Below are 57,671 nucleotides of genomic sequence, written 5' to 3'. Positions count from 1 at the left end.
CTTCCGGGAGCGCGCGTGCCCGGTGCCGCCCGCGCGATCGGTGCGGTGTTCGAGATCGCCGGATCGTCGAGCCAGGTGCTGCTCGACCTCGCCGAACTCGATATGCTCGCCGGCAGCGGCGATGCTGCGCTCGCCAATGCCGGGCAGGTGGGCGGCCAGGTCAAGATCCGGGTCGGCAGTGCCTGGTTGATCGCCAGCATCCGGACCGCGCGGCTTGATCCCTCGGGCGCGCGGGTTTCCGCCGCGATCGATTTCCTCGGCGAAGGCGACGAGGAGAAGCTTACCGGCAAGCTCTACCGCTTCCGCCGCGGCGTCACTCGCTATCCGACGCCGGGCGCCGAGGTTTTCCCGGTCACCACCGCCGACCTGCGCCAGATCTACGCCGCCGACGAGCGCCCGCATATCGAGATCGGCACCGTCTACCCGACCAGGGACATCCGCGCCGCCCTCTATGTCGACGCGATGCTCGGCAAGCATTTCGCGCTGCTCGGTTCCACCGGCACCGGCAAGTCGACGTCGGCGGCGCTGATCCTCCACCGGATCTGCGAGCTGGCACCGCAGGGCCATGTCGTGATGATTGATCCGCACGGCGAATATGGCAGTGCCTTCCAGCACAATGGCGCGCTGTTCGACGTGTCGAACCTGCAGCTCCCCTATTGGCTGATGAACTTCGAGGAACATTGCGAGGTGTTCCTCACCAGCGCGGGTAGCGATCGGCAGGTGGACGCCGACATTCTCGCCAAGTGCCTGCTCGCCGCGCGCTCGAAGAACCGGATCGGGCAGGAGATCGGCAAGCTCACCGTCGACGCGCCGGTGCCCTATCTGCTCTCCGACCTTACCAACGCGCTCACGCTTGAAATGGGCAAGATGGACAAGGCGACCGACACGGCGCCCTATCTCCGCCTCAAGAGCAAGATCGACGAGGTGAAAGGCGATCCGCGCTATGCCTTCATGTTCTCGGGCATGCTGGTGGCGGATACGATGGCGGCGTTCCTGTCGCGCATTTTCCGCCTGCCCGGCGAAGGCAAGCCGATCTCGATCATCGACGTGTCGGGAGTGCCCAACGAGATCACGAGCGTGGTGGTCGCGGTGCTCAGCCGGATGGTGTTCGATTATGCGATCTGGTCGCGCGGCGAGGCCAAGCGGCCGGTGTTGCTCGTCTGCGAGGAGGCGCACCGCTATGTCCCCAACGAGCGCAATGCCGATGGCTCATCGGTGGGGCGGATTCTTAGCCGCATCGCCAAGGAAGGGCGCAAATACGGCGTGTCGCTGGGCCTGATCACGCAGCGGCCGTCGGACCTCGCCGAAGGCGTGCTCTCCCAGTGCGGCACCATCCTGTCGATGCGGCTCAACAACGAGCGCGACCAGGCGTTCGTCCGCGCGGCGATGCCGGAAGGCGCGCGCGGCTTCCTCGACGCAATCCCGGCGTTGCGAAATCGGGAATGCATCGCGGTGGGCGAGGGCGTGGCGACGCCGGTGCGGCTGCTGTTCGACGACCTCGACCCTGCCAAGCGTCCGGCCTCGGACGACCCGCTCTTCTCCGAGCTGTGGCGCGAGGTCGGCGGCGAAGAGGCGATGCTGGAGCGGACGATCCGCCGTTGGCGCTCGCAGGGGCGGTAAGGCACCCCTTTCCCCCAACCATCGTCATTCCCGCGAAGGCGGGAATCCATTGGCTGAGTCGGTGCGGCTCTTGCTTTGGCAGCACGGCGAATGGATCCCCGCCTCCGCGGGAATGACGCGGGGTTTGTTGCCCACGAAGTAGCTTACTCTGCCGCGTCCCTCTGGACGCCGTGGCCTACGGGGACCGCCATCAGGCCGTGCAACTTTGCCCGGAACGCACCCAGCGCCCCGCCGGTCAGCCGCCGAACCGATGTAAACGACACCGCGCGCGGGTTGACTGCCTGGCCGTTGCGTGTCGTCTCGAAATGCAGGTGCGGGCCAGTCGACAGGCCCGAATTGCCGCTGCGGCCGATCTGCTGGCCCTTGCGCACCGACTGACCCGGACGGACCATCACCTTGCTCAGATGCGCATAGCCGGTGGCAAAGCCGCCGCCATGGTCGATCCGCACGAGATTGCCATAGCCCGAGGCGCCGCCCGCGACGCGGACTACCCCGTCGACTGCGGCGAAAACCGGCGAGCCATAGGGTGCGGCGATGTCGATGCCCTTGTGCATCCGGGTGAAGCCCAGGATCGGGTGCATCCGCATGCCGAACGCCGACGAGAAACGGCCGTTGACCGGCATGGTCATCATGCCGGTCTTGCTGCCGGTGCCGCTGGCGTCGAACCATTCGGTCTTGCCGTCGTTCTCCCAGGGAGCGAGCTGGACACCGTTCGCGCAGCCGGTGACGCCGGCATACATCAGCTGGCCATACTGGACCTCGCCGGTGGCGGCGCGCGCCTGGCCGAGGATCAGGTCGAACTTGCACGACGAGCCCAGCTTCGACACCGACACTCGGCTGGCCAGCGTGCGCAGGAAGGTCTCCACCGCCTTGGCGGGTGCGCCGGCGGCGCGGGCGGAGCGGTAAAGGCTCGATCCGATCAGCCCCTGCACGCGCAGCGGCGTATGGTCGATCGCGATCGGGATGGACTTGATCGCCAGCGCGGCGCCGGTGCGGACCACTTCGATCCGGCGATCGAAGGCCGCGCGGAAGGCGAGCTTCTCGAGCGGGCGCGGCTGCGACTTGTCGACGCGGCGGCCCAGCGTCATTTCCAGCACCGTGTTGCGCTGGATCTGGCCGAGCGGCATCGCGCCCGACACCAGGTTCGCGACGATCCCCGCATCCGCTTCGCCCACGCCCGAGCGCTGCAGCACGCCGCGCAGCATGGTGCCGCTGGCGAGCCGTGCCTCATGCTCGATGATCGGGCGTTCCGGCGTATCCGTGAGCGGCTTGACCAGGCCGGTCGCGGCAACATGGACGCCGGTGCGCGATCCCTTGGCCAGCGGCGCGATCGCCTGCGCCTGCTGGGCCTGTTCGGCCTCGCCGGTCAGCGGGGCGGGGACGATGCCCGTAATCGGCCGGTCGAAGCCCGGCGACAGCATCCAGGTGGCGGCGCACAGCGCGGCGCAGGTCGCGGCACCGCGAAACCAGGTCGGCGAGCCGATATCGGCGCCAAGATCGGGGACGAGGTCGAGCGTCGCCAGCCGCTTGCCGATCCGCGTGGGAACGACGGCCGGGATCGCGCGCGCCAGGCCACCGCCGCCACCGGCCAGGCCCGAGCCATGATCGTCGCGAAAGAACAAGCCGTGCTGCCCCTAAGACCCGATTGCGCGCGGCAAGAAGCAGCGCGTCCATCGAATCACTCTGGAATCACGGTCTTAAAGTCAAATTAAGTTTGCCACCCGGTGACACCGCACGCGTTCACCCGTGCAACGGCTGCGATGAAACGGCCGAATCGGGCGCAACCGCCACGAAGTCGTGGAAAAGCGCGGCCAAGGAGTTGCCTAATGCCGCGCGGGCGCCGATCTTGGGTGTCGACATGAGCCAGTTCTCCCGTTCGCCCGTCACGGCAGTGCTGGGGCCCACCAATACCGGCAAGACCCACCTCGCCGTCGAGCGGATGTGCGGCCATGCCAGCGGCATGATCGGCTTCCCGCTGCGGTTGCTGGCGCGCGAGGTGTATGACCGCGTCGTCCGGATGAAGGGCCCCACCGAAGTCGCGCTGATCACCGGCGAGGAGAAGATCCTGCCGCCCAAGGCGCGCTGGTTCTGCTGCACGGCGGAGAGCATGCCGCTGGAGCGCGAGACCGCGTTCGTGGCGCTCGACGAGGCGCAGCTCGGCGCCGATCCGGAGCGCGGCCATGTCTTCACCGATCGCCTGCTGCGCGCCCGCGGCCGCGAGGAGACGATGCTCCTCGGCTCCGACAGCCTGCGGCCGATGCTCAAGGCGCTGGTGCCCGAGGCGGAGATCGTCGGGCGGCCGCGCTTCTCGACGCTCAGCTATGCGGGTGCCAAGAAGCTTTCCCGCCTGCCGCGCCGCTCGGCGATCGTCGCCTTCTCGGCCGAGGAAGTCTATGCCGTGGCCGAGGCGCTGCGGCGCTTGCGCGGCGGCGCGGCGGTGGTGATGGGGGCGTTGTCCCCGCGTACCCGCAACGCCCAGGTGGCGATGTTTCAGGCGGGCGAGGTCGATTATCTCGTCGCCACCGATGCGATCGGCATGGGGCTGAACATGGACGTGCACCATGTCGCTTTCGCCTCGCTCCACAAGTTCGACGGGCGCCGCCAGCGCCGGCTGACCATCGCCGAGATGGCGCAGATCGCTGGCCGCGCCGGTCGCCACCAGAAGGACGGCACCTTCGGCGCGCTCCATGCGGAGGGTCCAAGCGCCTTCACCCCCGAGGAGGTGCTGGCGATCGAGGGGCACCAGGTGCCCAGGCTCGAGCATCTCTACTGGCGCGAGGGCGAGCCCGACTTCGACAGCATCGATGCGCTGATCGGCAGCCTCGAGCGCAAGCCCGAGGCCGAGGTGCTGCGCGCCGCGCCGCAGGCGACCGATCTCGCCGTGCTCAAGCGGCTGGCCGAGGAAAGCTGGGTACGCGATCGCGTCCGGCATCCCAGGATGGTCGCGCGGCTCTGGGCGGCGTGCGGGCTGCCCGATTTCCGCAAGCTCGGCGTCGATCCGCATGCTCGCTTCGTAGGGCGACTGTTCGGGCATCTCTCCGAGGGGCGCGGGCATGTGCCGCACCAATGGTTCGCCGACGAGATCCAGCGGCTCGACAATATGGGCGGCGATGTCGAGACGCTTGCCGGGCGCATCGCCGCCGCACGCAGCTGGGCCTATATCGCCCACCGCGCCGACTGGCTGGAGCAGCCCGCCCACTGGGCCGAGCGCACCCGCGCGATCGAGGAAAAGCTGTCCGACGCGCTCCACGCCAGCCTCACCCAGCGCTTCGTCGACAAGCGTACCACGGTGCTGCTCCGCCAGATCGGTGCGGACGCCTCCAACCTGCCGGTGACGATCGGCCCCGAGGGCGAGGTGAGCGTCGAAGAGCATCCGCTCGGCACGCTGCAGGGCTTCCGCTTCACCGTCGCCGCCGAAGCGCGCGCGGGCGACAAACGGATGCTGCTCGCCGCCGCCGAGAAGCGGCTGGCAGGCGAATATCGTCGTCGCGGCGCGGCGCTCGCCGAGGCGCCAGATGCGGAACTGGCGCAGCTCGGCACCGCGATCCACTGGCGCGGGCACGATGTCGCCTTGCTGAAGCCCGGCGCGAACCTGGTGCGCCCGCGCGTGCAGCTCGATCGCGCGCTCGACGTACTCGATCCGCAGGCCAAGGTGGCCGTGCAGGCGCGGCTGGAGCGCTGGTTCGCCGAGCGGGTCGCGGCCGATCTGCCGGTGCTCGCCAAGCTCGACGCGATCACCCGCGAGGAAGCGGCGGGGGCGCCGTTGCGTGCGCTCGCCAACGCGCTGCTCGAACAGGGCGGCTTGCTGCCGCGGCGGGCGGCGGGCGCGATGCTGGAAGCGCTGGACGGCCCCGCGCGTCACCGCCTCCGCAAGATCGGCTTGACGATCGGCACGCTCGACGTGTTCGCACCGTCGCTGCTCAAGCCGCGTGCCGCCGCCCGGCGCCGCGCGCTGCTGGGGCTGGAGCAGGGGCCGCCCGACGCCGCCGTGGTGCTGGCCCGCGATGCCAAGGGTGCGGATCTCGTCCACGGCTTCCGCCCGTTCGGCGCGCAGGCCGTCCGCGTGGACCTGGTCGAGCGCATCGCGCGCGCGGCGCATGAGGCGCGGCAGGGGCGCAAGCCCTTCGCCCCCGATCCGGCGCTCGCCACCTCGATCGGACTCAAGCCGGAGACGATCGCGCGGCTGATGGCGCAGCTCGGCTTCCGCACCGCGCGCGGCGATGCCGATGCGCCGCAGCGCTGGATCTGGCAGGGCCTCACCCCGCTCGCCAAGCCCAAGCCGGTGGCGGTGCCCGGCAATGCCTTCGCGGCGCTGGCAGCGCTCCGCAATGGCTGAGGCTTCGGGGCATGGGCCCGCGATGCGCCTCGATCGCTTCCTCTGGTATGCGCGGATCGTGAAGACCCGCAGCGCGGCGCAGGCCTTGTGCGAGAAAGGGCTGCTGCGGATCGACGGCCGTCGGGTGGAGCGCTCCGCCGCCTCGGTGCGGGTGGGATCGATTCTCGCCTTCCCGATCCAGGGCAAGGTGCGCGTGCTGCGCGTCGAGGCGCTGCCCATCCGGCGCGGCCCGCCGGGCGAGGCGCGGCTGTGCTATGAGGATCTCGTGACCGATCGGGACGTTCAGCCTCCGTCCGATGATTGACGTGCGCGCCGCACGCGCATAGCAGGGCCCCCGCATTGATCGTTCGCAACCAAGGACCGTTTCCCCAATGACCTATGTCGTCACCGACGCATGCATCCGGTGCAAGTACATGGACTGTGTCGAGGTCTGTCCGGTCGACTGTTTCTACGAAGGCGAGAACATGCTCGTCATCAACCCGAACGAATGCATCGATTGCGGCGTCTGCGAACCGGAATGCCCGGCCGAGGCGATCCTGCCCGACACCGAGAACGGCCTCGAGAAGTGGCTGGAGCTCAACCGCACCTATTCGGAGCAGTGGCCCAACATCACAACCAAGGGCGAAGCGCCCGCCGATGCCGACGCGATGAAGGCCGAGACCGACAAGTTCGACAAATATTTCTCGCCGAACCCCGGCTCGGGCGACTGAGGCGCCGGGGCGGCGCCCGCCCCGCCGGCCATGGCCCCGAAATGGTGCAGGGCGCAGGGATTTATGCGCCTTTCGCGTGACCTTTCACTGGTAATTTTATTACGAGCGTGTTAAATAGCGCCCGACGAAGGCAAGGACTCGCCTTCGCCCGGAGACGCTAGCGTATGCCCCGTGTTCCCTCGTCCGCCGCGCCCCGCGCGCTTGGGCGGGATCCGCAATCCAACCGGGGCCGGTAATTCACGAAAGGTTCCTCGCACATGGCTGCCAAGGCGCTGTCCTTCGATGTCGGCGATTATGTCGTTTACCCCAAGCACGGCGTGGGCCGTGTGATCGAGCTGCAGAAGCAGGAAATTGCTGGAATGCAGCTCGAGCTTTACGTCCTGCGTTTCGAAAAAGAGAAAATGACGCTCCGCGTGCCGACCAACAAGGCCGAGAGCGTGGGCATGCGCAAGCTTTCCAGCGACAAGACGCTTCGCGAAGCGCTCGACACGCTGAAGGGCAAGCCCAAGGTCAAGCGCACCATGTGGTCGCGCCGCGCCCAGGAATATGAAGCCAAGATCAACTCGGGCGACCTCGTGTCGATCGCCGAAGTGGTCCGCGACCTGTTCCGTGCCGACGACCAGCCCGAGCAGAGCTATTCCGAGCGCCAGATCTTCGAAGGCGCGGCAAGCCGCCTCGCCCGCGAACTGGCGGCGATGGAAGAGATCGACGAGCCGGCGGCACTGGAAAAGATCCTGGATATCCTGCGCAAGGCCGCAGCGATCCACAACAAGGACAAGGTTCCCGCCTGAAGGCAAGGGACCCATAGGGTCGGATCGAAAGGGGGCGGGGCCACGGGCTCGCGCCCCCTTTTCGTTAGGCCCGGATTGTGTACTATAGCTGCAACACACGATCCGGGAGGTTCCACATGCGTCCGTTGCTCGTCCTCGCCCTGCTGCCGCTCGCCACGGCGTGCCACACCAGCTGGGAAGGCAAGGGTGCAAAGGTGGAGGCAAGCGGCACCGGCACCAGCCGCAGCTTCGCCGCACGCGATTTCACCGGCGTCGCGCTCAAGGGGTCGGATGATGTCGACGTGCGCACCGGAGCGGCGTTCTCGGTGACGGCGGAGGGGGATCCGGCCGTGCTCGACCAGCTCGACATCCGCCTGGACGGCCAGACGCTCAATATCGGCCGCAAGGGCAAGGCCGGCATGTTCTGGGACAAGGGCGGCTCGGCCAAGATCCACGTCGTCCTGCCGCGACTGGCCGAGGCCACGGTGGCGGGTTCGGGCACGATGCTGGTCGATCGCGCAGAGGGCAAGTTCGACGGCGTGGTCGCGGGTTCGGGCGACCTGAACCTTGCATCGGTAACGGCAAGAGAGGCGTCGCTGTCGATTGCCGGCTCGGGCAACATCACCTTGGCAGGGCGTTCGGACAAGATGGATGTCTCGGTCGCGGGTTCGGGCGATCTCAAGGGGCAGCAGTTCACCGCGAGCAGCGCCGACATCTCGATCGCCGGTTCGGGCAGCGTGCGTGCTAACGTGGCGGGGCAGGCATCGGTGTCGATCCTCGGCTCGGGCGATGTCGAGCTCCACGGCGGGGCGAAGTGCGAGGTGAGCAAGGTCGGCTCGGGCGACGTGAAGTGCTCGTGATCGGATCGCACGCAACACGATCACATAGCGCGACAATGTTGGTTCGGCGGCAGCCCCGAAGCCTTCCATCCTCCTTCGGCCCGTCCGCCAAGTGCGAGGGGCTGCCGCGCAAATTCTTGTAATTCGACGGGAAATCTCCGCGTTCTCCGCAAGCCGGTTCTATAAAGCCGGCGGGGGATGGATGGACATGAGCAACTGCTCAGCGCTGAGGTTTCGCCGTGATCGCCTTTTCGAATTTGAAGATTCAGTTCAAGATCCTGCTGCTCCTGGCGGCGCTTGCCGTGGTGACGCTGGGGGTCGCCTGGGTAGGCGGCCGCAATCTCGTGACAGCCGACACGAGCTACAGCGACATCGTCGACAACCAGCTGCCGGACACGGTTAAGCTCGTCCGCGCCTCGCGGCTCGCGACCGCGATGATGTATGATGGCTACAAGACCATGTCCTATGATGGAGGGTCCGCCGCCGCCCGTGCGGCTGCCGATGACGAGAAGACGTCCTACACCAAGGCCTCCACCTTCCTCGACGAGGTGGCGAAGAAGGAAACCGCCCAAGCCGCCGCCCTGACGCCGATGCGGGCGCGGCTTGATGACCTTCATGCGCAGCTTCAGAAGGCTATCGCCCTAGGCCTGCGGAACGACGACGAGGCCGCACGCCGTGCGCTCGCGAGCGCCGACGACACCGCGGCGCAGATGATCGGCACGTTCATGGCCATCAATGATCGCCGGGTACTGGACGCCCAGAAAATTTCGAGCGACCTGACCGACACTTCCTTGTCGCTGCGCGCCATGCTGCTGCTGTCCGCCGTTGCTGCCATTCTCGTGACGATGGGCGCCGCCTTCTGGACGTCGAAGGCGCAGATCGTGGGTCCGCTCGCGCGTCTGCAGGAGGCGATGCGGGCGCTGGCCGGCGGCAATCACGCGGCCGAGGTGCCGGGCACCGATCGCGGCGACGAGGTCGGCGCGATGGCCAAGTCCGTGCTGGTGTTCAAGCAGGCGGCGATCGAGCAGGACGCGAGCGCCAAGGCGAAGGCTGTCAACGATGCGGCGCAGCAGCTCGTCGTCGAGACGCTCGAGGAGCGCCTCAAGCGGCTGGCGGAAGGCGACCTCACCGCTTCGATCGACACGCCGTTCGCGCCTGAATACGCGGTCGTCCGCGACAACTTCAACGCCGCCATCGCCGCGCTCCGCGACCTGATTGCCTCGGTGATGGAAAGCGCGGAGACGATTTCCACCGGCTCGGCCGAGATCGCCCAGGCCAGCGAGGACCTCGCCCGTCGCACCGAAGGCGCTGCCGCCAGCCTCGAAGAGACTTCGGCTGCGGTGACCGAGATGAACCAGCGCATCAAGAACACCGCGACCGCTGCCGTGCAGACGGTGGAGCGGGCGAACGGCGCCATCGGCGTGGTCGATTCCGGCCGCAGCGTCGCCGACGAGGCGATGCAGGCGATGACGCGGGTTTCCGAAAGCGCCAAGGGCATCGACACTGTGATCGAGGGGCTCGACAAGATCGCCTTCCAGACCCGCGTGCTCGCGATGAACGCGGCCGTCGAGGCGGGGCGTGCGGGCGAGGCGGGGCGTGGTTTCGCCGTCGTTGCCGATCTCGTCTCGGCACTGGCAATGCGGGCGGAAGAGGAAGCCGGCCGCGCCCGCGATCAGCTCACTGCCACCCAGGCCGATGTGACGGCAGCGGCAGAGATGGTCCGCCGTGTCGATGCGGCGCTCGGCGCGATCGTCGGCGACGTGAACGAAGTGCATGGGCTGCTCGAGACGATGGCCACCGACAACCAGGCACAATCCTCGACCGTCACCCAGGTGGCCACCGCCATCGGCAGTATCGACCAGATGACCCAGCAGAACGCGGCGATGGTGGAGGAAACCTCCGCGGCTGCCCGCAACCTCAATTCGGAGGTCGGGGCGCTCAAGGCGCAGGCGTTGCGCTTCAACACCGGCGGCCAGCGTGCGGTCTCGTCCGCCCCAGCTGTTCGCCGCGCCGCGGCACCTGTCGCGCCGCGGGTCAAGTCGGTCGCCGAAGTACGCAGCAGCACGGTCGACGCGTCGGAATGGGCGAGCTTCTGATCGCTCGCCAGACAGGGACGGGGCTCAGGCTGCCAGCGGAAAGCGCAGCAGCTTGCGCTCCGTCGCCACCAGCGCCTCGGCGCCGGGCCCTACCGCGCGGACAATCTCCGGATGTCCGGCGTCCAGCCCGCCGGTGAGGGCGCCGAACGCCGGCAGGATCAGCTTGGTACCCGTCGCCACGAAGCAGCGCCGGGCGACATGGCGCCCGCGCACCGTCAGCCGCAGCTTGGGATGGAAGTGGCCGGACAGCTCCGGTCGCGGCTCGCCCGCTTCGGCTTCATGGCGCAGCACCAGGCCGTCGACCTCTGCTTCCTCGTGCACCACCCCGCCGCAGTGATCGACCAGCACCGAGTCATGGTTGCCGGTGATCCAGTGCCATGCGAGCCCGCCGGTCAGCGCGGTGAGCATCGCACGGGCCTGCGCCGGCAGCCGCTCGCAGCCCTCGACGTCGTGGAAGCTGTCGCCGAGGCACCAGAGCTCGATCGGCGCGACGCGCTCCACCAGCGTCGTCAGCGCCGAGAGCGTCGCCAGCGTGTCATAGGGCGGCAGCATCTGCCCGCCGAGCGCGAACCAGCTCGCCTTTTCGAAATGCAGGTCCGCGACGAGCAGCGCCCGCCGCGCCGGCCAGTAGAGCGCGCCCTCGGGCAGCGCGCGAAAGTCGTGGCCGGCGAACGAAAGGGGAACCATTGCGCTGCTATCCCGCTTCCGTTCGCCGGCGTCAATGCTTCTCAGGCGGCCACCGTCGCACGTTCGGCTGCGGCCGTCTCGCCCAGGGCCCCCAGGATGCGCACCCAGGAGCGGATGCCCTTGTGGAAGCTCTTCAGCTCGTACTTCTCGTTGGGTGAGTGGATATTGTCGTCGGGCAGCGCGAAGCCGACCATCACGCTGTCCATGCCCAGGATCGAGCGGATCGAGTTCACCACCGGGATCGAGCCGCCGCAGCCGAGCAGCGCCGACTTGCCCCATTCGGCATCCAGCGCGCCCTGGGTCGCTGCCAGCGGCCCGCTGTCGCTCGCCAGGCTGATCGCGAAGCTGCCGGGGCCGCGGCTCTCGAACGTGGCCGAGCAATCCTCGGGCAGGCGAGTGCGGACGTGGGTCTGGAAGGCGTCCCACACCTGGTCCGGATCCTGGGTGCCGACCAGGCGGAAGCTCACCTTGGCGTGCGCTTCGGCCGGGATCACCGTCTTGAAGCCTTCGCCGGTATAGCCGCCCCACATGCCGTTGATCTCGGCGGTCGGGCGCGACCAGACCTGTTCGAGCACGGTCTTGCCCGTCTCGCCCGCGGGCACGCGCAAGCCGATCTCGCCGAGGAATTCGCCGGCATCGAAGCCGAGCTTGTTCCAGCTCTCCAGCACCGCCGGCTCCGTATCGGGCACGCCGTCATAGAAGCCGTCGAGCGTCACCCGACCATCGGCATCCTTCATCTCGCCCAGGATGCCGGCGAGCAGCTGGAGCGGGTTGCGCGCCGCGCCGCCGTACAGGCCCGAGTGGAGGTCGCGCGAGGGCCCGCGCACCGTCACCTGACCCGCCGCCATGCCGCGCAGGCCGATGGTGATGCCGGGGGTGTCGCGGTCCCACATCAGCGTGTCGCAAATGAGCGCGAAGTCGGCCTTCAGCTCCTCGGCATGGGCGTGGAGGAAGGGTTCGAGGCTGGTCGAGCCCGATTCTTCCTCGCCCTCGAACAGGATGGTCACGCGGCAGGGCAGGCGGCCTTCCGCTGCCTTCCACGCCCGACACGCCTCGACGAAGGTGCGCAGCTGGCCCTTGTCGTCCGAGGCGCCGCGACCGACGATCGTCTTGGAGCCGTCTTCGCGGGTGTCGATCCACGGATCGAACGGGTCGCGCGTCCAGAGTTCGATCGGGTCGACCGGCTGGACGTCGTAATGGCCGTAGAACAGCACGTGCGGCCCGTCGCCGTCATGGTGCGCGACCACCATCGGATGCCCCGGCGTATCCGCAACACGTGCCTCGAAGCCGAGCTCCGCCAGCTCGGCGGCGAGCTGTTCGGCGGCGCGGCGGCAGTCGGCGGCATAGGCCGGATCGGTGGAGATGGAGGGCACGCGCATCAGCGCGACGAGGCGCTCCACGCTGGAATCGAGCTGCGCATCGGCGATCGCAAGGACGGAGTCGGTCATGGGTCCCCAGCTATGCCTCGCCACGCCCGCCCGCAACCCCGGCGGAGGGGCAGGGGTGTCTCGAAAGGGTTGCCGCTATCCCGGCGCTCTGAGATAGTCGCGGTCGGGGAAGGGACCGCGTGACAACGACAGAATCGGGCGCGAGCGCGCGGTACGGCGCGTTCATCAGCTACAACCATGCCGATCGCGGCCGCGCGCGCTGGCTGCACCGCGCGCTGGAGCGCTATCGCATCCCCGCCAAGCTGGTCGGGCGCGAGGCGGCCTTCGGGCCGGTGCCGCGGCGGCTGGGGCGGATCTTCCGCGATCTCGACGAACTCTCCGCCGCCAGCGACCTCAGCGCCGAGGTGCGCGCGGCGCTGGCCGAGTCCGCCTGCCTGATCGTCGTCTGCACGCCTGCGGGTGCCGCCTCGCAATGGGTGGCGCGCGAAATCGCGCTGTTCCGCGAACTCCATCCCGATCGCCCGGTGCTCGCCGCGCTGTTCCAGGGCGAGCCCGGCGAGGCGCTGCCGCTGCCGCTGCGGCGCACCGCCGACGGCGCGGAGACCGAGCCGCTCGCCGCCGATTTCCGCGAGGGCAAGGACGGCAAGCGGCTGGCGCTGCTCAAGCTGGTCGCGGGCGCGGTGGGGGTGCCGCTCGACGCGCTGGTGCAGCGCGACGCGCAGGCGCGGGTGCGGCGCGTGACGGCCGTCACGGCGCTCGCGATTCTTTTGCTGCTAGCCATGGCCGGATTGACGATCCTGGCCGTGCGGGCCCGCGGGGAGGCGGAGGCTCGGCGTGCCCAGGCGGAGGGGCTGGTGGAATTCATGCTGACCGACCTGCGGGGCCGGCTGAAAGAGGTCGGCCGGCTCGACGTGCTTCGGGAAGCCAATGCGCGTGCGCTGCGCTATTATGGCGAGCAGGATCTGGCGACGCTGCCCCCCGACGTCCTCGCCCGCCGCGCCCGCGCGATCATGACGATGGGCGAGGACGCGATGGAGGCAAAGGAAACCGCCCGCGCCCGCGCCGCCTTCCTCCAGGCCAACCGCATCACCCACGCGCTGATCGAGCGGGAGCCGAACCAGTACGACATCGTGTTCGCGCATGCGCAAAGCGAGTTCTATCTGGGAAACCTGCACTTCAAAGCTAGGGAACTCGCTGCTGCCGAGCCACATTTTGAGGCTTACGCAGCATTAGCGCGCCGGCTGATGGCGCTTGGTCCCGCGAATCCGCACAGCGCTGAGGAAGTCGCCTATTCCGCCGGAAATCTGTGCTCTCTTAAGATGGACCAGCATGCGGCCAATAACGTGGTCGCGCTATGCACGGAAGCTCTTAACGCTGTAGAGGCGTTAGCGCGGCGCGAACCCAAATCGGAACAGCGTTGGCGGGACGTTGCGAACCGGCAGGGGTGGCTAGCAGACGCGTATGTCGACCGTCACAAAGTCCCTGAGGCACTCGAATTGCGGCGTCAGCAGGTTGCGTTGCTCCAGCGCTTGCTGGTCCAAGATCCGCAGAATGCGCGCAACCAGCGCATGTTGATCTGGGCCGAACGCGCTCTTGCGAACACCGAAGATCTCCATGGCGATTCTGCAATGGCGCGGCGGCGCATGGAGGCGGCAATCGCCGACCTCCGTAGAATGACGGGGTTAGATACCGAAAATCAAGAACTCGCTACTAGGTTGAAGGATATGGAGGCCGACCTGGTCTACATGCAAAGGCGAGATAAATGATTGGTCAATATCCTCTGTCCATATACCCGCCGTCGTACATCCGGCTGGTAAAGCGGTATCAGATTTTTGCTAGCAGTGAGGGTGGATATCCGCTTGGATCTCTGAAGTTTCATATTCAGGGATTTGAGGCTGTCGATGAGTTCGGTAACGGCAAGGAGGTTTCGCCCGGAGACGACTTTACCAAGATTGTCCGCGACTTCGTCGTAGCGCCGCCGAACATCAAAGTTGGCCTCGCCGGGTTGACGACGCCGCCGCCTACGCCGCTGGATATCGTAGTGCGAGAGCCGTGCTGCGTCATTTTTAAGCTGATCGGTGATTTTTGGGAATATACGCCTAATAGTCTATATGTTAGTACCAAGAATGAATATCCCGATGGTAAGTATCGCCGCGCGTTTCCGCTGCTGGATGATGATGGTAGGATTGCTGCTGTCGGGTTCTTTGTTGAAAGTGTAACCAATCCCCAGCATCGTAAGACGTGCGAAGGGCTGAACTTATACGTAGACTTTATCCAAGGGGATTTGCGCATGCCCACGATTATCGATCCGGACGTGGAAAACCAAGGTGGTCGTAGGCCGCCGACCCCGCCGACGCCGCCGGAACCCGATGAAGGGGATTGAACGAATCTTCGCTTCGAAGACTGGGGAGTATGCCGGGTAGGATGACGTCGAGTGTGCTAGCGATAACGGCCCAGGCGCGTGCCGGTGCGCTCGATCTCGCCTGGCGGATGTTTCGCGACGCGGGTTATGACCGCGTCGCGGACGATCCCGCCGTGCTCAGCCTGCGCGGCAGGCTCCTCAAGGACGAGGCACTGCTGCTCGCCGGCGAGGCCCGGCGGCAGCATGCCCGCGAAGCCGCCGCCGCCTATAGCGCGGCGGCGCAGTTGGCCCCGGCCCCCTATCCCCTGATCAACGCGGCGACGCTCGCACTGATCGCCGGGGACGTGGCGGGCAGCCAGGCGCTGGCCGCCGACGTGCAGGACCTGCTCCAGGCAGGCGTTCCCGACGAAACCCCCTATTGGCTCGGCGCGACCGAGGCCGAGGCGCTGCTGCTCGCCGGCGACCGCGACGCCGCCGAGACCGCGCTCGCCCGCGCGATCGGCGCGGCGCCGCTCGCCTGGGAAGACCATGCCTCGACGCTGCGCCAGTTCGGCGTGATTCTCGCCGAGCAGGGCGCACCGGCGGCATGGCTCGATGCCTATCGCCCGCCGCGCAGCCTCCATTTTGCCGGCCATATGCGCCTGCCCGAGGACGTGGCGGCGCTTTCCGAATCGATCGATGCGCTGCTGGCGCAGGAGCGGGTGGGCTTCGGCTATGGCGCGCTCGCCGCCGGCGCCGACCTGCTGATCGCCGAGCGGCTGATCGCGCGCGGTGCCGAGCTGCACGTGGTGCTGCCCGGCGACGTCGCGGCGTTCGTCGATCGCTCGGTGCGGCCGCATGGCGAAGGCTGGGTGACGCGCTTCGAGGCGGCGCTGGCCGAGGCCGCCAGCGTCCAGGAAATGGGCGAGGCGAGCCCGGCGGCGTTCATGCCCTCGGTCCGGCTCGCCGATCTCGTCGCGATGGGGCGCGCGGCGATGCATGCCGGGCTGCTCCAGTCCGAGGCGGTGCAACTGCTGCTCGGCCCCGCCTCGGTCGACGAAGTCGGCCAGAGCGCGCACGCTGGTGGATTGTGGCGCAAGGCGGGGCGGCGCCAGCATCTGCTGCCGCTGCGCGCCCCCTCGGGTCCGCAGGGGGCCGATCGTACCGCGCCGCAGGTGATCTCGGTGCTCGCGGTCGACCTGCTCGGCGGCGAGGGCGAGGATTTCATGGCGCTCGACCGCGACGTCGCCGGGCGCCTGCCGGCGCTGCGCCAGGCGCTGTGCCACACGCCTACGCTCGCCATCCGCTGGACCTCGCGGCGGCTGCTGATCGCGTTCGAGGGCACCAGCCAGGCGTACGGTGCGGCGGTGCGGCTGTCGGCGACGCTGGGGGCGAGCGGGCCGTTCCGCCAGGCGCTGCACATCGGCCTCGCCATCTCGATCGACGATCCGGTGACCGGCGCGCCCGTGCTGCTGGGCGGCGCCTTCGACCTCGCCGAGCGGATGCTGGGGGTGACGACCGCTGGCGCCACCTTCGCCAGCGAAGCCTTCGCGGCCAGCCTCGCCGCGTGCGAGGCCGATGCGGGGCGGGCGGAGCTGGTCGGTGAGATGGCGCTGGTCGGCCAGGCGCCGACGACGGTCTACGCGCTCAAGCCGCGGTTCAGACGATAAGCGCTTCGAGCCGGGCGGGGGCGACGATCTCCAGCCCGTCCTCGTGCCGCTGGACGATGCCGCGCCGCTCGAGCGCGGATACGGCGCGGGAGACGGTTTCGCGCGCGGTCTGCACACGCAGGGCGAGGTCGGACAGCACCGGCAGCGGGCGGATCCAGCGCCCGTCCTGCGCGCGCGCCAGCCGCAACAGCTCGGCATGGACGCGGCCATTGGCGGAAAGCGTCAGCCGCGCCGAGACGAGCTGGCTCAGCGCGCCGAACTGGCGCACCATCGTCCGGGCCAGCACGATGCCGACACACGCATGGCGTTCGGCGAACGCGTAGAAGTCGGCCGTGGCGAAGCTGGCGATCACGGTCGGCATGGTGGCGGTGCAGTCGCTCGCCTGCTCGCGGCCGGGGTCGACGCCGCCGAAAATGTCGCCGGGATGGTGTTCGGCGATCTGGAGCACGCGGCCGTCCAGCGTCACCATCGCGGCGCGGACATGGCCTTCGAGTAGCACCAGCACGCGGCCCAGTATCTCGCCTTGGTGGACGACGGTGGCACCTTGCGGGCAGCGACGGAGCATCGCCGCCGCGGCCAGCTCGGTCGCGACCGCTTCGCTGCACGCGAAGAGTTGGGCGAACCGCGTCGCCAGGTCGATCTCGCTTGCCCCCACGCCCTGCGTTTCGATGTAAAACCGTGTTGCCACCATGTTGGCTGCAGCGCGGCATGGCAAGTCCGATCCGGAGGCACGGCGTCGGATTTGGATGTTTTCGTTCAATCCTTGCGCAAGCGCGCGTCAGACCGGCTGGAGGTCGACCGCGAACAGCGCCCCGCCGCCCTCGGCGTCCATGGCGCGGATGGGGGCTGCCATCGCCCCGGCAAAGCCCTTGGCGATGGCGAGCCCCAGCCCGCTACCGCCGGCACGGTCGCTGCCGGTCCCGCGCGCGAAGGTCTCGAAGATCGTCGCTTCCTCGCCGGGGGGCAGGCCGGGACCATGGTCGCGCACCGCTAGCCGCACCGCATCCGGGCGGCGCTCGCCGAGGATCTCGATCGGGCCCTCGCCGCCATGCACGGCGGCATTGGAGAGCAGGTTGAGCAGGATATGGTGGAGCAGCCGGGGATCGGCGCGGACCAGCGGCAGGTCCGGCGGCACGCGCAGCACCAGCTCGCGGCCGGCCAGCACGTCGCGCAGGTCGTGCACCGCGGCGGCAGCGGCGTCGGTGAGGTCGATCGGCTCCAGGTTCAGTGCCACGGCGCCGGCATCGATCCGCACCATGTCGATCAGATTGTCGAGGAAGCGGCGCAGCCTGGCGACCTCGGCCCGCGCGATGGCGGTGGCGGGCTCGTGCGGGTGGGCATGGGCGAGCGCGTCCACCGCCGCCGCCACCGAGGTGAGCGGCGTGCGCAGGTCATGGCCGATCGAGGAGAGCAGGGCGGCGCGCAGCCTGTCGCGCTCGCGCAGCACGGAGACTTCGCGCACGTCCTGCTCCAGCCGCAGCCGCTCATGCGCCAGCGCCGCCTGGCCGAGCAGGGTAGAGAGCAATAGCGCACGATCCGCGGTGATCGGCTCGCGGCCGTCGGGCGCGGCGAGGCCGATCACCGCGAGCACGCCCAGGCTGGTGCGCAGGGGGTGGAACTGCCAGTCGGCGGCGATCAGCGTGCCGGTGCCGACCCCGCCCGCCTCGCCGCTGCTCCACGCCCATTCGGCGGCGGCATGGTCGACCGCGCCCATCGGCGGGGCGTCTTCCGGACAGCTGGCGATGCGGGTCAGCGCACCGTCGCGGCGGACCAGCAGCAGCACCGACACGTCGAGCAGCCGCGCGATCTCCTCGCAGACGACGCGGCTGGTCGTCTCGGTGTCGGACGCGCGGGCCAGCGCCTGGCCGAAAGCGGCGACGGCGGCATTTTCCTGCGCGCTGCGCGTGCCGAGTGTCGCGCGCGCGCGCAAGCGGGCAGTGAGGTTGGCGGTGAACAGCGCGATCGCTTCCAGCACGAAGAAGGTCAGCACGCTTTGCGGGTCGCCGATCGTGAAGGTGTAGAGCGGCGGCAGGAAGAAGAAATTGTAGGCGAGCCCCGCCATTGCGGCTGCGGAGACGCCGGGCCCGAAGCCGTAGCGGAAGGCGATCAGGATCACTGGCAGCAGGAACAGGAGATCGGTGCCGCCCGCGCCGATCAGCGGCAGGCTGACCTTTCCCAGCAGCACGGTCAGCGCGACGGACAGCCCTCCGACCAGATGCTCCTGCCAGCGGCCGAGCGCGGGCAGGGCGGGGGCGCGGCGCTCGCGGGCCCGTTCCTCGGTCGAGGGCAGGACGTGGACCGCGACGCCCTGGCTGGCGCGCAGCATCGATTCGACGACCGAGCCGTGGCGCAGCTCGAACCACCAGCTGCGGCGCGAGCGGCCGATCACCAGCTGGGTCGCGCGCATGCCCGCAAGGTGGGTGCGCAGCCCGTCGATCACGGTGGCGGCGGGCACGGTGGCGACGGTGGCGCCGAGGCTGCTCGCCAGTTGCAGCGTTTCGGCGACGCGGTGGCGTTGCTCCGGGCGGAAGCGTTCGGCGCGCGGGGTCTCGATGAACACCACCTGCCAAGGTGCCTTCAGCGCGTCGGAAAGCCGCTTGCCCGCGCGCACCAGTCCGTCGCCGCCCGGCAGTTCGCTCACCGCCACCAGCACGCGCTCGCCGGCCGCGAAGGTGCCGGGCACCGCCAGCGCATCGAGATGGTCGAGCATCGCCCGGTCGACGCTGAGCGCGGCGCGGCGCAGCGCCATCTCCCGGAGCGCGGAAAGGTTCGCCTTGGAGAAGAAATGGGCGAGCGCGCGGCTGGCCTCGGCGGGCACATAGACCTTGCCCTCCTTCAGCCGGTCGATCAGCTCGTCCGGCGGCAGGTCCACCAGCTCGATCTCGGCATCGTCGAAGATCGCGTCGGGCACCGTCTCGCGCACCCGCACACGAGTGACGCTCGCCACCACGTCGTTGAGGCTTTCGACATGCTGGACGTTGAGCGTGGTGTAGACATGGATGCCGGCGTCGCGCAGCTCCTCCACGTCCTGCCAGCGCTTCGGGTGGCGGCAGCCGGGCGCATTGGTGTGGGCGAGCTCGTCGACCAGCACCAGCGTGGGCCGGCGCGCCAGGATCGCGTCGAGATCCATCTCCTCCAACCGGTGGCTCTGATGCTCCACCGCCTTGCGGGGGAGCACCTCGAAGGGGGCGACCAGCGCCTCGGTCTCGGCGCGGCCATGCGTCTCGACAACACCTACAACGACGTCCTTGCCGGCGCGCAGCCGCTCGGCGCCCCCGCGCAGCATCTCGAAGGTCTTGCCCACGCCGGGGGCCGCACCGAGGAAGATCTTCAGCCGCCCGCGCGCCTCGCGCCGGGCTTCGCGCAGCAGCGCATCGGGGTTGGGGCGATCGTTCAATGGGCGAGCCTCTCGCGGGTTGCGTTTTCCCAGTGGCTTGGAGTGCGGGCACTAGCCTCCAAGCCGTCATCCCCGCGAAGGCGGGGATCCATTCGCGCTGATGCGGCGGTTCCTGCCCCCAGCGCACAGGGCAATGGATTCCCGCCTTCGCGGGAATGACGGTGGTGTGTGGCAGGCGCCGACCCGCAATCCATCAGCGATTACCCTGTTCAATGCCGAGAAGCCCTCGATACGCCGAACCCGCAGCCGAACGCCACGCCCCGCCGCCCGACTATATGGATTCTTAATGCCGCCGCCCGGCATTCGCCGTCGAAGCTTAACGCTCACCAGACCTAGATCGCGCCCAAGGCCGCCACCCGGCGGCACGCAACAAGGGCCAACCCCATGTCCGACATTCTCTGGCTCGCCGCGCTCGGCGGGCTTTTCCTGCTTACGCTGGCCTTCGTCCAGCTGTGCGTGAAGGCCTGAGCGATGGGCCTGCACCTGATGCTCGCCGGCGCGACCGCAGTCGCGCTCCTCCTCTACCTAGTCGCGGTGCTGCTGCGGCCCGAGCGTTTCTGAGGAGAGCCGCATGACAGTTCAAGGCTGGGGCTTCATTGCCCTGTTCGTCGCCATCCTCGCTGCCGCCGCCAAGCCGATGGGGCTGTGGCTCTTCGCGCTGTACGAAGGCCGCCGCACCCCGCTCCACCGCGTCCTCGGCCCCGTCGAGCGCGGCATCTACCGCATCAGCGGCATCGATCCGAACGCCGAGCAGGGCTGGCGCGCCTATGCGCTGCACCTGATCCTGTTCAACCTTGCGCTCGCGGTGCTCACCTATGCGGTGCTGCGCCTGCAGGCGGTGCTGCCGTGGAACCCGCGCGGGCTCGCCGGCATGGGCGCCGACGGCGCGTTCAACACCGCGATCAGCTTTGCCACCAACACCAACTGGCAGGGCTATGCGGGCGAATCGACGCTTTCCAACCTGTCGCAGGCGCTGGGGCTGGCGGTTCACAACTTCACGTCCGCTGCGACCGGCATCGCCATCGCCTTCGCGCTTTTCCGCGGTTTCGCGCGGAAGGAGTCGCGCGGCATCGGCAATTTCTGGGCCGACTTCACCCGCGTCGTCCTCTACCTGCTGCTGCCGATCTGCCTTGTCTATGCGCTGTTCCTCGTGGCCAGCGGCGTGCCGCAGACGCTGGCGAGCAGCGTCGACGCGACCACGCTGGAAGGCGCGCGCCAGACGATCGTGCTCGGCCCCGTCGCCAGCCAGGAGGCGATCAAGATGCTCGGCACCAATGGGGGCGGCTTCTTCAACGCCAACTCGGCGCATCCGTTCGAGAACCCGACCGCGCTGACCAACCTGGTGCAGATGCTGTCGATCTTCCTCGTCGGCGTCGGCCTTACCTGGACCTTCGGCAAGGCGGTGGGCGACACCCGCCAGGGCTGGGCGATCCTCGCCGCGATGGCGGTGCTGTTCCTCGGCGGCATCGCGGTGACCTATGCGGCGGAATCCGCCGGAAACCCGGCGCTCCACGCGCTCCATGTCGCCGGCGGCAATCTGGAGGGCAAGGAAACCCGCTTCGGCGTGGTCGGCAGCGCGCTGTTCGCGGTCGTCACCACAGCGGCTTCGTGCGGCGCGGTCAATGCGATGCATGACAGCTTCACCGCGCTGGGTGGCCTGATTCCGCTGTTCAACATCCAGCTTGGCGAGATCGTTGTCGGCGGCGTCGGTGCCGGCATCTACGGCTTCCTGCTGTTCGCCATCCTCTCGGTGTTCGTCGCCGGGCTGATGGTGGGGCGCACGCCCGAATATGTCGGCAAGAAGATCGAGGCGCGCGAAGTGAAGCTGGCGGTGCTCGCGGTGGCCGTGCTGCCGCTGTGCATCCTGGGCGGCGCTGCGCTGGCCTCGGTGCTGCCGGCCGGGCTTGCGGGCATCGCCAATAACGGCCCGCACGGCTTCTCGGAGATCCTCTACGCCTTCACCTCCGCGACCGGCAACAACGGCTCGGCCTTTGCGGGTCTCTCGGCGAACACGCCTTTCTACAACGCCATGCTCGGCATCGCGATGTGGCTCGGCCGCTTCTTCGTGATCGTGCCGGTGCTGGCGATCGCCGGCAGCCTCGCCGCCAAGAAGCAGGTCGCCGGCGGCGTCGGCGCCTTCCCGACCACCGGACCGCTGTGGGTGGGGCTGCTCGTCGGCATCATCCTGATCCTGGGCGGGCTCACCTTCCTGCCGAGCCTGGCGCTGGGGCCGATCGCCGATCACGTCACGCTGCTCCGCGGCCAGCTCTTCTGAGGACGACAAGCAATGTCTGCACCCAAGTCCATCTTCGCGGCCGAGCTGATCGGCCCGGCCATCGGGGACGCGTTCCGCAAGCTCGATCCGCGCGAGCTGATCCGCAACCCCATCCTGTTCACCACGGCCGTCGCGGCACTGCTGCTCACCGTGCTGCTCGCGCTCGGCGGCGAGCCGCTGCCGGTGGGGTTCCAGGTCCAGCTGATCGTCTGGCTGTGGCTCACCGTGCTGTTCGGCACCTTCGCCGAAGCACTCGCCGAGGGCCGGGGCCGCGCCCAGGCAGCGTCGCTGCGCGCGACCAAGTCCGAGCTGGAGGCAAAGAAGCTCACCGGCGTCGGCGAGACCTGGCGCAAGGTCGAGGCGCATCTGCTCGAGCGCGACGACCTCGTGCTGGTCGAGACCGGCGACCTGATCCCGGCCGATGGCGAAGTCATCGAGGGCGTCGCCTCGGTCAACGAGGCCGCGATCACCGGTGAAAGCGCGCCGGTGATCCGCGAGGCGGGCGGCGACCGTTCGGCGGTCACCGCCGGCACGCGCGTCATCTCGGACAAGATCATCCTTCGCGTGACGCAAGATCCCGGCAAGGGCTTCCTCGATCGCATGATCGCGCTGGTCGAAGGCGCCGAGCGCCAGAAGACCCCGAACGAGATCGCGCTGACGATCCTGCTCGTCGGCCTGACGATCATCTTCCTGATCGCGGTGGGCACGATCCCGGCCTTCGCCACCTATGCCGGCGGTGCGATCCCGGTGGCGGTGCTGGCGGCGCTGCTGATCACGCTGATCCCGACGACCATCGCGGCGCTGCTCTCCGCAATCGGCATCGCGGGCATGGACCGGCTGGTGCGCTTCAACGTGCTCGCCAAGTCCGGCCGCGCGGTGGAGGCGGCGGGTGACGTCGACGTGCTGCTGCTCGACAAGACCGGCACCATCACCATCGGCGACCGCCAGGCGAGCGCCTTCCACCCGCTGACCGGGGTGGAAGAACGCACGCTGGCCGAAGCTGCGCTTACCGCCAGCCTCGCCGACGAGACGCCCGAGGGCCGCTCGATCGTGACGCTGGGCCGCGAGAAGTTCGCGTTTGACGCAAAGCTCGATGCCGATGCCGAAGTGATCCCCTTCACCGCGCAGACCCGCAGCTCGGGCGTCCGCCAGGGTGATACGGTTATCCTGAAGGGCGCGGTCGACTCCATCCTCAAGATGGATCCGGATGCTGCCGGTGCCGCCGAGCTCAAGCGCATCACCGACGGCATTGCGCGCGGCGGCATGACCCCGCTGGCGGTGGTCCGCAACGGCCGCCTGCTCGGCGCGGTGGCGCTGAAGGACGTGGTCAAGGCCGGGGTGCGCGAGCGGTTCGCCGAGCTGCGCCGGATGGGCATCCGCACGGTGATGATCACCGGCGACAACCCGCTCACCGCCGCTGCCATCGCTGCCGAGGCGGGCGTGGACGACTTCCTTGCGGAAGCGACGCCCGAGGACAAGCTCGCGCTGATCCGCCAGGAACAGCAGGGCGGCAAGCTCGTCGCGATGTGCGGCGACGGTACCAACGACGCGCCGGCGCTCGCCCAGGCCGATGTCGGCGTGGCGATGAACACCGGCACCCAGGCGGCGCGCGAGGCGGGCAACATGGTCGATCTCGACAGCGATCCGACCAAGCTGATCGAGGTGGTCGGCCTCGGCAAGCAGCTGCTGATGACCCGCGGGGCGCTCACCACCTTCTCGATTGCCAACGACGTCGCGAAGTATTTCGCGATCATCCCGGCGATGTTCGTCGCGCTCTATCCCGGCCTCGGCGTGCTCAATGTGATGGGCCTGTCGAGCCCGACCAGCGCGATCCTGTCGGCGGTGATCTTCAACGCGATCATCATCCCGTTCCTGGTGCCGCTCGCGCTCAAGGGCGTGACCTATAAGCCGATGGGGGCTGGCCAGCTGCTCGCCCGCAACCTTGCCATCTACGGCCTGGGCGGCCTGGTCGCGCCGTTCATCGGCATCAAGCTCATCGATCTGGCCGTTGCCGGCCTTCACCTCGCCTGAGGATTTGAACCCCAATGTTCCGTAGTTTTCTTTCGTTCGCGTCGCTCACCGTCGTTGCCGTTCCGGCCTTCGCGCAGGACAGCGTGCCTGCTGCCCCGGCGGCCGCCGCACCGTCAGCGCCCGCGCTGTGCACCGACCGCCCGACCAAGTCGAACTTCGCCTGCACCGTGCCGCAGGGCATGGTGCAACTCGAGACCGATCTCGGCAACTGGACCCGCACCGATGCCGGCGATACGCGCGTCGACACGATCCTCTACACCAACCCGACGCTCAAATATGGCCTGACCGGCTCGACCGACGTCGAGGCGAGCATCGCGCCCTATGAAACCGTCCGCACCCGCACCGCGCAAGGCACGCAGACGCTCCACGGCGTCGGTGACCTCACGCTGCGGCTGAAGCAGCGGCTCACCGATCCGGCGGGCCAGGTGCAGATCGCGCTGCTGCCCTTCGTGAAGATCCCCACCGCGAAGACGGGCATCGGCAATGGCCAGACCGAGGGCGGGGTGATCGTGCCGGTCAATATCGCACTGCCCAAGAGCTTTACGCTCACCTTCGGTCCCGAAGGCGACGTGCTCGCCGACAGCGACGGCCATGGCCATCATGCCCAGCTGGTCGGCACCGCCAATCTCGGCAAGGCGGTTACGTCGACGTTCACGCTGATCGGCGAGTTCTGGGTGGCCCGGAATTTCGATCCTGCCGGTTACGTCACCCAGACCTCCGCCGACATCGCCGCGACCTATCTGCTGCGCCCGACGCTGCAGCTCGATCTCGGCGCCAATTTCGGCCTGAACCAGGCCACCCCCGATGCCCAGGTCTATCTGGGCGTCTCCACCCGCTTCTGAGGAGGATATCGCCATGCGTTCCGATCTCGTTTCCGGCCTCCGGCCCACGCTCCTGTTCACGCTGATCTTCGCCGCGTTGCTGGGGGTCGTCTATCCGCTGGTGGTGACCGGCGCCGGGCAACTGCTCTTCCCGGCCCAGGCCAATGGCTCGCTGGTGCGCGACGATGCGGGCAAGCTGCGCGGCTCGATGCTGATCGGCCAGAGCTTCGCTGGGCCCCGCTATTTCCAGGGCCGCCCGTCGGCGGCGGGCAATGGCTATGACCCGCTGGCCTCGAGCGGCTCCAACCTGGGGCCGGCCTCGAAGAAGCTGGTCGACCGGGTGACCGCCGACCAGAAGCGTCTCGGTGCCGATGCCCCGGCCGATCTGCTCCAGGCTTCGGGTTCGGGCCTCGATCCCGAGATCAGCCCGGAAGCGGCGCGCTTCCAGGTCGCGCGCGTCGCCAAGGCGCGGGGCATCGCGCCGGATCGCGTAGCGCAGCTGGTGGAGGCGAACGTGCAGGAGCCGCTGCTCGGGCTGATCGGCGCACCGCGGATCAACGTCCTCGCGCTCAATCTCGCGCTCGACCGGCAGGGCGGCGCTCGCTAAGCCGAGCCATGGCGAGTGCAACCAAGGTCCTGATCGTCGAGGACGACAGCCATATCCGGCGGCTGCTGCGCGGGGCGCTTACCCGCGCAGATCACCAGGTGATCGAGGCCGCGACGGCGCGCGAGGCGATCGCCGCCTTCGGCATCGACAAGCCCGACGCGGTGCTGCTCGACCTCGGCCTGCCCGACCGCGACGGCATCGAACTGATCCAGCAGGCCAAGGCGGGCGGCGCGGCGGTGATCGTCGTCTCGGCCCGCACCGAGACGAGCGAGAAGGTCGCGGCGCTCGATCTCGGCGCCGACGATTACTGCACCAAGCCGTTCGATACCGAGGAACTGCTCGCCCGCCTCCGCACCGCGCTGCGCCACCGCATCGCTGGATCGGCCGAACGCGAGCAGCTGGTGGTGGGCAGCGTGGAGATCGACTTGCTCCACCGCCGCGTGCGCAAGGATGGGGAGGCGGTGCATCTGGCCCCCAAGGAATATGGCGTGCTGGCGCTGCTGGCGGCCCATCCCGACCGCGTGATCGCCCATGGCCAGCTGCTCCGCGACGTCTGGGGCCCGGCCCATGTCCAGCAGCTCGACTATTTGCGCATCGTGGTGCGCAATCTCCGGCAGAAGCTGGAGCAGGATCCCGGTCGACCGCAGCTGATCGTCAATGAGCCGGGTGTAGGGTACCGGCTGGTGGGCGGCTGACCCACGCGCGCGCAACGAATTCGCAAGGTCAAGGCTCGTCACCGTGTAGCGCAGCATTTTTGCGATTCCACGCTGTCCCGGCACAATGCGCCAGTGCAGGCCTGACAACGTTTACCTAACGAAATCAGTTTGTTGGCGATCGTTGCTGAAATGCCACAGTCACTGCCTCCATTTAATTGACAATTTGTTTTTCTATTGCGAAACCTCTCCGCAACAACCGCGGGCTCGCATCTGACATCGCGGTCACAAAGAACCATCGAGGGGCCTGGGGGCGCTCGGGTGAGAGAGGGAGAAGGATCGTGTCTCACGGTAATCTGTTCCGTACGTCGACGTTCGCGCGTCAGCGGTTGCTGGCCCAGCTGATGCTCGGCACCAGCCTGTGTGCCGCGCTGCCGGGGCTGGCCTTCGCCCAGGCCGCGACGACGCAGCCGCAAGCCGGCAACACCTCCGCGCCGCAGAACGCCGCGCCCGGGGACAGCGAAGGCGACATCGTCGTCACCGGCTACCGCGCCTCGATCGAGACCAGCCTGGCGCGGAAGCGCGACGCCAATGCGTTCGTCGACGTGATCACCGCCGAGGACGTGGGCAAGTTCCCCGACAAGAATGTGGCGGACGCGCTCCAGCGCGTGCCCGGCGTGGTGATCGAGCGCGACGGCGGCGAAGGCAGTCGGGTGAGCATCCGCGGCCTCAGCTCCGACCTGACGCTGACCGAGCTCAACGGCAACTTTATTGCCTCGGCCGATTCCGGCGATCCCTCGCGCAGCTTCAACTATCTGCTGCTGCCCGCGAACCTGATCGGCAGCGTCGAGGTGTTCAAGTCGTCCGAAGCCCGGCTCGACGAAGGCGGCGTCGGCGGCGTGATCATCAACCACACGCGGCGCCCGTTCGACCTCAAGCCCTGGTCGGGCAACGTCCAGGTCGAAGGCACCTATTCGGACGTCACCAAGAAGGTCGAGCCCAGCGTCTCGGGCCTGCTCTCCTGGCACAATGAGGCCAAGACCTTCGGCCTGCTGCTCGGCGCCACCTATCAGGAGCGCACCAACCGCACGCTCAGCGCCGCCACCGAGAGCTGGCACTGGTGGACGGACGAGAAGAACCCGAAGCAGGCGACCGACGTCAACGGCAAGACCTTCGCCAATGACGACGCCATCTCCTACTGGAACGACGGCGTGACCACTCAGGGTGGCACGCATTACAACGGCTATTGGGCGCCGCAGTCGGTCGACGAGACCGTGCTGATCGAAAAGCGCAAGCGTCTTGGCATCCAGGCGACCGCGCAGTGGCAGCCGTTCGAGGGCTTCAACCTCACCGCCAATTATTTCCGCTTCCAGCTCAACGGCGACAACGTCTCCAACCTCATCAAGATTCCCGAATGGGGCTATGGCGACTTCTTCACCGGCGGCAAGTTCGACAAGAGCGGGACGATCCTCACCTCGGCGACCTTCCAGGTGCCGCCGGACGGCACCGCCTGCCGCACCGGCAACACGCCGTGCACCATGGAAACCCCGGCGATGCAGAGCTATTATGCGCGCCAGAAGACCGTTTCCAACACCTATGACCTGCACGGCGATTTCACCCGCGATCGCCTGACCGTGTCGTTTGCCGGCGGCAAGACCCGCGCGACCGGCGGCCCCTCCTTCCAGTTCTACGCCCAGGCCAAGCCGCGGCTGGTGCTCGGCGACGGCCTCGCCAATCGCGTCAACGGCAACATGCTGAGCCAGTGGAGCTTCACCGACCAGTCGGTGGCGATGCAGTTCTCGCCCGACGTGCAGCAGAACCTGATGAAGGGCATCTCGCAGGTCGATCTCGGCTCGACCGGCTCGGGCTACACCAACAGCGCGATCGAGCAGAAATATGCGCAGATCGACCTGACCCGCCGCTTCGACAGCTTCATCGACTCGATCCAGATCGGCGCGAAGTGGCGCGAGGGCAAGGTTGAGCGGCAAACCGGGCGCTTCGAATGGTATTCGGATGCGGCGGGCACGCTGCGCTATCAGGATACCGCGGGCGCCGCGGTGACCCAGCCCGCCTTCTTCCAGAGCCAGCCGATCGGCAATATCGCCGGCGGCTTCTCGACGAGCGTCTTCCCGGCGTTCAACATGGACAACTATCTCGCCTATCTGAACAAGACCTATAACGGCCCGGTCCGCGTGCCCGAGCCCGAGAACCGCTACGACATCAAGGAGCGGATCTGGGCGGGCTATGCCCAGGCGAACTTCAAGATGAACAACGTCCGCGGCAATCTCGGCCTGCGCGTGGTGAGCACCAAGCAGTCGGGCGTCTCGACCGACGTGATCTATTACGAGAATGATTACTGCCAGAACACCAACGGCAACCCGTTCACGCCCCCGCCGGTCGGCCCGGACGGCAACTGCCTGGTGCTGCCGCAGTCCCAGCGCGAAGTGAAGGTGTTCAGCCCAAACGACGAGTCCAAGAGCTACACGGACTTCCTGCCGAGCTTCAACATCTCGTGGGACGTGACGCCCAACCTGCTGATCCGCGGTGCGGCATCGAAGGTGATCGCGCGTCCGGGCTATGGCGATCTTGCCGGCGCCCGCTCGCTGACCTTCAACTCGGACGCGTTTGTCTACGACCGCAAGCAGTTCGGCGCACTGCCCGGCTGGTTCGGCAGCGGCGGCAACTTCAACCTGAAGCCGTTCAAGGCCTGGCAGTATGACGTCGGCGTGGAATGGTATTTCCACCGCGGATCGGTGCTGGGCGGCACGCTGTTCCGCAAGGACGTGTCGGACTTCATCGTGCCGCTGGTGCTCGACGTGCAGAGCACCGTCGCCGGCAACACCGTGACCGTGCAGCAATATTCGACCCAGGCGAACGGATCGAACGCCGTGTCGCAGGGCATCGAGCTCTATGCACAGCATACGCTGCCCTTCGGGCTCGGTGCGCAGGTGAACTTCACCTATAACGACACCTCGGTCGCCGAGATCACCCTGGACGGCAAGAAGGTGGGCGATTCGCCGCTTGTCGGCAGCTCGAAAACGCAGATCAACGGCTCGATCTTCTATGAGAACAGCAAGCTGCTACTGCGCGCTTCGTATAATCGTCGCGGCACGCGGGTCGGCGGCATCCAGTCGGGCCTGAATGTCTATTCGGACCCGTATGAGCAGGTCGACCTCAACGCCTCGTACAATTTCCTGGAGAATCTGCAGCTGACCGCCTCGGTGATCAACCTCACCAAGTCGGAGGAGCGCGCGCATCTCGGCAACGACACCGACGCGCGGTTCATCAGCAACCAATATACCGGCCGCCGCGCCTATCTGGGCCTCGCCTACAAGTTCTGATCAAACCCCCCTCTGGCGGGGCGGCAACTTGCCGCCCCGCCACCTTTTTTATCCGTTTTTCATGCTGCGGATCGGCCAAGGAGAGGCTCATGCGATCGAAGCTCCGCCGGGCGCTCGCCCTTCTCGCCCTGATGGCGCCGCTCGCCGCCGCCGCGTCCAACCCGATCGTGCGCGGCTGGTATGCCGATCCCGAGATCCGGGTGTTCGACGGCCAATACTGGATCTACCCCACCTATTCCGCCGATGACGGCGTGCCCGACCGCAGCCGGCGCTTCACCCCCGCGCAGGAAGAGGCACGCAAGCGCAAGACGGTGCGGCCCTCCTACGCCTATCAGACCTTCTTCAACGCCTTCTCCTCGCCTGATCTCGTCCACTGGACCAAGCACCCCCACGTCCTCGACGTGACCCGGATTTCCTGGGCGGCCTATGCGATCTGGGCGCCCTCGGTGATCGAGGCGCAGGGGCGCTACTACATGTTCTTCTCCGCCAACGACATCCAGAGCGACAAGGAACTGGGCGGCATCGGCCTCGCGGTCAGCGACAAGCCCGGCGGGCCGTTCCGCGACGCGCTCGGCAAGCCGCTGATCGGCGGCTTCCACAATGGCGCGCAGCCGATCGACCCGTTCGTGTTCCGCGATACCGACGGGCAGGTCTATCTCTATTATGGCGGCTGGCGGCACTGCAATGTGGTGCGGCTGAGCAAGGACCTGCGCCGCGTGCTGCCCTATCCCGACGGTTCGACCTGGAAGGAGATCACGCCCCCGGGCTATGTTGAGGGCTCCTTCGTCATCCAGCGCAAGGGGGTCTATTATCTGATGTGGTCCGAAGGCGAATGGACGGGTTCGGACTACCGCGTCGCCTATGCGACCGGACCGAGCCCGACGGGCCCGTTCACCCCGCGCGGCACCATCCTCCAGGAGGATCCGAAGATCGCGCGGGGGGCGGGGCACCATTCGGTGGTCAACGTGCCCGGCACCGATCGCTGGTACATCGCCTATCATCGCCGCCCGCTCACCGACCAGCAGGGCGAGCATCGCGAACTCGCCATCGATCGCATGACCTTCAACCCGGACGGCACCATCCAGCCGGTCACGCTCACCAACGACGGCGTGGCGCCCGAACCGCTCCGCCGCACCCGCACCCATTGACGCCGCGCCCAGCCAAAGGAACCCTCGTGCCCCTTTTCTCCGCCAAGCCGCTCCGCGCCGCCGCCTTCGCGCTCCTCGCCGGCGTCGCCACGCTGCCTGCCGTCGCGCAGCAGTCCGATCGCAGCGAGGCGCTGGTCGATCTGGTGAACCCCTTGATGGGCACCGACTCCACCTACGAGCTATCCTACGGCAACACCTATCCCGCGGTCGCCGTGCCCTGGGGCATGAACTTCTGGACGCCGGTCACCGGCAAGCCCGGCAGCGGCTGGGGCTATATGTACCACGACAACAAGATCAACGGCATCAAGCAGACTCACCAGCCCAGCCCGTGGATGAACGACTATGCCGCCTTCTCGCTGATGGCGGAGACCGGCCCGGTGCGGATCCGCGAGGCCGAGCGCGCCTCCTGGTACAGCCACAAGGCGGAGGAGAGCCACCCGTACAGCTACCGCGTCTACCTCGCTGATTACGACGTGACCGCGGAGGTCGCACCCACCGCGCGGGCGGCGCAGTTCCGCTTCACCTTCCCCAAGGCCGATGACGCGCACATCGTGCTCGACGCCTTTGCCGGCGGATCGAGCGTGACGATCGACCGTGCGCGGCGGCGGATCAGCGGCTGGGTGCGCAACAACCATGGCGGTGTGCCGGGCAATTTCCGCAACTATTTCGTCGCCGAGTTCGACCATGACTTCGCGGTCACCCGCAGCTGGGACGACAATTGGCAGCTGACCGCCGACGCGCAGCGCGAGGGCAACCATGTCGGCGCGGTGGTGAGCTTCTCGACGCGCGCAGGCGAGCAGGTGCATGTGAAGGTCGCCTCGTCCTTCATCAGCCCCGAACAGGCCGAGCGCAACCTCGTCAGCGAGATCGGCGGCGACGGCTTCGAGCAGACCAAGGCCAAGGCCAAGGCGGCGTGGGAGAAGGAGCTCGGCCGCGTCCGCGTGACCGATCCCAATCTCGACAATCGCCGCACCTTCTACTCGGCGCTCTACCGCATGCTGCAGTTCCCGCGCATGTTCTACGAGATCGATGGGCAGGGGAAGCAGGTCCACTACAGCCCCTATGACGGGCAGGTGCATCCCGGCCCGATGTATACCGACAACGGCTTCTGGGACACGTGGCGCGCGGTCTTCCCCTGGTTCGCGCTGATGTATCGCGAGCGCGATGCCGAGATCATGCAGGGGCTGGTCAACACCTACAAGGAAGGCGGCTGGCTGCCCGAATGGGCGAGCCCGGGCTATCGCGACGTGATGATCGGCTCCAACTCGGCGAACCTGATCGCCGATGCCTATCTGAACGGCGTGCGCGGCTTCGACATCGAACCCCTCTACGAGGCGATGGTCAAGAACGCGACGACCAGCCAAGGCCGGCCGAAGGACAAGAACGGCAATGTCGTCGGCGCGGTCGGGCGCGAGGGCGTCGAATATTACAACCAGCTCGGCTACGTGCCCTATGATGTCGGCATCAACGAGAATGCCGCGCGCACGCTCGAATATGCCACTGCCGACTTCTCGCTGTCGCGCCTAGCCGCGGCGCTGGGCAAGAAGGACGATGCCCGCCTCTATGCCGAGCGCGCGCAGAACTTCCGCAAGCTCTACGATCCCGAGAGCGGCTGGATGCGCGGCCGCAACAAGGACGGCTCGTGGGCGACGCCGTTCAATCCGTACAAATGGGGCGATGCCTTCACCGAGGGCAATGCGCTGCATTACAGCTGGTCGGTGATGCAGGACGTGCAGGGCCTGATCGACCTGATGGGCGGCGACGCCAAGTTTGTCGACCGGCTGGACTCGGTCTTCGCCACCGCGCCGATCTTCGACGACAGCTATTATGGCCAGGTGATCCACGAGATCCGCGAGATGCAGATCGTCGACATGGGCCAGTACGCCCATGGCAACCAGCCGATCCAGCACATGATCTACCTCTACGACTGGGCCGGCGCGCCGTGGAAGACGCAGGCCCATGTCCGCGACGTGATGCGCAAGCTCTATGCCGCGACCCCGGACGGCTATCCGGGCGACGAGGATAACGGCCAGACCTCGGCCTGGTATGTCTTCTCGGCACTCGGCTTCTATCCGGTGACGCCGACGGTCGGCCAATATGCGGTCGGCAGCCCGCTGTTCCGGAGCGTGAAGCTCACCATGCCGGGCGGCAAGGTGCTGACGATCGAGGCGACCAACAACAGCGCCGAGAATGTCTACATCCAGTCCGCCACGCTGAACGGCCGTGCGTACACCAAGCCCTGGCTGTCGCGCGAGGCGCTGCAGGCGGGCGGTACGCTGCGCTTCGTGATGGGGCCGACGCCCAACAAGAACTGGGGTGCGCGCAAGGCCGATGCGCCCTTCTCGATGAGCGCGCCCAAGTGAGCGCGGGGGAGACTAGCATGCAGTTCGATCGACGTTCGCTGATGGCCGGTGCCGCGGCACTGGGTGCCGCCGCCGCGCTGCCGGGGGCCGCGCGCGCTGCCGCCGGGTTCGTCAGCAAGCGCCCGCCGCTGGCCAAGCGCCGCTTCGTCAGCAAGGCGGTGGAGGCGGAGATCGCGCGGGTGAAGGCGCGTATCGCCGATCCCGAACTCGCCTGGCTGTTCGAGAATTGCTACCCCAACACGCTCGACACCACGGTGGAGATCGGCACGCTCGACGGTCGACCGGATACCTTCATCATCACCGGCGACATCAACGCGATGTGGCTGCGCGACAGCTCGGCCCAGGCGCAGACCTATGTCCATCTCGCGGGGCAGGATCCTGCGCTGCGCCGGCTGTTCGTCGGGCTGATCCAGCGCCAGGCGCGCTGCATCCTGGTCGATCCCTATGCCAATGCGTTCGAGAAGGATCCCAAGGCCAAGTCGTCGCTCGAATGGTCGCAGGTCGACGTCACCGACATGAAGCCGGGCGTCGCCGAGCGGAAATGGGAAATCGATTCACTCTGCTACACGATGCGGATCGCCCATGCCTATTGGACCCACACGCGCGACAAGACGCCGTTCGACGATCTCTGGTCGCAGGGCGCCAAGCTGGCGGTCGCCACCTTCCGCGTGCAGCAGCGCAAGGAGGGGCCGGGGCCGTACCACTTCCAGCGCCAAGCGGTCGCGCCGACCGACAGCGTGCCGATGGGCGGATACGGTGCGCCGACGCGCAAGATCGGGCTGATCCACTCGATGTTCCGCCCCTCGGACGATGCCTGCGTCTATCCGTTCCTGATCCCGTCCAACCTCTTCGCGGTCTCGGCGCTGCGCAAGGTGGCCCAACTCCACCGCGAGACGCGCGGCGACGAGGCCGCGGCGAAGGATGCCGAGGCGCTCGCCGACGAGGTCGAGAAGGCGCTGCACGATCATGCGCTGGTGCCGGACGGCAAGGGCGGCAAGGTCTGGGCCTATGAGATCGACGGCTTCGGCAACTGGATCTTCATGGACGATGCCAATGTCCCCAGCCTGTCGGGCCTGGCGATGATCGACGCCGCGCGCCGCGACGATCCCTTGTTCCGCCGTACCGCCGCGCTCGCCTGGAGCGATCGCAACCCATACTATTTCGAGGGCAAGGCGGCGAAGGGCATCGGCGGGCCGCATATCGGGCTCGACATGATCTGGCCGATGTCGATCATCACCCATGCGCTGAACAGCGACGACGATGCCGTGATCGCCCAGTGCCTCACCTGGCTGAAGACCACCCATGGCGGCACCGGCTTCATGCACGAAAGCTTCAACAAGGACGATCCCGCCAAGTTCACCCGCGCCTGGTTCGCCTGGACCAACGGGCTGTTCGGCGACCTGATCCTCGACCTCGAGCGCCGCCGCCCCGCGCTGCTCGCCCGCACCTACTAATCCCTTTGCTTCCACGGAGCCGATGCCGATGACCATCGCCACACGACGCCAACTCCTGCTGGGCAGCGGCACCGCCGCGATCGCCGCCGCGCTGCCGCGCACCGCCTGGTCCGCCGCCTTCGAGGCGGCGCGGCCTGATTTGTTCATCGGCACCGGCGGGCACGGCCATACCTTCCCGGGACCCGCGCTGCCCTTCGGCATGGTCCAGCTGGGCCCCGACACCGACAACAGCCGCTGGGACGCCTGTTCGGGCTACCACAAGGACGATGCCACGATCATGGGCTTCTCGCACACCCACCTGTCGGGCACCGGCATCGGCGACATGCTCGACGTGCTGGTGGTGCCGAGCCGCGGCCCGCTCAAGCTCACGCCGGGCACGCTGGAAAAGCCCGAGGGCAGCTATCGCCAGCGTTACTCGGACGAGCATGCCGAGCCCGGCTATTATCGCGTCCGGCTGGAATCGGGCGTGCTCGCCGAGCTGACCGTCACCGAGCGTACCGGTCAGCACCGCTACACCTTCCCCAAGGGCGAGGGGCACATCCTGATTGATTTCGCGCATGCAATCATCGACAGCTGGGACAAGGGCACGCTGGTCGAGGACGCATCGCTCGTGCTCTCGCCCGACGGGCTGCTCACCGGCAGCCGCAAGGTCAATCGTTGGGCCAAGGGGCGGCATATCCACTTCGCGATGCAGCTGTCGCGCAAGCCGAGCCGGGTGCAGTTCTTCGGCGACGACGACACGCCCGCGCCGGCAGGCGCAACCGGCGTCACCGGCAAGCGGCTCAAGGTCGCCTTCTTCTTCGACGATGCGGGTGCCAAGCCGATCGAGATCAAGACCGGCATTTCGGCGGTCGACGTGGCCGGCGCCAAGGCGGCGCTTGCGGCCGAAGCCCCCGGCTGGGCGTTCGACGCCACCCGCGCGGCGGCGGCGCGGACCTGGGCGCGCGAGCTGGGCAGCATCCGCGTCGAAGGCGGCACGCCCTTGCACCGCACCATCATGGCCAGCGCGCTCTACCATGCCTCGCTCTCGCCGACGCTCTTCACCGATCGCGACGGCCGCTATGTCGGGCTCGACCGGCAGGTCCACCAGACGTCGAGCGACGCGCCTGCCTACAGCACCTATTCGCTATGGGACACCTACCGCGCGCTGCACCCGCTGCTCACGCTGATCCGCCCGGACATGGCGACGCGCTTCACCCAGGATCTCGTCCGCCAGACGCAGCAGAGCCCCTATGGCCCGCCGGTCTGGCCGCTCCAGGGCGTCGAAACCGCGTGCATGATCGGCTGGCACGCCGTGTCGGTGCTGGCGGAAGCGCGCAACAAGGGCATCCAGGCCGACTATGCCGCCGCCTGGCCCAAGATCCGCGCGCGCGCCTTCGACCGCAATTTCCCGGACATCGACAGCACGCTAGGCCGCGGTTTCTATTACGATCTCGGCTATGTGCCCGCCGACAAGATCTGGGAGTCGGTCAGCCGCACCCAGGAATATGCCTATGACGACTGGGCGATGGCGGTGCTCGCCGAAGCGGCCGGCGCGCACGACGATGCGGCGGCGCTGCGCAAGCGCGCGCAGAACTACCGCAACGTGATCAGCACCGAGATCGGCTTTGCGCGGCCCCGCTTCGCCGACGGCAGCTGGTGGAAGGACTATGATCCGATCCAGCTCGGCCACAACCCCGACAAGCAGCGCGACTATACCGAGGCCAATGGCTGGCAGGCGACCTTCCTCAACCAGCACGATGTGTACGGCCTGATCGAGCTGTTCGGCGGGGACCAGAAGTTCGAAGCCAAGCTCGACGCGCTGTTTACCGCGCCCTCGACGCTGCCCAGGAACGCGCCCCCGGACATCTCCGGCCTCGTGGGCCAATATGCCCATGGCAACGAGCCCAACCAGCACGTCGCCTATCTCTACGCCTATGCCGGCGCGCCGTGGAAGACGCAGGCGATGGTCCGCCGCCTGTGCAACGAGATGTACAAGGCCGATCCGGACGGCGTGATCGGCAACGACGATTGCGGCCAGACCAGCGCCTGGTTCATCCTCAGCGCGCTCGGCTTCTATCCGGTCGATCCGGTGAGCGGCGTCTATGTGTTCGGCTCGCCGCTGTTCGACCGCGCCGAGATGCAGCTGGGCGGCGGGCGGACCCTGCGCATCCGAGCGATCGGCAATGCGGCGGACCGGCCCTATGTCCAATCGGTAACCTGGAACGGCAAGCCCTGGACCCGCAACTGGATCGGCCACGCCGATCTGGCACAAGGCGGCGAACTGGTCTTCACCATGGGCGCCAAACCTTCACGCTTCGGTGCCGCCACGTCGGATCGTCCTCCTTCCTATGGTCGCTTGGCGCATTGACGAAGATATGGGGCGTCCCGCGGGCGCCCCGTAATCGTTTGCATGGAAACCAGAATGTAACCTTTCGGCAACGCTTGGCGAAATATCGCAATCAAATTGCTTTTTTAGGTAACCTGCTTGTTGCCCGGATGAAACCAGCATGACACCTTCTTGACACCAAGTCCGGTAAGGCCGCTTGGGACCTCAGACGCGAGCACTGCGCAGCCGCGCTCCCCGGAGCGTGGTGGTCCCGATCGGCCGGATGTCCCGGACCCATGGTCAGCAAGAGGGGACTTGTTCATGATGCTACGGGGAGTTTGGGCCAGCAGTTGTTGCGTGGCCGCGTTGATGGCGGTGCCTGCCGCCGCACAGACCAATGACAATGCGCCGGTCTCGATCGGCGATCCGGTCGCTTCGGCCAAGCTGGCCGACGCACCCGACCAGGATGCCGGCGGCCCGATCGTCGTCACCGGCACGCGCATCGTGCGCCCGAACAACCGTTCGGCCGCGCCGATCGTTACCACCACCGCCGCCGAGATCGCCGCGCAGGGTGCGACCACGATCGAGGAAGTGACCAACCGCCTGCCGCAGGTGCAGGTCAATTCCGAGCAGAATTTCAGCGACTCCGAAGGTCGCCAGCGCATCAAGCTGCGCAGCCTGGGCTATGAGCGCACGCTGATGCTGATCGACGGCCTGCGCATCGGCCTGCCCAACTCGGTCGATGTTGGCATCATCCCGAATGCGCTGGTCGATCGCATCGACGTGCTCACCGGCGGCGCCTCGTCGGTCTACGGGTCGGACGCCGTCGCGGGCGTCGTCAACTTCGTCATGAAGAAGAACTTCACCGGCATCCGCATCGACGGCAACTACAGCTTCTTCAACCATGACAACCGCAGCAGCGCCGTGACCGAGGCGGCAAAGCGCGCCGGCTTCAACGCGCCGCTCGGCATGAAGAACGACGGCGGCCGTGCCGATGTGAGCATCGCGGCGGGCACCAACCTGTTCGACGGCAAGGTCAACATCTCGGCCTTCGCCGATTACCGCCAGTCGAGCCTGGTCCGCCTGCGCGACCGTTCGAACGCGGTCTGCGAAGTGATCACCAGCAGCCGCACTTCGCCGCTCGCCTGCTCGCGAGCCAGCTACACGCCCGCCGGCACGATCATCCCAGGGGGAGCCAGCGGTACGCAGTACGTCAACAACCCCAACGGCAATGGCACCTTCATCCCGATCAACAGCGGGGGCCCGGGCAGCTCGGCCAATCCATATGACGACTGGGCATTCCAGCGGCCGTTCCACCGCGTCAACGCAGGCGGCTTCCTGACCGCGCAGCTCGACGATCACGTCGAACTGTACAGCAACGTACTGTGGTACCGCGACAAGTCGTACAACACCCAGCTCAACCGCGTCCTCTCCTACAGCGCCCTCGGCACCACGCCGTACCAGGTGAACTGCGACAACCCGTTCCTCTCGGCCTCGCAGGGGCAGACGCTGTGCGGCGCGAATGCGGGCGTGGCGGGGCAGTTCGCAACGCTCGACGTGCGCTACCGCTTCGATTCGCAACCGCTGGTTCGCCAGGAATACATCAACGCCGGGTACCGCATCACCGCGGGCTTGCGCGGTCGGGTGCTGGACAATGTCTGGTCCTATGATGTCGCCGGCATGCTGTCGCGCGCCCAGCTCGATACGATCGATGAACCCTTCGCAAGTGTGACGAAGGTCAACCGCTCGCTCGACGTGGTGAACGTGAACGGCCGGCCGACCTGCCGCTCGGTCGTCAACGGCACCGATCCCGCCTGCGTGCCGTTCAACGCCTTCGCGCCGTTCAACAACGACTCTGCGCTGAACAACTATCTGTACGGCGGCGCGACCGGCGGTATCGCCAAGCGCATCCCGCGTCTGTTGCAGTTCGTCGGCACGGTGAGCGGCGATCTGGGCAAGTACGGCGTCACCTCGCCCTTCGCCGAGCAGGGCATCGCGATCGCGATCGGCGCCGAATATCGCGACGAGATGGATCGCACCGACTACAATGATATCTTCCGTCAGAACAACAGCAGCGGCCCCAACGTCCGCGCCACCCAGAATATTCTGGAAGGCAACGTCGAAATCCAGGCGCCGCTGGTCGAGCGTCAGTCCTGGACTCACCTGCTGCAGCTGAACGGCGGCTACCGCCTGTCCAAGTACAACCGCCTGGACAACAAGTTCGGCACGTGGAAGATCGAGGGCATCTGGGCGCCCATCGAGGACATCACCTTCCGCGCTTCGATCAACAAATCGCAGGCGGCGCCGGGCGTCGGCGCGGCGGCGAATGCGTCGAACATCTCGTACAACCAGGGCTTCTACGCCGATCCGTGCGCCCCGCAGATCAATGCGTCCAACCCGAACGGCCCGCGTGTCGCGCCGTCCTGGTCGCCGCAGCAGTGCGCCCGTACCGGCCTCGCAACCAACCTGTACAACAGCGCAACGCTGATCTGCCCGGACGATCGCTGCACCGTTCGTGAAGGTGGCTTCGCGCTGCGCCCCGAAACCGCCTATGGCAAGACGTTCGGAGTCGTCCTGCGTCCGCGCTTCGTGCCCGGCCTGACGGTGTCGGTCGATCGCTGGCTGATCGACCTTCAGGACCAGCTCGAGTTCTTCAATCCGCTCGACTGGATCAACGGCTGCCTCGCTACCGGCAATGATTATTATTGCCGCGGCATCAAGCGCAATCCGGACGGCACGCTGTCCAGCTCGCCGGCCAGCAACCCGTCGGCCGGCTGGGTGTCGCGCGGCTCGACCAATGGCTACAAGTCCAAGTCGCATGGCTGGGATTTCCAGGGCCAGTACAATGTCGGCCTGGGCAACGTCGGTGCGCTCGACATGAGCTTCAACGGCACGCTGATGACGCTCGTCGGCAGCCAGGGCGCGCCGGACATCACGCCGCGCGACTGCACCGGCTATTTCGATAGCGGTTGCGGCGAGAGCATGCCCACCTGGGCGCACCAGTTCCGCACCACCTGGACGGCGCCGGGCCGCATCGCCAGCGTGTCGCTCAACTGGCGGCACCGCAGCGCCATGCCGCGGACGGTCTACGCGCCCGCCAGCACCGGTATTCCGGCGCTGCCCGAAGCCGACAAGCGCGATGCCTATCCGGGCATCAAGGCCTATGACTGGTTCGACCTGGCGCTGACCTTCGACATCAACAAGCGCATGACCTTCCGCCTCGCGGCGAACAACATCTTCGACCGCGACCCGCCGATCGTGCCCGACAGCCGCAGCCGCATCGGCCTGCTGCGCGGCAACACGATCATGGGCTACGACCTGCTGGGCCGCCAGCTGGTCGCGGGCGTCTCGCTGCGCCTGTAATCTAGTGCGGCGTTCCCCCGGAGATCCGTCTCCGGGGGAACGCATGCGTCGCGGCTTCATCCCGCGACGGAAGACCGATCCGGTCTCAACGGTGCAGATCGTACCCCGGATCAACACAAAGGAAACGCGCAAGGGCGGGGAAGCGCCGTGCGCGAGCGAGAGGCGGGCTGCCCCATTGCCGGTACGCTGAGCCGACGATCCGCGGAACGCGGCTTTCCTGAAATCCTGTCATGCGCCTGTCATCCCGGCTCTCGAGTCGGCGCCGAAAAAGGCGAAGATGCGCCCCCGCAGGCGCTCGGCCACCGATGCATCTGCCCGCGTGTCGCTGCCGAAGCCGCGATAAAAGCCTGATTCGTCCAAGGCTTATTCGCAACCACCTCCCGTCGCACGCAAATCGGCATCAGGCTCTTTGCGAATGCCATTTTGTATGCCAAGCATACAGTCAATGACAATGGACGGAGAGTTTGCCATGATCAGCAAGGACGGCGTCTCCTATCGCGTCGAGGACCGTATCGCCTGGGTCTATTTCGCTCGGCCGGACAAGCGCAACGCGATGAATCCAGCGCTCAACCGCCGCATGGCGGAGGTGTTCGACGAACTGGAATATCGCGACGACGTCGGCGTGCTGGTGCTGGGCGGCGAGGGGAGTGCGTGGTCGGCGGGCATGGACCTCAAGGAATATTTCCGCGAGACCGAGGCGCAGGGGCTGGGCGGCATCCGCAAGTCGCAGCGCGAAAGCTATGGCTGGTTCCGCCGGCTGCGCTGGTTCCAGAAGCCGACCATCGCGATGGTCAATGGCTGGTGCTTCGGCGGCGGCTTCGGTCCGCTCTTCGCCTGCGATCTGGCGGTGGCGGCGGACGAGGCGCAGTTCGGCCTCTCCGAGATCAACTGGGGCATCCTGCCCGGGGGTGGCGTGACCAAGGTGGTGGTCGACCTGCTGCCGATGCGCGACGCGATGTGGCTGACGCTCACCGGCGAGCTGATCGACGGCAAGCAGGCCGCGGCCTGCCGGCTGGTCAACGAAAGCGTGCCGCTCGAACGGCTGGAGGCGCGCACCCGCGAGATCGCCGAGCTGCTGCTCAAAAAGAATCCCGTAGCGCTGAAGTTCGCCAAGGATGCGGTCCGCCGGGTCGGTACCCTCACCTATGACGAGGCCGAGGACTATCTCGTGCGGATGCAGGAAGCGGCCAATTTCCACGACAAGAGCGAGGGCCGCAAGGAAGGCATCCGCCAGTTCATCGACGAGAAAAGCTACAAGCCCGGGCTCGGCGCCTATGACCTCAATCGCGGCTGAACGGCGCGTGGATGCGGTGCAGCAGTTGAAGCAGGGTCGCCCGTTCCGGTTCCGTCAGATCGGCAAGCACCGGACCTTCGGATTCGCGCAGCCGCGCGACCATCTCCGGCAGCTGCGTCTCGCCCTCGTGAGTAAGGTGCAGCGCATGGCTGCGCAGATCCCGCCCCGGCCGGCGCTCGACGAGCCCGCGCTCGACCAGCAGGTTGACCAGCTTCATCGCGCTGGCTCGGTTAATCGACAGTGCCCGGCCCAGCGCCGACTGGTCCAGCCCCGGCTGCGCCCGGATCAGCGCCAGCGCCGTCACACGGGCAGGGGAGATGCCGTACGGCTCCAGCGCGGCGTGCGCCGCCTCCATCAGCCGCAAGCGCGCCATCTGCAGCTGATAACCGATCAGCGTGTCGAGTTCGTCGTCCTGGGAAGCGGCGTGGGTCATCTTGTCCGGTCGGTATGCCTGGGATACATTTTCGCAAAATAGAAGATCCGCCGCGGCGAGTCGCGGCCTGTTTTAGGAGATTGGCCTTGGAACGCACCTTCAAGCTGTTGATCAATGGCGAAGCCGTCGACGGCGCATCGCAGTTCGACGTCATCAATCCCGCCACCGCCGAGCCGTTCGCGCGCTGCCCCAAGGCAGACGCCGATCAGCTGAACGCCGCGGTCGCCGCCGCCAAGGCTGCTTTCCCGGCCTGGGCCGCGACGCCGATCGAGGAGCGCGCGGCCAAGGTCGAGGCCGTCGCCGCGCGGCTGCAGGAGCGGCTGAGCGAGTTCGCCAGCCTGCTCACCACCGAGCAGGGCAAGCCGCTCGACCAGGCCACCGGCGAGGTGATGGGCACCGTGTTCACGCTGCGCGCCTTCACCCAGATGCGCCCGGAAACCAAGGTGCTGCGCGACGAGGGGGGCAACCGCGTCGTCGAGCATCGCACCCCGCTGGGCGTCGTCGCGGCGATCACGCCGTGGAACTTCCCGATGATCCTCGCGGCCAACAAGATCGGTCCGGCGCTGGTCGCTGGCAACACCATGGTGCTCAAGCCCGCGCCGACCACGCCGCTCACCACGCTGCTGATGGGCGAGATCTTCGCCGAGCTGCTGCCGCCGGGCGTGATCAACATCGTCTGTGACCAGAACGACCTGGGCGCGCTGCTCACCACCCATCCCGATGTCGCCAAGGTCGCCTTCACCGGGTCGACCGCGACCGGCAAGAAGGTGATGGCCAGTGCCGCCGATGGCGTAAAGCGGGTGACGCTGGAGCTGGGCGGCAACGACGCCGCGATCGTGCTCGACGATGTCGAGCCCGCACTGGCGGCCAAGAAGGTCTTCCAGGGTGCGATGTACAATGCCGGGCAGATCTGCGTGGCGGTGAAGCGCGCCTATGTGCCCGAGGGCATGTACGAGGAATTCTGCGAGGAGATTGCCGAGCTGGCGCGCAATACCGTGGTCGACGACGGCGCCAAGCAGGGTGCCAAGGTCGGCCCCGTGCAGAACGCGATGCAGTTCGAGAAGGTCAAGGCGCTGATCGAGGATGCCAAGCAGCGCGGCACGGTGCTGGCCGGCGGCGACGCGCTCGATCGGCCGGGCTATTTCATCCCGCCGACAATCGTCCGCGACCTCGACGACGATGCGCCGCTGGTCCGCGAGGAGCAGTTCGGCCCGGTGCTGCCGGTGCTAAAGTACCGCGACATCGAGGAGGTGATCGCCCGCGCCAATGATTCCGATTATGGCCTGGGCGGCACGATCTGGGGCCGCGACGTGGCGCGCGCGACGGAAGTGGCGATGAAGATCGACAGCGGCACGGTGTGGGTGAACCAGCATCTCGCCATCGATCCGCGCATCCCGTTCCGCGGATCGAAGCAATCGGGTCTGGGCGGCGAGCTCGGCCAGGCGGGGCTGCACGAATATACCCAGGCGCATATCGTCAATTCGGTCGAACTGGAGCCGGCCGCCTGAGCGCGGTCGAACATTTCACCACCCAGGCGGTGCCGCCCCAGCGGCGGCACCTCTTCTGGCGCGACGTCGTCGCCGAAGCCTTTCCGGGCATGACCGCGATCGCCCCCGAAGGCATCCGCGCCGATCTTGCCCGATGGCACCTGGGACCGGTGGGCCTGGCGCGTGCGCGGAGTGCGCGGGCGCAGGTGCGGCGCGAAGGCAATCGCGACGGGCACAATCTGCTGCTCCATCTCCAGCGGCGCGGGCGGCTGACGATGCTGCACGGCGACACCGCGGCCTCCGGCGGCATGGGCGACTTGCTGATCGCCGACGACAGCCGGCCCTATGCGATCGACATATCGGACGCGAACGAGTGCCTGATCCTGCAGGTGCCCGCCGCGCTGCTGGGCGACGATATCGGGATCGGCGCGCTGCACGGCCGGCTGTTGCCGGCGCAGGAGCCGCATGTCGCCTTCCTCAACCACATGCTGCTTGGCCTGTGGGACCAGCGCGCGATGCTCGGCGATGTCGACGACGGCGTGGGCGTCGGCAACCTGCTGGTCGATGCGACGCGACTGGTCTGCCGCCAGCAGCGCAGCGCGCCCATAGCGCCGGCGGGAACGGAAACGCCGGTAGCCTATGCGCTGCGCCATCTCGGCGATCCGGAACTCGGCACTGCTACGCTATGCGCCGCGACCGGGCTCAGTCCGCGCGCGGTGCAGAAGGCGTTCCTGCGCGAAACCGGCCTTACGCCTACTGCCTTTGTCACCGATCGCCGGCTGACCCGCGCGGCGGAACTGCTGGTGGCGGAGCCGGGCCGCAGCGTGACCGATATCGCCTTTTCGCTCGGCTTCAACGACGCGGCCTTTTTCAGCCGCTGCTTCCGTCGGCGCTTCGCCACCAGCCCGCGCGATTGGCGGTCCCGGGGTGCGCGTCCGTCCTGATCGCGGTGCGCCCCCGTCCAAGACGGGGTCCCAACCGCGCGCTAGCCTTCCCCGATAAGCGCCGCAAAGGCGTGTCATCAGGAGAGGAAAATGCGCATTGGTCTCGCCACGGCCCTGCTTGCTTCGGCGGCATGGGCGGCACCTGTCTGGGCTCAAACCACCGAACAGCCTGCGCAGCCGGAAGCCAAGGCACAGGATGGCGGCATCGCCGAAATCGTCGTCACCGCGCAGAAGCGCGCGGAAAATGTCCAAGACGTGCCGATCGCCATCTCCGCCTTCGGCACCCAGACCCTGCAGGAGCGCGCGGTCGGCAGCGTTGCCCAGCTTTCCGCGATCGCGCCGAACGTCAATCTCGATGCCGGTACGCCCTTCTCGGGCTCGCCCGCGGTGCTCTCCGCCTATATCCGCGGCATCGGCTCCGACGATTTCGCCTTCAACATCGATCCCGGAGTCGGCCTCTATCTCGACGGCGTCTATCTCGCGCGTACGGTGGGTGCGAACCAGGACCTGATGGACGTCGCCCGTGTCGAGGTACTGAAGGGCCCGCAGGGTACGCTGTTCGGCCGCAACACGATCGGCGGCGCGATCTCGATCGTCACCCGCGATCCCGGCAAGGACTTTCGCGTCCAGGGCGACGTGACGACCGGCAGCTACAAGCGGCTGGGTGTGCGTGGTGCGGTCGACATTCCGATCACCAGCGAGTTGGGCACGATCCTCAGCTTCGGGGTGCAGTCGCGCGACGGTTTCCTCCAGCGCATCCCCTATCCGGACCAGCGCGCCAACAACACGCCGTCCTACACCGCCTTCTCCGCCGCGGGATACGGCAATTCCCCACGCGAAGGCGGCAACGACAACTGGAACCTGCGCGGCAAGGCCAAATGGTCGAACGGCGGACCGCTCAGCCTCACCGTCTCCGGCGATTACAGCCGCGACAAGGGCACCAGCGCCAACAAGCTGCTGGGTACCGCGGAGAACGTCCCAGGCAATTTCGCCGGCACCACTAATGTGCCCGGCACCGCCTTCGACCCTACCGGCACCACCGGGTTCAACTTTGCCGGGCTCTACAATTTCTGCATCGGGGCAAGCTCGGCGCAGATCGCGGCGCGGGGGGCGCAGGCGCTGTGCGGCACCTCCGGCACGCAGTTCAACCCGCGCTTCCAGGTGCCGAGCTATGCCGGCGTCAACGTCGACGGCAACCCGGCCAACAACCGCCTGCCCTGGGACAGCCGCTATGTCCTCGCCGATCCGGACAAGAGCTATGCGACCGGCAACAGCTTCTCGGACCTCAAGAACTGGGGCTTTTCCGGCGTCATCGACTATGACCTGAGCGACACCATCGCGCTCAAGTCGATCACCGCCTATCGTCAGCTCGACTGGGCCGCCGGGCTCGATGCCGATGGCTCGCCGCTCAATTTCCTGCAGCTCAGCTTCACCATGCACCAGTGGCAGTTCAGCCAGGAAGTGCAGCTGCTCGGCAAGGCGCTCGACAACAAGCTGAACTACGTGCTCGGCGGCTATTATTTCAAGGAAGCCGGCAATCTCCACGATTACGTCACCTTCGCCGAGGGTCAGGTCCAGGTGGACGGTCCCAACCGGCTGGAGACCGCCAACTATGCCGCGTTCGGCCAGATCGACTATCGCCCCACCGAATGGCTCGGCCTCACCATCGGCGGGCGCTACACCAACGAGAAGAAGCGCTTCGAGGGCGGCCAGCAGGAACTGAACGGCTTCAACTACAAGCTGTTCGGCTGTTCGGATGCCAATGGCAACATCACGCCGAACGGCCCGTTTCCGCTCGCGCCGGTGACCTGCCAGACCGGGCTGGGCTATCCCGATCTGAGCAATCCGGTGCGCGTCTATGTGCCGGGGGTGAACCGCAAAAAGTTCAGCGATTTCTCGCCCAAATTCGGCCTGCAGCTGCACCCGAACGACGATGTGATGGTCTATGGCAGCTGGTCGCGCGGCTACAAGACCGGCGGCTGGACCACGCGCCTCACCAACCCGCAGGGCAATGTCGCGCCCGACTTCAACGAGGAAACCGCGACGACGACCGAGATCGGCGTCAAGTCGACGCTGCTCGATCGCAAGCTCCAGCTCAACGCCGCCGCCTTCAACACCGAGTACAAGGGCATCCAGCTCAACATCCAGATCGGCACCTCGCCGACCATCGCCAATGCCGGCAATGCCCGGATCCGCGGCTTCGAACTGGAGGCGATCGCGGCGCCGGTGCGCGGCCTCACCATCAATGCCTCGCTCGGCTATATCGATGCCTATTACACCAGCGTCTCGCCCGCCGCAGCGGCGGTGGGCGGTCCCAACCAGTTCCAGGCCGGCACCGTGGTCGGCGCCTCGCTGCCCAAGACGCCGAACTGGAAGACCAACATCGCGCCGCGCTACGAGACGCGGATCGGCAATGGCGCATCGCTGATCTTCCTTGCCGACTGGAGCCATGTCAGCAGCGTGTGGAACGATACCCAGCGCACCTTCATCCTGCGGCGCGGCGCGATCGATCTGGTCAATGCCAGCATCGCCTATCAGGCGCCGAACGACCATTGGACGCTCACCATGGGCGGCACCAATCTGACGGACAATCGCTACCTCACCTCCGGCGGCTCCAACATCGCCGACGGCACCTTCTTCGGCACCTATAACCGCCCGCGCGAATGGTATGCGCGCTTCGGCTTCAAGTTCTGACGGGAGCATATCCATGGACATCCAGGCAGCCGTCACCGAGGCGGCCGGCGGCACCTTCACCATCGAGACGCTCCGGATCGATGCGCCCGGGCCCGGTCAGGTGCTGGTGCGGATCGTCGCCTGCGGCGTGTGCCACACCGACATGGTGATGCGCGACGGCGCATTGCCGGTGCCGTTCCCCGCAGTGTTCGGCCATGAGGGCGCGGGGGTGGTCGCGGCGGTGGGACCGGGAGTGACCGGGCTCGCCCCCGGCGACCATGTGCTGCTCAGCTTCGACAGCTGCGGCGCCTGCCCGGCCTGCCACGACCACCAGCCCGGCTATTGCCCCGAATTCTTCCCGCGCAACTTCCTCGGCACGCTGGGACCGGACCAGGGCGGACTCTGGCGCGGCGAGGACCGGATCGGCAGCAACATCTTCGGCCAATCCGCCTTCGCCACCCATGCGCTCGCCCATCCGCGCAACGTGGTGAAGGTGGATGCCGACCTGCCGCTGCACCTGCTTGCGCCGCTCGGTTGCGGCATCCAGACCGGTGCGGGCACGGTGCTGGAAACGTTGAAGGTGGAAGCGGGCCAGTCTATCGCCATCTTCGGCGCGGGTGCGGTGGGGCTGGCCGCGGTGATGGCCGCAGCGATTGCCGGTGCCGCTCGGATCGCGCTGCTCGACCGCCACGTGCATCGCCTGGAGCTCGGCCGCGAACTGGGGGCGACCGACATCGCCACCGGCCTGGAAGCGATGTCGGGCCCGTTCGACCATATCGTCGATACGACTGGCGTGCCGGCGTTGCTGGGGCCGGCGATCGACCTGCTCGCCCCGCGCGGGACGCTGGCGCTGGTCGGTGCCTATCCTCCCGAGCCCAAGCTCGCCATCGACGCTGCCGCGATCATGAGTGTCGGGCGCAGGATCATCGGCGTGGTGGAAGGCGGCATCGATCCGCAGCGCTTCCTCCCCGAACTGATTGCGCATTACCGCGCCGGCTGGCTGCCGCTGGAAAAGCTGGTGCGCACCTATCCGTTCGCCGCCATCGACCAGGCGGTCCACGATTCCGAAACCGGGGCGGTCATCAAGCCGGTATTGCTGATGGAGCCGACTGCATGACGGACGCCACGCCGCGACCCGACGTCGCCGCCTTTCTCGCCTATCTCTCGGAAAATGCGGCGCCCCCGCTCTCGGCCGTGCCGATCGAGGCCGCGCGGCTGATGATGCGGGCGAACTGTGCGGTCGCCGATCTGCCGCCACTGCCGCTCGCGCGCGTGCAGGACTGGAGCGTGCCGGGCCCTGCCGGTCCGCTCGCCGCCCGTCTCTATGATCGCCGGCTCGACCGGATGTCGGGCCCGCTGGTGCTGTTCTTCCATGGCGGCGGCTTCGTGATCGGTGATCTCGGCACCCATCACAGCTTCTGCACCTGGCTCGCCGACACGCTGGACCTGCCGGTGCTGGCGATCGACTATCGCCTCGCGCCCGAGCACCCCTTCCCGGCGGCGGTCGACGATGCCGAGGCTGCGGCGCGCTGGATTGCCGGTGCGTCGGACGTGTTCGGCTTCCGGGTGACCGGCCTGATCCCGTGCGGCGATAGCGCCGGGGGCAATCTGGCGATCGTCACTTCCCAGCAGCTGGCGCTGCGCCCGGTCGCGATACCCGTGCAGGCATGCTGGGCACTCTACCCCTATGTCGGCGGCGGTACCGACTGGCCGTCGCACCGGGCCTTCGGCAACGGCTATTTTCTCGCAGCGGAGGACATGGCCTGGTTCGACGCCCAATATCGGGCGCCCAGCGGCGATCCCCGCCACGATTGCGTCTACGGCCCGGTCCCGCCGGTGCCGTTGCTCGTCCACACCGCGGGCCTCGATCCGCTCCGCGACGCGGCCCGCGCCTATGCCGATCGTGCCGAGCGCGCCGGCGCTCCGGTCCACCGCATCGAAGCGGCCGGGATGATCCACGGCTTTGTCCATTTCCGACAGGCGCTGCCTTCGGCACAGCAGGATTGCGCAGCCTTTGCCGAGGCGGCCAGGGCGATGCTGGCCCCGGGCCAGCCATGATCGGGGCTGGCCCGGCCTCCGACGGACCCGTTGTCAGATCTGCAGCGAGGGCATGGCACGGCGAACACCGATCATCGACATTGCTCGGTTCTGCGGCGCCCCGTTCGTAGCAGCATCGCGTGGAAGCGCGGCCAGGAGCGTCGATCGTGCGGACGCAGCGCGCGGAGACGGAGCGGCAGCCATGCTTCCGCAGCGCGTATCGCCGGCTCCTGCGCCGTCCGGGCGAGGTCTGCCGCGAAGGGGGCGAAATAGACGGGTTCGCCCATTGCCGTCCGCGTCGAGGTCAGCGCCTGATCGATACTGGCACCACGCACATGGAGCGCGATGTCGGCAAGGCCGCGACAGATTCGGAAGAGCATCCAGTGGAGGTGGCCCAGCAGCGCATGTGGCTCCGCGAACAGCCCGTCCTCGGCCATCAGCATTTCGGCATAGCTTCCCCAGCCTTCCGGGAAGGCGGCCGCGTAGCGAAGCCGCAGCGGATGCGGCCGGGCAAGCGCTTCCAGCGGCAGCTGCGCCATGTGGCCCGGCAGCAGCTCGTGCGCAACGACGCTCGGCAGTGAGAAGCTGGGCCTGCGGCGGATGTCCTTCAGGTCCACCACATAGCTGCCGGACGCGGCCGGGCCCGGGAGCATGCGGTAGCCGCCTTTGCCGGCGGCGATCTCCTCGGCGCTAAGGGCGCGGACCTCGACATGGCGGCACTCCGGCGGGAGCGTGCCGACAAGTCGCGGGAGGCGAGGCTGAATGGCGGCAAGCGTTGCCCGCATCTGGTCCGTAGCGGCGGCGCGACCGTCGGGGTCGTCCGGAAACAGGTAGCGCGGGTCGCGCCATAGTCTCTCAAAGCGTGCGCCGAGCGTGGTGCCGGGGAGACCGAGCCGGTCGGCGATGGCGGTCGCCCGCGCCGTTAGCGCGCGGTGGGCCCGATGCAGGTCGCGCTCCACCTGTTCCAATGCGGCGTCATCGCCAGTGATCCGCTGCACGAGAAGCCCGAAGCGCTGCGCACCCGTTGTCGGCGCCCCCAGCGCGACATCGATCCGCGAGCCCGCGCGCCCGGCGTCTAGGTCTAGGCGGCTGCCGAGGGACGCACCCCTCGCTGCTATCGGGGCGAGCAGGGCCAGAGCGCGATCGGGCGGCAGGGTCGCCGCTTCGTCCAGCGCGTGGCGGATGTCCGCGTCGGCGGCAGCGCGCACCGGTACGGGCGCGATCGCCAACGCGCCTGCGCCCGCGAGCACATGACGCCGCGACAGCATCATTGCAAAGCCGTCAGGACAACGCGGTTGTTGAGGCGGGTGATCTCCGGCGCGTTGTGCGGCAGCGCGACCTCGACACTCGCCGCCTGCTGCTTCGGTGCCGCGATCCGCACGACGGCTGTGCGCGGTCGCAGATCGGTAGGCGCATCGATGGGCGGTATCGCGGCCGTCCCCAGCACCGCACCATTGGCCGCGCGTAGCGTGAGTGTACCGCCGGGGGCGGGTTGCGCGCCTAGGCTGTGCACCGTTACCGCGAAACCCTTGGCCGTGCGCACCACATCGTCGACGCCGATGCCGAGGTCCGGCCGCTGCTCCACCGGCGTGGTCGGGGCTGCCAGCACGAAGTCAAAGATCGTGGTGGTATGCGGCGCGAAGACGAGGTCGGTGCCGAGGCTGCGCTCGAGCGGCAGGGTCGCAGTCCCGCCGTCCGCAACCAGGGTCGTGCCGCCGTCGCTGCTTGTCAAGCGCTGCATCGTCCAGCTGCCCGCAGTGACGTTCCACGCGGTCATTGTCGCCCGTTGTGGCCGATCGGTGCGGTTATAGGCGATGACTCGGAAGCGATCGGGCGTCGCGCCGGGCACCAGGATGGCGACCTGCTCGCCCGCCCCAGCCTCAGCGAAGCGCCAGGAGACGCTGTTGCCCGGCCAGGTCTGGTTGCGGCGGAGCGCGATGCCGCCCAGCCGCTCGCGCTGCAGGATCTCGTTGGGCTGCTCGACGCGGTCCGACCACCAATGGCCCTCGGTATACAAATATTCGTGCTGCGCCTTGTCCGCGATCGCCTCGGCATGGAGCCGTTCGAGCGGCCTCATGTCGCCGGTGGCGTCCCAGCGGGCGTAGAGCGAGAAGGGATCGGCCTTTGCCGCGGCGACGATGTCGGCCTGCAGCTTCGCGCCGCCCGGAAGCGCCGTGAAGGCGTTCTCGTTGAACTCGGCCAGGGTCGCGGCGCCGCTCTTGGCAATCCGCGCCTCGATCGGGCGAAGATACTTCGCGTCGCCGGTGAAGCGCCATGCGCTCCAGGCGCTCTGCAGCGGCGTGGTGATGCCGCCGCCGTCGCCGACGCGCTCGGCATCGGTGCCCCAGTTGATCTCGTTGGGGAAGCTCCAGCCGCCGCTCGCATCCTGGCGGCCATGCGCCAGCCACCCGTCCATCGCGCCGGTGACCAGCCCGCGTGCCTGCGCATTGCCGTTGTACAGCCCGATCAGGATCGGCGCATGCATCACGGTGAAGCTGTACGGCTTCTGCCAGGCCCAGGCCGCATCGCGGTACATCTTGCGCCCGCCATACCAGTTCGAAGCGAAGTGCAGGTGCCCCGCCGGGTTCTTCAGGATCACGCCCTGGAGCGCACGCGTGGTCTCCATCAGCCGCTCGACCGCCTTGGGCTCGCCCCAGTTGAGGTACAGCCGCTCGGCATCCGAGTTCAGGCCTTCCTCATAGGCATGGAGCTCGTCGGTGGTGATGGTGCCCAGCCCATTGGTGCGCATGCCGTTGGCGAAGACGGCGTCGGACAGCGCGCGCAGCGACGCGTTGATCTTGTCCGGTTCGATGCCCATCAGCGCGAGCCCGGGCCATTGCTGGGTCAGGTCGGTATCGTCGGAAATGCCGCCGCCGAAATCGCCATAGGGCACCTGCCGCTCGTCGATCCACCAGTCGACGAAGCGGCGGACATAGCGCAAATCCTCCAGCTGCCGGAACGCCCAGAGCGGTTCGCCCGCCTGTGGCACGGGCTGGGTGAAGGCGGGCATGTTCTCGGGGCGATAGTTGATGTCCGCCCAATAGGTTCGCGCGAGCTTGTTGTCGGGATCGACGCGCAGCAGGTCGGTCATGTCGGCGAACAGGCGGCGGTAGAGCGCCATCCTTTTCGACGCGGTATGCTCCTCGACCAGGAAACCCCAATTGTCCTTCACCTGGTTGAGCCGGTCCGCGACATGCTCCGGCAGAGCCGCGGCGCGGGGCTTGAACACCAGCCGGATGCGCGCGCCATCCAGGCTGGCGGCGGAGAAGGCCGGATCGGAGGCGGCAATCGAGAGATACAAGCTGTCCTGCGACAGGATACGATCGCGCAGGTCTAGCCAGAGCGTGCGTTTCTCGCCGGGGCGGACGGTAACCGACAGGTCGATCATGTCGCGCTCGGGCCAGATCGGGTCCTTCACCCGGATGTCGAGCGCGACCGGCTGGCTGCCGGGCAAAGCGGGCAGATCGATGGCGATGCCGTCCAGCCCGTCGTGGATATTCTGCCAGCCATAGTCGAAGGCGCGGGCGACCGGCTGGTCCGGCGGGGCGTCGCCCAGGCTCGCGGGCAGGAGGATATGGACGATCGGCGCCATGCCCGCCAGACGCGCTGCCTTGCCGCCACCGCCCGCCGCACCAGCGCCCACTGCGGCTTTCACACCCGCCGTGGGCATCGCGACGACGGTCGCGCGTTCGTCGGGTGCGTACCGTCCCGCGATAAAGGCGTTGAGCGGGGCCAGCGCCGCCAGCGTCGGCGCCGTGTCCGCGCGGATGGTGTAGTCGAGCTTGAAGCTGCCCGCCGGCTCCGCGCCCGCGCCGATGTCATAGGCCCAGAGCTCCTGGATCGGCTGTTCCTGCATCACGTTGGTGAAGCGCAGGATGCCGCCGGTTCGGGGGGCGAACTGGTCGACGCTGCGCACCGCGCCTTGCGGGCGCTTGGCCAGCACCTGTTCCTTGCCGTCCCCGCTCCAGCTGAGCGTGCCATAGGCGGCGCCGCGCAGTTCAACCCGGTTGAAGCGTTCGCCTGCCGGCACCGTCAGGTCATAGCGCTTGCCGCCCTCGACATAGGTGTTCCAGTCGGGCAGCTCAAAATAATCGTCTCGACCGTGCAGGCGCGAGCGGTTGTAGACGCCGGGCCAGGTCGTCTCGGCGATGCCGTCGACGCCCTTCCACATCCATTCCTTCAGATCCTTCGCATCGGCGAACTCCACCTTGCGCACGCGCGTCACGGGCGCGTCGAGCACCGGCGGCAAGGCCTTGTCCCAGCCATAGCGGTGGAGCCAGGCGGCGCGCTCGGCGGTCCGATCGGGCGCGGGCAGGGGCCCCGGTTCCGCCTTGGCGGCAAGGTTGGCGATATTTGCGGCGGAGAGCATCCGATCATAGACGCGGATCTCGTCCACGTCCGATCCGCGCATGAAGCTGTAGCGGCTCTGCACCTGGTGCGGGGCGATGACGCGGCCGGCGAGCCCGAACTGATCGAGGCCCGAATCCAGATCGGCGCGCTGGTCCTTCCGCGCAACTTCGCGGCCGTCGACATAGAGGCGGACGCCCTGCGTCTCGTCCCAGACGAAGGCAATGTGCTTCCACGCGGCGGGATCGGGCAATTGCTCGATGCGCCAGGAGACTCGGATCCGCGAGAGATTGGCGTCGGTGACGAAGGCGTCGAAGCCATGGCCGTTCCAGTCGATCCGCAGAAAGGCCATGTCCCAGCTGGTGTGGTCGGCAAAGCCTGCGCGGAAGAGCACGAACGGCACTTCGCCCAGCGGCTCGCGGGCGCGCCAGAAGAAGGAGAGCGTGCCGCGCGCCGCGCGCATGTTGCCCGGCGCCTTCCACGCGACATATCCGTCGTCCGCCCAGCGCGCCGCGCCGCCGATCGCCCCGTCAGGTACGATGTCGACATGGGCACGGAAGTTGGGCGCAGGGTCGCCATGCGCGACATCGGCATCCAGCGTGGTGTCGGCAGAGGCGCGGAACAGCAGCCCGGGCGCGGCATCGGTCTGCGCCAGTGCGGGCAGCGACAGGCAACCGACAGCCAGGGCGAGCACGGAGGTGAAGGGGCGGGTGGGCATGGCGGCGATCCTCTCCTGGAACCGGCTCAGATGCTGTCGACGCGGGCGAGGCGCGGGCTCAGCAGATGGACCACCGCAACCGCGAGCAGATAGACGCTGCCGGCGACGGCGAAGATGATGGTGTAGCTGCCCGTCGCCTCGAGGATATAGCCGGTGAACTTGGCCATCATCATCCCCCCGATCGCGCCCACCGTCCCGCCGATGCCGACCACCGAGCCGACCGCGGCGCGCGGGAACATGTCCGACGGGATGGTGTAGAGATTGGCCGAGAAGGCCTGGTGTGCGGCGGTTGCCAGCCCGACGATCGCGACGGCGAGCCAGAGATGGTCGACATATTGGGCGAAGAAGATCGGCGTCACCAGGATCGCGCAGGCCAGCATCGTCCATTTGCGCGCGGCATTGGCGGTGAACCCGCGCTGCATCAGTCGCGACGACGACCAACCGCCCGCGACGCTGCCCAGATCGGAGATCAGGTAGATCACGATCAGCGGCGGGCCGAAGCTGACGAGATCGAGGTGATAGGTCTTGGCGAGAAAGTCGGGCGTCCAGAACAGGAACAGCCACCAGATCGGGTCGATGAGGAACTTGCCCAGCGCATAGGCCCAGGTCTCGCGATAGCCGAGCAGCTTGAGCCAGCCGATCTTGCGCACCGGATCGGGCATGTCGCTTTCGATATAGGCGAGCTCGGCGGCGGATAGCTTGCGGCTCTCCTTCGGGCGGCGATACAGCGCCACCCAGGCGACCAGCCAGACCAGGCTGGCGACGCCGGTGACGATGAAGGCCATCCGCCAGCCAAAGGCGATGGTGATCGCCGGCACGATCAGCGGCGTCACCACCGCGCCGACATTGGCGCCCGCGTTGAAGATGCCGGTGGCCAGCGCACGCTCGCGGGCCGGAAACCACTCGGTCACCGCCTTCAGTCCGGCGGGAAAGTTGCCGCTCTCGCCGATGCCGAGGATGAAGCGGGCGACCGAGAACTGGAAGGCCGAGCCGACGAAGCCGCACAGCGTGTGGCCGAGCGTCCAGATGACGAACGCGATCGAATAGCCGATCCGCGCACCCACCCAGTCGACCAGCTTGCCGAAGGTCAGATAGCCGATCGCATAGGCGGCCTGGAACCAGAAGATGACGTCGGCATAGGTGGTTTCCGACCAGCCGAGCTCGCCCGAGATGGTCGACTTCAGCACGCCGATCATCTGCCGGTCGACATAGTTGATTGCGGTCACCGCAAACAGCAGCGCGCAGATCACCCAGCGGTACCGCCCGACCTTGTCCGCCGCGGCCGCGACCGGCGGCGCCTCCCTGCTAGCCATCGGTCCTCTCTCCTGTGTGCGGCCTCGTTGCGGGCCTTATTGTGCCGTGATCGTGCAGCGTACCGAAAGCCGGCCATCGAACCGCGCTTCCACGTGGTCCCCGATTGCGACCGGGTGAACGCCGGTGACCGCACCGGTGGAAATCCATTGGCCCGGCGTGATCGGGATGCCGCGCGCCGCCAGATGCTCGAACAGGAAGCGCGCCGCGCCGAACGGGCCGTCGAGCATGTCCGCGGCGATGCCGGTGCCGATTTCCGCGCCGTTGATGTGGAGCGCGACGGGCCAGCGGTTCAGGTCGATCTCACGCCAGTCGTCGATGGTGGCACCGACGACCAGGCCGTTATTGTTGCCGAAGTCCGAGATGGTGACCATCGGGCCGTGATCGTTGATGCCGGCAAAGGGCGAACTGGCGATCTCGACGCCGACATGCACGGCATCGATCAGCGCCCGCGCCTCGGCCATGCTGAAGCTGCGCTGCGCCGGATCGGGTGCCTCGCCGATGCGCAACAGGAATTCCGCTTCGGCCGCGCCGAATCCGCCGGCAAAGATCGGCATCCGGGTGCCGTCTTCCGTCTCGACCTGATCGGCGAAGATGGGGCCCGCCAGCCGGTCGATGCCTTCCACGGGCGGGTTGATTCGCCCGACTTTCCAGCCCGCCACGGATTTCGGCACCAGCGCCAACGCCGCATCCTGTACGGCATAGGCTGCAGTCAGGTCCGCTGGAATGGTGCCGGGAAAGGCGACAAGCGGGGAGGCGGCTCGGCGTGCTTCCACGAACGCGCGCGCTATCTGCGAAGTATCGCTATTCGGCTCCACTGCCGCCCCTCTCGCTAGGATTGTCCTTTTCCCGATCGGTATGGGAAACCGGTGTCAATGGCAAGCGGCCGCATTCGGTACGGACATAAAATCCTTCCGATGGCGATCAAGGAAAGTGGATGCAGCGAGTCGAGCCTGGGTGTTGCATGCAAGCAAGACACGGAAGTCGAAGCGGATCGTCACGCGTAGACCCAGCGTGTGGACCATGAAGGGTTGCGCACGCTACTGACACCGGTTACCAATTGTTCCGACCGCTGGGAAAGCGGATGGAGAGGATCGTCATGATCGGTGTTTCACGATGTGGTGCAAGCTGCCTGCCGGTGTCGGCCGGCCTTGCCATGATCGGCGCATCGACTCTCCGTCCCGCATGATGTTGCAAGGAGTGCCGCATGTTCGACCGTACCTTTTACGCCACCCATCCCGACATGATGGAATGCGTAAGCAATGAGGAGCTGCGCGACCGCTATCTGATCTCCGGGCTGTTTCGTCCGGGCGAATGCGTGCTCAACTACACCCATGCCGATCGCTTCGTGATTGGCGGGGTGCAGGTGGACGGCAGCCCGGTGAAGCTGCCGGACCAAACCGAGCCGGCCTCGGCGGCCGGGCATCCCTTCCTCGAACGGCGCGAACTCGCGATCGTCAATGTCGGCGCGGTCGAGGGCACGGTCACGGTGGATGGCGAGGTCTTCCCGCTCGGCAACAAGGACTGCCTCTACGTCACCATGGGCGCGAAGGACGTGACCTTCGCAGGGGAGGGCGCGCGCTACTATCTGGCATCGTGCCCGGCGCACAAGGCGTTCACTACCCGGAAGCTCGGCATTGCCGATGCCAATGCGCTGGAGCGCGGCAGCCTGGCCGAGTCCAACGAGCGGACGATCTACCAGCTTGTCATTCCCGGCGTATGCGACAGCGCGCAACTGGTGATGGGGCTCACCGTGCTCAAGCCGGGCAGCGTGTGGAATACCATGCCGCCCCACGTCCATGAGCGCCGCAGCGAGATCTATTTTTATTTCGAGCTCGACGATCTGGAGAAGGATCGCGTGATGCACTTCATGGGCGAGGGCGAGGCGACCCGGCACATCGTCATGGCGAACGAGGAGGCGGTGATCAGCCCGCCCTGGTCGATCCATATGGGCGCCGGCACCAAGGCCTATGCCTTTATCTGGGCGATGGCGGGCGAGAACCAGGATTACACCGACATGCAAGTGCTGGATATCTGCCAGTTGGCGTGATGGTTGAAGCCCCTTCGCCTCAGCCTGCGCTCCCCTCCCGCTTGCGGGAGGGGCTGGGGGAGGGGAGGATAGCGTCTCGCTTCTACATTCAGGCCCTCTCCCGACCCCTCCCGCAAGCGGGAGGGGAGCGCGAGTGGAGAGGGAGAGGGATCCCAAGAT

At 67.5% G+C, this 57,671-nt stretch carries 39 protein-coding genes (1 of these 39 running past the window's edge); 29 read left to right on the top strand and 10 right to left on the bottom strand.

Annotation, left to right across the window (positions count from 1 at the left end; all coding sequences use genetic code 11):
* Positions 1 to 1,620 carry the 3' portion of a DUF87 domain-containing protein gene (locus tag QZ670_RS19425; protein WP_294258761.1) on the top strand. It extends 54 nt beyond the left edge of the window, so only the last 1,620 of its 1,674 coding nucleotides appear in the window; the start codon falls outside the window, past its left edge; the stop codon is at positions 1,618 to 1,620.
* Between the two features lie 143 nt (positions 1,621 to 1,763).
* Here QZ670_RS19425 and QZ670_RS19420 read toward each other — a convergent pair whose 3' ends face one another.
* Positions 1,764 to 3,242 carry a M23 family metallopeptidase gene (locus QZ670_RS19420; RefSeq protein WP_294258759.1) on the bottom strand — a complete coding sequence of 493 codons (1,479 nt, stop codon included), beginning with the start codon at positions 3,240 to 3,242 and terminating at the stop codon, positions 1,764 to 1,766.
* Between the two features lie 236 nt (positions 3,243 to 3,478).
* On the opposite strand from QZ670_RS19420, the gene QZ670_RS19415 reads away from it, so the two are divergent.
* The 6 genes from QZ670_RS19415 to QZ670_RS19390 all read left to right on the top strand — a co-directional run bounded on the left by QZ670_RS19415 (position 3,479) and on the right by QZ670_RS19390 (position 10,371).
* Positions 3,479 to 5,956, top strand: a complete 2,478-nt coding sequence (locus QZ670_RS19415) for a helicase-related protein (RefSeq protein ID WP_294258758.1) — start codon at positions 3,479 to 3,481, stop codon at positions 5,954 to 5,956.
* Complete coding sequence (locus QZ670_RS19410) at positions 5,949 to 6,260, top strand: S4 domain-containing protein (RefSeq protein ID WP_294258756.1); 312 nt, start codon at positions 5,949 to 5,951, stop codon at positions 6,258 to 6,260. The genes QZ670_RS19415 and QZ670_RS19410 overlap by 8 nt, the downstream gene beginning before the upstream one ends.
* Before the next feature lie 67 nt (positions 6,261 to 6,327).
* Entirely contained in the window at positions 6,328 to 6,666 is a 339-nt protein-coding gene (fdxA, locus tag QZ670_RS19405; RefSeq protein ID WP_010545040.1) for a ferredoxin FdxA, read from the top strand.
* A gap of 257 nt (positions 6,667 to 6,923) precedes the next feature.
* Positions 6,924 to 7,457 (top strand): CarD family transcriptional regulator, encoded by a 534-nt coding sequence (locus QZ670_RS19400; protein WP_066722729.1) that lies wholly within the window; start codon positions 6,924 to 6,926, stop codon positions 7,455 to 7,457.
* A 116-nt stretch (positions 7,458 to 7,573) separates the two neighbouring features.
* Positions 7,574 to 8,296, top strand: coding sequence for a head GIN domain-containing protein (locus tag QZ670_RS19395; protein ID WP_294258739.1), 723 nt, complete (start codon positions 7,574 to 7,576; stop codon positions 8,294 to 8,296).
* Positions 8,297 to 8,514: 218 nt separating this feature from the next.
* Positions 8,515 to 10,371 (top strand): methyl-accepting chemotaxis protein, encoded by a 1,857-nt coding sequence (locus QZ670_RS19390; protein WP_294258736.1) that lies wholly within the window; start codon positions 8,515 to 8,517, stop codon positions 10,369 to 10,371.
* Between the two features lie 24 nt (positions 10,372 to 10,395).
* Here QZ670_RS19390 and pdeM read toward each other — a convergent pair whose 3' ends face one another.
* A complete protein-coding gene (gene pdeM / locus QZ670_RS19385) occupies positions 10,396 to 11,058 on the bottom strand; it encodes a ligase-associated DNA damage response endonuclease PdeM (RefSeq protein ID WP_294258734.1) in 663 nt (220 codons plus the stop codon).
* A gap of 41 nt (positions 11,059 to 11,099) precedes the next feature.
* The gene (locus QZ670_RS19380) at positions 11,100 to 12,506 is read right to left on the bottom strand and encodes a M20/M25/M40 family metallo-hydrolase (protein ID WP_294258732.1); all 1,407 of its coding nucleotides are present in this window, start codon (positions 12,504 to 12,506) and stop codon (positions 11,100 to 11,102) included.
* 119 nt (positions 12,507 to 12,625) lie between these two features.
* On the opposite strand from QZ670_RS19380, the gene QZ670_RS19375 reads away from it, so the two are divergent.
* Genes QZ670_RS19375 through QZ670_RS19365 form a run of 3 tightly spaced genes read left to right on the top strand, consistent with a single transcriptional unit; the run spans position 12,626 to position 16,457 of the window.
* Entirely contained in the window at positions 12,626 to 14,212 is a 1,587-nt protein-coding gene (locus QZ670_RS19375; protein WP_294258731.1) for a toll/interleukin-1 receptor domain-containing protein, read from the top strand.
* Entirely contained in the window at positions 14,209 to 14,829 is a 621-nt protein-coding gene (locus tag QZ670_RS19370) for a nucleotide synthetase (protein ID WP_294258729.1), read from the top strand. Before QZ670_RS19375 ends, QZ670_RS19370 begins: the two co-directional genes overlap by 4 nt.
* A gap of 53 nt (positions 14,830 to 14,882) precedes the next feature.
* The gene (locus tag QZ670_RS19365) at positions 14,883 to 16,457 is read left to right on the top strand and encodes a tetratricopeptide repeat-containing protein (RefSeq protein ID WP_294258727.1); all 1,575 of its coding nucleotides are present in this window, start codon (positions 14,883 to 14,885) and stop codon (positions 16,455 to 16,457) included.
* On the opposite strand, the gene QZ670_RS19360 is transcribed toward QZ670_RS19365, so the two are convergent.
* The gene (locus tag QZ670_RS19360) at positions 16,447 to 17,145 is read right to left on the bottom strand and encodes a Crp/Fnr family transcriptional regulator (protein ID WP_294258725.1); all 699 of its coding nucleotides are present in this window, start codon (positions 17,143 to 17,145) and stop codon (positions 16,447 to 16,449) included. The two genes, QZ670_RS19365 and QZ670_RS19360, sit on opposite strands and share 11 nt — an antisense overlap.
* A 90-nt stretch (positions 17,146 to 17,235) precedes the next feature.
* Entirely contained in the window at positions 17,236 to 19,854 is a 2,619-nt protein-coding gene (locus QZ670_RS19355) for a sensor histidine kinase KdpD (RefSeq protein ID WP_294258723.1), read from the bottom strand.
* 471 nt (positions 19,855 to 20,325) lie between these two features.
* On the opposite strand from QZ670_RS19355, the gene kdpF reads away from it, so the two are divergent.
* The 13 genes from kdpF to QZ670_RS19290 all read left to right on the top strand — a co-directional run bounded on the left by kdpF (position 20,326) and on the right by QZ670_RS19290 (position 41,512).
* Positions 20,326 to 20,415 (top strand): K(+)-transporting ATPase subunit F, encoded by a 90-nt coding sequence (kdpF, locus tag QZ670_RS19350; protein ID WP_121072296.1) that lies wholly within the window; start codon positions 20,326 to 20,328, stop codon positions 20,413 to 20,415.
* A gap of 10 nt (positions 20,416 to 20,425) precedes the next feature.
* Entirely contained in the window at positions 20,426 to 22,129 is a 1,704-nt protein-coding gene (gene kdpA / locus QZ670_RS19345) for a potassium-transporting ATPase subunit KdpA (RefSeq protein WP_294258718.1), read from the top strand.
* Positions 22,130 to 22,141: 12 nt separating this feature from the next.
* The gene (kdpB, locus tag QZ670_RS19340) at positions 22,142 to 24,160 is read left to right on the top strand and encodes a potassium-transporting ATPase subunit KdpB (RefSeq protein WP_294258715.1); all 2,019 of its coding nucleotides are present in this window, start codon (positions 22,142 to 22,144) and stop codon (positions 24,158 to 24,160) included.
* 14 nt (positions 24,161 to 24,174) lie between these two features.
* On the top strand, positions 24,175 to 25,002 hold the full coding sequence (locus QZ670_RS19335) for a transporter (protein ID WP_294258713.1): 828 nt from the start codon (positions 24,175 to 24,177) through the stop codon (positions 25,000 to 25,002).
* 13 nt (positions 25,003 to 25,015) lie between these two features.
* Positions 25,016 to 25,588 carry a potassium-transporting ATPase subunit KdpC gene (kdpC, locus tag QZ670_RS19330; RefSeq protein ID WP_294258711.1) on the top strand — a complete coding sequence of 191 codons (573 nt, stop codon included), beginning with the start codon at positions 25,016 to 25,018 and terminating at the stop codon, positions 25,586 to 25,588.
* Positions 25,589 to 25,596: 8 nt separating this feature from the next.
* Positions 25,597 to 26,283, top strand: a complete 687-nt coding sequence (locus tag QZ670_RS19325; RefSeq protein WP_294258708.1) for a response regulator — start codon at positions 25,597 to 25,599, stop codon at positions 26,281 to 26,283.
* Positions 26,284 to 26,582: 299 nt separating this feature from the next.
* Entirely contained in the window at positions 26,583 to 29,582 is a 3,000-nt protein-coding gene (locus tag QZ670_RS19320) for a TonB-dependent receptor (protein ID WP_294258705.1), read from the top strand.
* An 89-nt stretch (positions 29,583 to 29,671) separates the two neighbouring features.
* Positions 29,672 to 30,730, top strand: a complete 1,059-nt coding sequence (locus tag QZ670_RS19315; RefSeq protein ID WP_294258702.1) for a glycoside hydrolase family 43 protein — start codon at positions 29,672 to 29,674, stop codon at positions 30,728 to 30,730.
* Positions 30,731 to 30,756: 26 nt separating this feature from the next.
* The gene (locus tag QZ670_RS19310; RefSeq protein WP_294258700.1) at positions 30,757 to 33,093 is read left to right on the top strand and encodes a GH92 family glycosyl hydrolase; all 2,337 of its coding nucleotides are present in this window, start codon (positions 30,757 to 30,759) and stop codon (positions 33,091 to 33,093) included.
* Between the two features lie 17 nt (positions 33,094 to 33,110).
* Entirely contained in the window at positions 33,111 to 34,547 is a 1,437-nt protein-coding gene (locus tag QZ670_RS19305; RefSeq protein ID WP_294258699.1) for a glycoside hydrolase family 125 protein, read from the top strand.
* A gap of 28 nt (positions 34,548 to 34,575) precedes the next feature.
* Entirely contained in the window at positions 34,576 to 36,897 is a 2,322-nt protein-coding gene (locus tag QZ670_RS19300) for a GH92 family glycosyl hydrolase (protein WP_294258696.1), read from the top strand.
* A gap of 315 nt (positions 36,898 to 37,212) precedes the next feature.
* Positions 37,213 to 40,218, top strand: a complete 3,006-nt coding sequence (locus QZ670_RS19295; protein ID WP_294258694.1) for a TonB-dependent receptor — start codon at positions 37,213 to 37,215, stop codon at positions 40,216 to 40,218.
* Between the two features lie 469 nt (positions 40,219 to 40,687).
* On the top strand, positions 40,688 to 41,512 hold the full coding sequence (locus QZ670_RS19290) for a p-hydroxycinnamoyl CoA hydratase/lyase (RefSeq protein WP_294258690.1): 825 nt from the start codon (positions 40,688 to 40,690) through the stop codon (positions 41,510 to 41,512).
* On the opposite strand, the gene QZ670_RS19285 is transcribed toward QZ670_RS19290, so the two are convergent.
* Positions 41,499 to 41,945, bottom strand: a complete 447-nt coding sequence (locus tag QZ670_RS19285; RefSeq protein ID WP_294258686.1) for a MarR family transcriptional regulator — start codon at positions 41,943 to 41,945, stop codon at positions 41,499 to 41,501. The genes QZ670_RS19290 and QZ670_RS19285 overlap by 14 nt on opposite strands.
* A gap of 86 nt (positions 41,946 to 42,031) precedes the next feature.
* Here QZ670_RS19285 and QZ670_RS19280 point away from each other — a divergent pair, with 86 nt between their 5' ends.
* The 5 genes from QZ670_RS19280 to QZ670_RS19260 all read left to right on the top strand — a co-directional run bounded on the left by QZ670_RS19280 (position 42,032) and on the right by QZ670_RS19260 (position 49,107).
* Positions 42,032 to 43,453, top strand: coding sequence for an aldehyde dehydrogenase family protein (locus tag QZ670_RS19280; RefSeq protein ID WP_294258683.1), 1,422 nt, complete (start codon positions 42,032 to 42,034; stop codon positions 43,451 to 43,453).
* 29 nt (positions 43,454 to 43,482) lie between these two features.
* Complete coding sequence (locus QZ670_RS19275; RefSeq protein ID WP_294258679.1) at positions 43,483 to 44,376, top strand: helix-turn-helix transcriptional regulator; 894 nt, start codon at positions 43,483 to 43,485, stop codon at positions 44,374 to 44,376.
* Positions 44,377 to 44,466: 90 nt separating this feature from the next.
* The gene (locus QZ670_RS19270; RefSeq protein WP_294258677.1) at positions 44,467 to 47,070 is read left to right on the top strand and encodes a TonB-dependent receptor; all 2,604 of its coding nucleotides are present in this window, start codon (positions 44,467 to 44,469) and stop codon (positions 47,068 to 47,070) included.
* A 13-nt stretch (positions 47,071 to 47,083) separates the two neighbouring features.
* Positions 47,084 to 48,166: an NAD(P)-dependent alcohol dehydrogenase gene (locus tag QZ670_RS19265; RefSeq protein ID WP_294258674.1), complete on the top strand. Its 1,083-nt coding sequence runs from the start codon at positions 47,084 to 47,086 to the stop codon at positions 48,164 to 48,166.
* On the top strand, positions 48,163 to 49,107 hold the full coding sequence (locus QZ670_RS19260) for an alpha/beta hydrolase fold domain-containing protein (protein ID WP_294258671.1): 945 nt from the start codon (positions 48,163 to 48,165) through the stop codon (positions 49,105 to 49,107). Before QZ670_RS19265 ends, QZ670_RS19260 begins: the two co-directional genes overlap by 4 nt.
* Before the next feature lie 71 nt (positions 49,108 to 49,178).
* On the opposite strand, the gene QZ670_RS19255 is transcribed toward QZ670_RS19260, so the two are convergent.
* The 4 genes from QZ670_RS19255 to QZ670_RS19240 are packed head-to-tail and all read right to left on the bottom strand — an operon-like array spanning position 49,179 to position 56,280.
* Complete coding sequence (locus QZ670_RS19255) at positions 49,179 to 50,357, bottom strand: DUF885 family protein (RefSeq protein WP_294258669.1); 1,179 nt, start codon at positions 50,355 to 50,357, stop codon at positions 49,179 to 49,181.
* Entirely contained in the window at positions 50,354 to 54,151 is a 3,798-nt protein-coding gene (locus QZ670_RS19250) for a LamG-like jellyroll fold domain-containing protein (protein ID WP_294258667.1), read from the bottom strand. Before QZ670_RS19250 ends, QZ670_RS19255 begins: the two co-directional genes overlap by 4 nt.
* Before the next feature lie 26 nt (positions 54,152 to 54,177).
* Positions 54,178 to 55,464, bottom strand: coding sequence for an MFS transporter (locus tag QZ670_RS19245; protein WP_294258665.1), 1,287 nt, complete (start codon positions 55,462 to 55,464; stop codon positions 54,178 to 54,180).
* 36 nt (positions 55,465 to 55,500) lie between these two features.
* Positions 55,501 to 56,280, bottom strand: a complete 780-nt coding sequence (locus QZ670_RS19240; RefSeq protein WP_294258662.1) for a 2-keto-4-pentenoate hydratase — start codon at positions 56,278 to 56,280, stop codon at positions 55,501 to 55,503.
* Positions 56,281 to 56,669: 389 nt separating this feature from the next.
* Here QZ670_RS19240 and kduI point away from each other — a divergent pair, with 389 nt between their 5' ends.
* Positions 56,670 to 57,512, top strand: a complete 843-nt coding sequence (gene kduI, locus QZ670_RS19235) for a 5-dehydro-4-deoxy-D-glucuronate isomerase (protein WP_294258660.1) — start codon at positions 56,670 to 56,672, stop codon at positions 57,510 to 57,512.
* Positions 57,513 to 57,671 lie beyond the last annotated feature (159 nt).

This window comes from uncultured Sphingomonas sp. (assembly GCF_913774285.1).
Lineage (GTDB): Bacteria > Pseudomonadota > Alphaproteobacteria > Sphingomonadales > Sphingomonadaceae > Sphingomonas.
The sequence above is the reverse complement of the archived record's forward strand: the minus strand, read 5'-3'. Positions and strand labels throughout refer to the sequence as shown.

Excerpts from the sequence above, each read along its gene's own strand:
- QZ670_RS19250 (WP_294258667.1), bottom strand. The coding sequence starts at position 54,151 with ATGCCCACCCGCCCCTTCACCTCCGTGCTCGCCCTGGCTGTCGGTTGC.
- QZ670_RS19245 (WP_294258665.1), bottom strand. The coding sequence starts at position 55,464 with ATGGCTAGCAGGGAGGCGCCGCCGGTCGCGGCCGCGGCGGACAAGGTC.
- kduI (WP_294258660.1), top strand. The coding sequence starts at position 56,670 with ATGTTCGACCGTACCTTTTACGCCACCCATCCCGACATGATGGAATGC.
- QZ670_RS19325 (WP_294258708.1), top strand. The coding sequence starts at position 25,597 with ATGGCGAGTGCAACCAAGGTCCTGATCGTCGAGGACGACAGCCATATC.
- QZ670_RS19270 (WP_294258677.1), top strand. The coding sequence starts at position 44,467 with ATGCGCATTGGTCTCGCCACGGCCCTGCTTGCTTCGGCGGCATGGGCG.
- kdpF (WP_121072296.1), top strand. The coding sequence starts at position 20,326 with ATGGGCCTGCACCTGATGCTCGCCGGCGCGACCGCAGTCGCGCTCCTC.
- QZ670_RS19380 (WP_294258732.1), bottom strand. The coding sequence starts at position 12,506 with ATGACCGACTCCGTCCTTGCGATCGCCGATGCGCAGCTCGATTCCAGC.
- kdpC (WP_294258711.1), top strand. The coding sequence starts at position 25,016 with ATGCGTTCCGATCTCGTTTCCGGCCTCCGGCCCACGCTCCTGTTCACG.
- QZ670_RS19265 (WP_294258674.1), top strand. The coding sequence starts at position 47,084 with ATGGACATCCAGGCAGCCGTCACCGAGGCGGCCGGCGGCACCTTCACC.
- QZ670_RS19410 (WP_294258756.1), top strand. The coding sequence starts at position 5,949 with ATGGCTGAGGCTTCGGGGCATGGGCCCGCGATGCGCCTCGATCGCTTC.
- QZ670_RS19335 (WP_294258713.1), top strand. The coding sequence starts at position 24,175 with ATGTTCCGTAGTTTTCTTTCGTTCGCGTCGCTCACCGTCGTTGCCGTT.
- QZ670_RS19305 (WP_294258699.1), top strand. The coding sequence starts at position 33,111 with ATGCAGTTCGATCGACGTTCGCTGATGGCCGGTGCCGCGGCACTGGGT.
- QZ670_RS19370 (WP_294258729.1), top strand. The coding sequence starts at position 14,209 with ATGATTGGTCAATATCCTCTGTCCATATACCCGCCGTCGTACATCCGG.
- pdeM (WP_294258734.1), bottom strand. The coding sequence starts at position 11,058 with ATGGTTCCCCTTTCGTTCGCCGGCCACGACTTTCGCGCGCTGCCCGAG.
- QZ670_RS19315 (WP_294258702.1), top strand. The coding sequence starts at position 29,672 with ATGCGATCGAAGCTCCGCCGGGCGCTCGCCCTTCTCGCCCTGATGGCG.
- QZ670_RS19290 (WP_294258690.1), top strand. The coding sequence starts at position 40,688 with ATGATCAGCAAGGACGGCGTCTCCTATCGCGTCGAGGACCGTATCGCC.
- QZ670_RS19285 (WP_294258686.1), bottom strand. The coding sequence starts at position 41,945 with ATGACCCACGCCGCTTCCCAGGACGACGAACTCGACACGCTGATCGGT.
- kdpB (WP_294258715.1), top strand. The coding sequence starts at position 22,142 with ATGTCTGCACCCAAGTCCATCTTCGCGGCCGAGCTGATCGGCCCGGCC.
- kdpA (WP_294258718.1), top strand. The coding sequence starts at position 20,426 with ATGACAGTTCAAGGCTGGGGCTTCATTGCCCTGTTCGTCGCCATCCTC.
- fdxA (WP_010545040.1), top strand. The coding sequence starts at position 6,328 with ATGACCTATGTCGTCACCGACGCATGCATCCGGTGCAAGTACATGGAC.
- QZ670_RS19300 (WP_294258696.1), top strand. The coding sequence starts at position 34,576 with ATGACCATCGCCACACGACGCCAACTCCTGCTGGGCAGCGGCACCGCC.
- QZ670_RS19255 (WP_294258669.1), bottom strand. The coding sequence starts at position 50,357 with ATGATGCTGTCGCGGCGTCATGTGCTCGCGGGCGCAGGCGCGTTGGCG.
- QZ670_RS19415 (WP_294258758.1), top strand. The coding sequence starts at position 3,479 with ATGAGCCAGTTCTCCCGTTCGCCCGTCACGGCAGTGCTGGGGCCCACC.
- QZ670_RS19260 (WP_294258671.1), top strand. The coding sequence starts at position 48,163 with ATGACGGACGCCACGCCGCGACCCGACGTCGCCGCCTTTCTCGCCTAT.
- QZ670_RS19395 (WP_294258739.1), top strand. The coding sequence starts at position 7,574 with ATGCGTCCGTTGCTCGTCCTCGCCCTGCTGCCGCTCGCCACGGCGTGC.
- QZ670_RS19400 (WP_066722729.1), top strand. The coding sequence starts at position 6,924 with ATGGCTGCCAAGGCGCTGTCCTTCGATGTCGGCGATTATGTCGTTTAC.